Raw genomic sequence first — 56,670 nt, 5'->3', positions numbered from 1 at the left:
CGAGACCGCGCGGCGCGAGTTTCAGCATTGCGGAGGCGACCTGTTCCGCCGGCTCGTGGGTATGGCCGGCGAAGATGATCTGGTTGAGTTGTTCGGCTTGCTTCTGAATCGCGCGCACGATGGGCGGATGGCAATGGCCGTGCGTGACCACCCACCACGAAGAAATCGCATCGATGATGCGGCGGCCGTCGGCGGCAAACAGATAAGCGCCCTCGCCGCGCGCGATCTTGACCATGTCGGGCTGAAGCGCGTGCTGCGTGAACGGATGCCAGATCGGCGACGTTTTCCTGGGCATCACGGACCGAAATCGCCAGGCTTGAACGCGGCGGCGAACGCCTCGCGCAACGTACTTTGATTCAACAGCGAAAGCCGGGGCAGCCGTCCGAGCCGCTTGACGCGACCAAGCTCGCAAATGGCGCGTTCGCTTTCCGGATGGCTGTCGCCGATGAAAGCGATGCCCAGCACATCAATATCGCGGCGGCGCAAGGCTTCGACCGAGAGCAGCGAGTGGTTGATGGTGCCAAGCGACGTCCGGGCGCACAGCACGACCGGAATACGCCAGCGCGCGAACACGTCGATAAAAAGCGTGGTTTGGTCGAGCGGCACCATCAACCCGCCGGCGCCCTCGATCACCAGTGGGCGTCCATTGGAATCGGGCACCACAAACTCCTTTGCGTCAATGCTGACACCGTCGATCGCGGCCGACTGGTGCGGCGAGACTGGCGTCTTCAGGCGATAGCGCTCGGGCAAAATCCGATCGGAGGACAAGCCCCCCAATCGCGCAACAACTTCGGAATCGGTCTCGCCGTCAAGGCCGGACTGGATCGGCTTCCAGTAGCAGGCACCCAGCAGATCGGCGAGAGCAGCGGCAAACACGGTCTTGCCGATCTCGGTGTCGGTACCGGTCACCACGATCCGCCGGCTCATCGCCCCTCACCCGCCGTTTCTTCCAGCGCATCGAGCATGGCACGCACGTCGCGCCGGTCCACATTATTCGTCAGGGAAATGCGCAAGCGCGCGGTGCCTGCCGGCACCGTCGGCGGCCGTATTCCCCTGATGTCGAAACCGCTCGCCTGTAGCGCCGCCGCCAACGCCATTGCGCGCGCATTGTCGCCGACCATGAACGGCATGATTTGCGAGCCCGAAAGCCGCCAGCCATCTCTTGCACCGATTTCGCGGTGCGCGAAGTCGATCAAACTCGCCAGTCGTTGCTGGCGCTCCGGCTCATCGCGCAGGATCGACAGTGCCTCTTGCACAGCGACGGCCATTAGCGGAGACGGCGCGGTGGAGAAAATGAACGGACGGCAGCGATTGACGATGAAATCGCGTAATAGTCTTGTCGTCGTGACCAGCGCGCCGGCCGCGCCCAGCGCCTTGCCGCAGGTGTGGATCGCGATGAGATTCTCACGCCCCTCGTAGGCTGCGGTTAGTCCGCGTCCGCCTGGACCGAAGACGCCGGTGGCATGGGCCTCGTCCACCATCAGGAACGCATCATGCCGGTCGGCGATCGCGACAAGCGATTCAAGCGGCGCAAAATCGCCGTCCATGCTGTAGAGGCTTTCGGCGACAATCCAGATCCGCCCCGTGCCGCCTTCTGACCGCCAGGTGCGGATCACGTCTTCGATCGAGCCGGCATCGTTGTGCGCGCTGAGCCGAAACTCCGCGCGGCCGGCACGCGCGCCCTCATGAATGCTGGCATGGACGAGCGCATCGAGCACCAGCAGATCGCCCCGCTGGGGCAACGTCGTCAAGACGGCGAAGTTGGCAATGTAGCCGCTGGCGAAAAAGACCGCGGCTTCCGCGCCGAAAAATCGCGCAGCCTCGGCCTCAAGGCTTTCGTGCTCGGCGCAATTGCCGCGCAGCAGTCGCGAACCGCCGGCGCCGATCGGAGTTCCCGCTTCCACCGCGGCGGCGATCGCCTTGCGCATCCGCTGGCAGCCGGCCAGCGCCAGATAATCGTTCGAGGAAAAGTCGATGCCGGCGCGCGGTGTGAGGCTCCGCAGCCGGTCGTCATCCCTCAACGCGTTCAAGGCAGTGGCGTAGTGTAACGCCTTGTTCACGCCCGCGCCTGGTTGAGACGGGACGATATGCCGAGTCGGTCGAGCAGGTCGGCATCGCGCGCGGCTTGCGGATTTTTCGTCGTCAGAAGCACATCGCCGATGAAGATCGAATTGGCGCCTGCCAGAAAGCAGAGCGCCTGTAGCTCGTCGGTCATGTATTGCCGTCCCGCCGAGAGACGCACCACGCTCTTCGGCATCATGATGCGGGCGACCGCGACCAGCCGCGCCAGCGCAATGGCGTCCGGCCGCTCGGCGGTGTCGTTGACCGGCACGCCCTTGACTTCATTCCACAGGTTGATCGGAACGCTTTCGGGATGGCTTGGCAAATTAGAAAGCAGCACCAGCATGCCAAGCCGGTCGTCCAATTCCTCGCCCATGCCGATGATGCCGCCGCAGCAGACCTTGATGCCGGCCTCGCGCACGTACGCCAGCGTATCGATGCGGTCCTGCAAGGTGCGGGTGGTGATGATGTTGTCGTAGAATTCGGGCGAGGTATCGACATTGTGGTTGTAGAAGTCGAGCCCGGCATCGCGAAGCCGCGCAGCCTGCGGCGGCGTCAGCATGCCGAGCGTCGCGCAGGTTTCCATGCCGAGTTCCTTGACCGCACTCACCATGCCGCAGACCTGGTCAAGATCGCGGTCCTTCGGATTGCGCCAGGCCGCCGCCATGCAGAAACGGCTTGCGCCCGCGTCGCGTGCACGCCTGGCGGTCGCAACCACATCCGCCTGCGCCATCAGCTTGGTCGCCTTCAGTCCGGTGTCGTAATGCGCACTCTGCGAACAATAACCGCAGTCTTCCGGGCAGCCGCCGGTCTTGATGCTGAGCAGGCTCGCGGTCTCGATCTGGTTGGGATCGAAATGAGTGCGATGGATGCTTTGTGCGCGGAACATCAGGTCCGCGAAGGGAAGATTATAAAGCGCCTCCGCTTCGGGCCGCCGCCAGTCGTGCCGGATGGGCCCGATGCTTTGTTCAGTACCTTGGCCGTCATTCCGCGTTTCAACCAACCCGTCGGCCATGGTTTAAATCCCCATTTTATAGATAAAGTCAATTTTTATCTATGATATTGCTGTTAGACCGAGGTTAGCCTAGGTTCGGGGTTCCTGCATTCGATTTTACGATAGATAATCTATGAGCGAAGCCGACGAGAACTCTACCGTTGCCGCGCGGATCACCGAGGCCATTGCGGAACGGATCATCGCAGGCGCGCTCAAGCCGGACATGCCGCTCCGGCAGGACCACGTCGCGCGCGAATTCAATTCAAGCCATGTCCCGGTTCGAGAAGCTTTTCGTCAACTCGAAGCCCAGCATCTGGTGATCGCCCTTCCCCGGCGCGGCGTACGGGTCGCGCCGCTCGATGCCGGCTCGGTCAGAGAAATCTCGGAAATGCGCGCCGCGCTCGAAGTGGTCGCGCTGCGCCACGCCGCACCTCGGCTGACGCCGGCTCATCTCGCCAGGATCGAACTCGCTTTGATCGAAGGCGACAATGCCGAAACGCTGCAGGAGTTTGAAGCCGCCAACCGTGCATTTCACCAAGCGCTCGTGATGCCGTGCGCAATGCCACGGTTACTCGCGAGCCTTGACGGATTGCAGCGCGCCAATTCACGCTTGGTGTTTGCGATGGGGCACAGTTCAGGCTGGCGGCCGCGGTCCAATCAGGACCATCGCCTCATTCTCGGGGCGTTGCGGGCACGCGACATTGAACAGGCTTGCAGCCTGCTCGCCCGACACATCCAGACCATCGAACGGCTGACCGCCCCGGCCACTTAGACGAGATGATTAATCAGGGGATGCGCCGTCAGGCGCCGACCGCCGGCAGGCTCGCCGCTGCGATCGCAACGATTTCAGCCAAGCGCCGTCCGATCCTCGATTGGGTAGAGCGCAACAGTGAATTCAAGCGGGCCATCACTTCGTTCCTGGCGCCCTGGAAATGAAAGGCGCTTCTCGGAAGGTATGGGTTCCCGCAGCAGGCTAGTCGAGACCGCTGCAAAAATAGCAATGTGGTTGTCGCCCGAACCCCACGACGCAGTAGATTTATTGCCGTTCGGTGATCAAAGAAGAACGAAATCTTCTATGGCCCGTCGGACCCCGATCCGGGCCAGATGCCGCCTACCCCGGCGCAAATCCGAAGGTACGCTCGAAGCGTTTGACGTAAGCCGGCCAGACTTCGGGGTTAATGAGACGCGGCGGCCGCTTGCCGTCCAGCGCGTCGAGCATCTGCTCGGCGGCAATCCGCGCCATATTCTCCCGCGCCTCCTTGGTCACGCCGGCCGTGTGCGGGCTCGCCAGTACATTGTCGAACTGCAACAGCGGATGATCCGGCGGCGGCGGCTCCTTGGCCCAGACGTCGAGCCCTGCACCGGCGATACGCTTGTCGCGCAGCGCCTGCTCCAGCGCCACCTCGTCATGGATGAAGCCGCGCGCGGTGGTGATGAAATACGCATGCGGCTGCATCAGTGCGAATTCGCGCGCGCCGATCATGCCCGTGTTGTCCTTGGTCAGCGGGCACGAGATCGAAACGAAATCCGAGCGGCGCAGCAAATCCTCCAGCGCAACCTTTTCGCCACCGCGCTCGGCCATTTCGGTTGCCGACAGATAAGGATCGTAGGCGAGCACATTCATGTTGAGCAGGCCCTTGCAGAGCGCGGCGATGCGGCGGCCGACATTGCCGAGGCCGACGATGCCGATCGTCTTGCCCTGCACTTCCGCGCCCATCAGCGCGTTGCGGTTGATATTGGCCTCGCGGCGGAGCACGCGATCGGCCTGAATGATGCGCTTCGACAGCGTGATCAGCATGGCGAGCGCATGTTCGGCGACCGATTGCGCATTGCCACCGGACTGATTGACCACAATCACGCCGGCCGCGGTGCAGGCCTCGACGTCGACGGGATCGTAGCCCGCGCCGTTGCTGGAGACGATCAAGAGGTTCGGCGCCCGCTGCAGCAAATCCGCATCGACGTGGAAATGCTTCGCCAGTTCGTCGCGCGCAGCACCGATCTGATAGGCATGCGCGGCGGAGAGAATGGGTGCTGAGACTTCGTCGGGACTTTCATTCTCGAGCCGGTCGAGCCGCACGTCCGGACGCGCCTTGAGGATATCGACGTAGATCTGGTTGGGGAGATATTTGACGTAGAAGACACGCTTGTTGTTGACGGACATCATTTTACTTTCAGTTCGGAGTATTCAACTATTCGGCCGTGATTCCGGCGGATTTGATGATCGTCCCCCACTTCTCGTAGTCGGCGTGAATCTTGGCATCGAGTTCTTTGGAAGAACCGCCGATCGGCGAGGCGCCGAACTTGGCCAGCCGTTCCTTCACCGGCTCGGTGTTTAGCGCAGCGACAAAATCACGCGAGATTTTCGTAACGAGATCGGCCGGCATGCGTGCGGGCCCCAACAGAGCCCACCACACTTCAGTGTCGTAACCGGGCACGGTCTCGGACATCGCGGGCACATCGGGCAGAAACGGCGACCGCTTGGTGGTGGTCACCGCGAGCGCGCGCAGCGTGCGGGCTTCGAGTTGTCCAAGCGCTTCCGGCGCATTGTTGAAGGACATTGGAATCTGCCCGCCCAACAGATCGTTGATCGCCGGCGCGCCGCCTTTGTAGGAAATCGCGCTCATGTCGATGCCGGCAAGTTTCTTGAGCAATTCGCCGGCGAGATGTGTCGAGGTGCCGTTGCCGGATTGGCCGAAGGAAAGGCTTCCCGGCTTTGCCTTGGCCTGGGCAATGACATCGGCGAGCGACTTGAACGGGGAATCGGCGCGCACCAGGAGGATATTGGGTGAAGAAGCCAATATCGAAATCGGGGTGAAATCCTTGAACGTGTCGTAGGGAAGCTTCGGATAGAGGAATGGATTGGTGGCATGCCCGCTGGCCACGACCATCAATGTGTAACCGTCGGGCGCGGACGTCACGAGGACCTGTGAGGCCACCACGCCACCGGCGCCGGGCCGGTTCTCGACCACGACCGACTGTCCCCATTGGCGGGAGACCGCCTCCCCCAGGGTACGCGCAAGAATGTCCACGCCGCCGCCGGCCGCATAAGGCACGAAAATATGGACAGGTCTGGAAGGAAACGGCGCCTCGGCCCATGCCGCGGCGGATACAAAAATAGCGGCGGCGCAGACAACCCGCCGCGACCACCGGCTCAAGAACAGATTGCTCCAGAACGAGCTGTCCAAGAACCTCACCTCCCGATTTTCTTGTCTTATGGCAAGCCTTTGTATGCCATGCCTTTGTTACGACCGCCTCAGCGCCATGCGCAGGTCACTGCACGGCAGGCACATGTTGACAATCCCGCCGTTCGCGTCAAGTTTCGGCGCCTCAAACAAGGGGACCGCCGCGAGATTGCGGAGACGGAGGAAACTTCAATGGTGGCTGCGGACGGGCAGATGTCTCCGACCGGCCTTGGCGAAAAGGCCTGGTACGAAATCGTCCTGCAAACCCTCAAGCGTAACGACATCCGCCTGGTGCCCTATGTGCCGGACCGCGTGCTGACGCGGCTGATCAAGGAAATTCACGCCGACCCGTTCTTTACGGCGTTCCCGACCGCGCGCGAGGAAGAAGCCGTTGGGATTGTTTCCGGCGCCTGGATGGCCGGCATGCGCGGCGCCGTGCTGATGCAAACCTCCGGCTTTGCGACGCTCGCCAATGTGCTGGCCTCGCTCGCCGTCCCCTACCAGATTCCGCTGATCATGTTCGTGTCCGAGCGCGGAACGCTTGGCGAATTCAACTATGGGCAATCGCTGGTGTGCCGCACCATGCGGCCCATGCTCGATTCGCTCGCCATGGAACATCACACCGCAACGAGGCTCGATGAATTCGAGTTCATCGTCGACCGATCGATCAAGCAGGCGATCACGACGCAAGCGCCGGTGGCGCTGATTTTGTCGCCGTTACTGACCGGCGGCAAAGTATTCGACAAGTGAGCGAATTTATGAGCATTCCCGCACGAAATACGAAGGTGATGAACCGTTTCGATCTCACCTCGCGCCTGGTCGCGAAGCTGAAGAAGGAAGAGGCCGTCATCGGCGGCATCGGCAATACCAATTTCGATCTGTGGGCCGCCGGTCACCGCCCGCAGAACTTTTATATGCTCGGCAGCATGGGGCTGGCGTTTCCGATTGCGCTCGGCGTGGCGCTGGCGCAACCCAAACGCCGCGTGTTTGCGCTGGAAGGCGACGGCTCGCTGTTGATGCAACTGGGGTGTCTATCGACGATCGCAACCTTGAAGCCTAAAAACCTCTGCATGATCGTGATGGACAACGGCATTTATCAAATCACCGGCTCGCAACCGACGCCGGCAGCCGCTTCGACCGACCTGATCGCGGTTGCGATCGGCTGCGGTCTCACCAACAGCACCTGGGCGGCTGACGAAGAGGATTTCGAACGGCTGATCGATCAATCGCTGACGGCTTCCGAGCCGATGCTGATTGGCGTGCGGATCGACGACAAGCCGGGAACCGGTGCCACCCGCCGCGACCCCGTGCAGATCCGGGAACGCTTCATGCTTGGCGTCGGCGTCCGCGAGCCGATGTGACTGCAATGTGAGCGGCCAGACCGCTCACATTGGCAAAATCGACCAATCAAGTCTTAATTGATGACTCTGATCACCCGGCGCGTGTGCGGGTCGACGATCAGTCGCTGGTTGTTCACCACTGCATAGCGATAGTCGGTGTAACCGGGCACCGGCCTTACCTCGACGGATGCCGGCAACGGCTCGCCCACCACGACCGGTTCCTCGATCGTCACATAAGACGGCTCCCGCACGCCCTCCACCGAGGTGATCACCGCATTCGGAATTTCGACGGCGGCGCCAGCTGCGGCCCCGACCGTGCCGCCGACGATCTCGCCGACGGGACCAGCGACCGCGCCGCCGGTTCTGGCGCCATTCACCGCGCCCGTCGCAGTCGTCGATTGCGCGAACGCACTGCCCGACGCCAGCAACGAGACAGCAATCAGCGGAAACATAAGCCTGCTCTTCATCACATCCTCCTTCATGTCCAAGGTTCACATCCAAGGCGCCCAACCATTGGCAGCAGGAGTTGTTCCGCGGGAACACGGGTTCAACCATGGATCGGCGTGATGCAAAGAAATCGGCCGAAAAAATTGTCTACCGTCGCGCATGTTCCGGCGGAACAATGCGCCGTTCGCGCTACTCAAACAGCGGCGCGAGTTCCATCTGCGGGACCAGTACGAGTCCCTTGTCGGTGATGCGGATTTCCGGAATTACCGACAGCGGGATCAGGTTGAATCCCATGTAAGGAATGGTGCAGCCGGCTTCCGCCCATTCGATCTTGAGCTGCCTGACTTCTTCAGCGACTTCCGTGATCCGCTTGTCCGACAGCAGGCCTGCGATCGGCAGCGGCACCAGCGCCCTCACCTTGCCGTCGGCGACGACGCAAACGCCGCCCTGGATGTCCTTGATCGCGGCGAGCGCGACCTGCATGTCGGCTTCGTTGGTTCCAGCGATGATGATGTTGTGGCTGTCGTGTCCGACGCTGGAGGCAACCGCGCCGCGCTTGAGGCCAAAATCCTTTAATAGCCCGTAGGCGACATTGCCATTCGATTTGCCGTGACGCTCGACCACGGTCACGTAACAAAGACCATAGCGTTCGAATAGGCTCGGCCAGTCCCTGGCGGGTTCGATTCTGATCTTTTCGTGAATCAAGGTAATCCCGGGCAGCGCCGTCTTGATCGCGTTGACCGTGCAGGCCTTGGCCGGAAGCTCGGGCGTGAGCTTGACGTGGGCGGGCAGCTTCACCGTAACATAAGCGGCTTTCGGATACTGATAGCGTTGCGACAACGCCTGGTCGAGACGCGGCGTGATCTTGCCGTGCTCGACGACGAGTTCGCCGCCATACCAGGTGCAGTGCGGCTTCAACTTGTCATCCATCAAAACGAGGTCGGCACGTCGGCCGCCGCCGAGCCCGCCAATCTCGCCGTCCATGCCGAAGCGGGTCGCGCCATGCAGCGAACCCATCGACCACGCCTGCTCCGGCGACATCCCTGCCTTCACCGCCTCGCGCACCACCCAGTCCAGGCCGAACAGAAACAGATCGTCGGCGTCGCGGTCGTCGGTGCATACGGCTGTGCGCTTGTGCGAAGCGCCGAGTTCGGTGACGGTGCGGATCGCCTGCGGCAGGCTGTGCCATGGCGTGGTCGGCGGTCCGCCGCGCAGGAACAGCCAGACGCCGGCATCAAGCAGGTCATCGGCGATATCGCGATCGATCGCCTCATGGGTATCGGTGACGCCACTTGCGGCATAGGCCGCGACGAATTCACGACCATAGATATGGCCCGACACCGGTCGGCCGCGCTTCAACGATGCGGCAAGAATGGCGTGGCTGCGCTCATCGCCCATGGTGACGGGCACAAAATCCATCTTCTCGCCGAGCGCAACCGCCTCCGGCCAGCGGTCGAACAGGCCTGCGATCTTGTCCGCCGTCAGGTCGCCGCCCGCGGTTTCCAGCGCCGCTGAGGTGGCCGGCACCGTCGAGGGCACCGTGAGAAAAATCGAGAGCGGCGCCTGCCGCGCGTCCTCCAGCATCGCCTCGACGCCGGCGACATCCATGACGTTGCCGATCTCGTGGCTGTCGCAGAAGATCGTGGTGGTACCGTTGAGCAGCGCCGCTTCCGCATAGGCGCATGCCGTCACCATCGAGGACTCGATGTGGATATGCGGATCGACAAGGCCCGGCGCGATGATGCCGCCGGCCGCGTTATAGACAGCAATGTCGCTTGTGAGCTTCTTGTGGGCCCCCGACGGCTTCACGGCCGCGACGCGGCCACCGGTGAGCCAGACCTCGCGCCCGCCAAGGATGCGCTCGGAATAGGTGGAAAGCACCCGCGCATCCGTGATGACGAGATCGGGCGCCGCGCGGCCCGCGGCAACATCGGCAAGACGACGCGTCATCGTGTGTAACGGCGCAACCGCAAAACGGGTCAATTGGGTCATTGGTTTTCTCGGGCTTTCTCGCAGCTGTGCTGTGGTTTCTGGCAGAGATGGTTGCTCCCTGACGAGGCAGGAGCAAGCTCAAATTAGACGGCAAATCTGCACACCCATTGGGCAGGAATCGGGCCCTGTCCGGGTTTTGCCTGAGGAGAAGCCCTGTTCTCGCTACATCCCCCTTTTCGCCCGGGCTCGGCCTCTTTCGCTACACCGGAAGGAGCAGGTCAGCCTGTTCTGCGATCACGCTCGCAGGCTCGTCGTCCAGCGGCAAGTCGAGAACCTCCTCGAACTCGACGATGTTGTCGATCTCCGTGCCCATGGCGATGTCGGTGACGCGTTCAAGGATGAATTCGACCACGACCGGCACTTGATATTCCTTCATCAACTCGCGCGCGGTCGCAAACGCCTGCTGGGCATCCCTGGGATCGGTGACGCGGATCGCGTTGCAGCCCAGGCCTCGGGCGACCGCAACGTGATCGACACCATAGACGCCGAGTTCCGGCGCGTTGATGTTCTCGAACGACAACTGAACTTGATAGTCCATGTCGAATCCGCGCTGGGCCTGGCGGATCAACCCCAGATACGAGTTGTTCACGACGACATGAATGTAAGGCAATTTGAATTGGGCGCCGACCGCGAGTTCCTCGATCAGGAATTGAAAATCATAGTCGCCCGAGAGCGCAACGATCTCGCGGGTCCGATCGGCAGCACGTACGCCCAGCGCCGCCGGCAGCGTCCAGCCTAGCGGCCCGGCCTGCCCGGCATTGATCCAGTTGCGCGGCCGGTAAACACCGAGGAATTGCGCAGCGGCGATTTGCGAAAGTCCGATGACGCTGACGTAGCAGGTATCGCGGCCGAACGCTTTTGTCATCTCCTCGTAGACGCGCTGCGGCTTGATCGGCACGTTATCGAAGTGGCTCTTCCGCAGCATCGAACGCTTGCGGTCCTGGCAGGCTGCCGGCCACGATTGACGTTCTTTCAATTTTCCGCTGGCACGCCATTCCTTCGCGACCGTCACGAACAGCTCGAGCGCGGCTTTTGCATCGGAGACAATGCCGAGGTCGGGATTGAAGACACGTCCAATTTGCGTGGGCTCGATATCGACATGCACAAAGGTGCGGCCTTTGGTGTAGGTTTCGATCGAGCCGGTGTGCCGGTTGGCCCAGCGGTTGCCGATGCCGAGCACAAAATCGGATTCCAGCATGGTAGCGTTGCCGTAGCGATGGCTGGTTTGCAAGCCGACCTGTCCTGCCATCAGCACGTGATCGTCGGGGATAGCGCCCCAGCCCATCAACGTCGGCACCACCGGCACGTTGACGATCTCGGCGAACTGCACCAGCAGGTCGGACGCATCGGCGTTGATGATACCGCCGCCCGCGACGATCAGCGGCCGATCCGCGGCATTCAGCATCTCGAGCGCCTTCTCGATTTGCTTGCGCGTGGCGGCAGGCTTGTAGACCGGCAGCGGTTCGTAGGTTTCAGCATCGAATTCAATTTCCGCAACCTGTACGTCGAGCGGCAGATCGATCAGCACCGGGCCGGGACGGCCGGATCGCATGATATGGAACGCCTGGCTAAAGACACGCGGAACCAGCGCAGGCTCGCGCACGGTCACGGCCCATTTCGTCACCGGCCGCGCAATCGACTCGATGTCGACCGCCTGAAAATCCTCCTTGTAGAGCCGCGCCCGCGGCGCCTGGCCGGTGATGCACAGAATCGGAATCGAATCGGCGATCGCCGAATAAAGCCCGGTGATCATGTCGGTTCCGGCCGGCCCCGAGGTGCCGATGCAGACGCCGATATTGCCGGCTTTGGCGCGCGTGTAACCCTCGGCCATGTGTGAGGCGCCCTCAACGTGGCGCGCGAGAACGTGGGCGATCGACCCGCGCTTCTTCAGCGCCGAGTACAGCGGATTGATCGCAGCGCCGGGCACCCCGAAGGCACAAACCACGCCTTCCCTTTCCAGAATTTGCACGGCCGCATCGATTGCACGCATCTTTGCCATTTCCCACTCCGGTCCGATGATTTTACTTTGGGGATCATCGGACCGCACGGCGCGCCATCTCAACGGAGACGAATTTATTTCCCGCGACGTGGCACAACGTGGATTTTCCACGTTTGCTCAAGCCATTAGTCGCAAGAAAAAATGGAAACGGCGCTCAGCGAAAGCGCGTCTAACCTACCGCTTCGGCAATCGGCGGCATCACGCCACCGAGCACGAGCGTCAGTTCGGTCGCAACCGCCCGCACGATGCAGCCGAGCACCGGCAATCGCTCATCGGTGATCCGGCTGGTCCTGCCGGAGACGGAAATCGCCGCCAAGGGCTCGCTGCAATCGTTATAAACAACGGCGGCGACACAACGCAGCCCCATGCGCGCTTCCTCGTCGTCGACGGCGTAACCCCGCCGCCGGATCGTCTCAAGTTCCCGGAACAGTTCGCCTGGCCGCACCACCGACTTTTCCGTCAGCCTTGGCATGCCCTGCCGGCAGATGATGGCGTTGACGTCGTCGTCAGGGTAAATGGCCAGCACGGCCTTGCCGACGCCGGACGCCACCATCGCGACGCGGCCGCCGACCTTCGTGAGCGAGCGCATGATCTCACGGCTTTCGATCCGGGCCAGCACAATGATGGATTCATCATCGACCACCGCGAGGTTCGCCGTTTCCCGCGTCTGATCGCGTAATTTGCGTAAATACGGCATCGCTTGTGCCGCAAAATTGCGGCGACGGGCGAATGTCGCGCCGACGGCAAAACTCTGCGCGCCGACATGCCATTTCGATTCGGTACGGTCGAAATGAACGAAGCGGCGCTTTTCCAGCGTCGCCAGCAGGCGATGAACGGTTGAGGTCGACAATCCCGTGCGCACGGCAAGGTCGCTGAGACGATAGCCCTCGTCGTCTTCGGCCAGCGTCTCGATGATCGAGAGCGCGCGATCGACCGATTGAACCCCGCCATCGCGGGCCTCGGGCTCGGCCTGGCCAGCGGATTTGGACTCAAGCGATTTGCGCCGGATCACGTTTGTCTTCACCGCAACCTGCTCCACGGAGAGGAGACCTGCTTGCCGCTCGATAAAACCGCGCAGTCAAAGACGAAAGTGCCGCCCCGGATAACCGAGGCGGCACTCGATATCACTTAAAGAAGGCCGGCGCCGCGCGCCCACTTGTACTTGGCGGCGAGCACCTCGACCGGCAGTTCGGTCGAGTAAGCATAGGCCGGGATGCCGTTCTGGTAGAGATATTCGGCGGCTTCCTCGACCTCGACGTCGCCGGCCAGCGAAACGACGATCGGCTTGACGAAGCCCTTCTCTTCCATTTCCTTCTTCACCTCGACCATGTTGCGCGCAAACACCATCGGCGGCGTCACGATCGTGTGCCAGTAGCCGAGGATCAGCGAATGAATGCGGTCATCCGACAGGCCGAGCTTCACGGTGTTGACATAGGTGATCGGCGGCTCGCCGCCGGTGATGTCGACCGGGTTGCCGGCCGCGCCGAACGGCGGAATGAACTTACGGAACGCCGCGTCGAGATCGGGCGGCATCGCCATCAGCGACAGGCCGTTGTCGACCACGGAGTCCGACAGCAGCACGCCGGAGCCGCCCGCACCCGTGATGATCAGCACGTTCTCGCCCTTCGGCGTCGGCAGCACCGGCACGCCGCGCGCGAATTCGAGCAATTGCCGAAGCGAGCGGGCGCGGATCACGCCGGACTGCTTGAAGACGTCTTCGTAGATCTTGTCGTTACCGGCGAGCGCGCCGGTATGCGAGGATGCAGCCTTCGCACCCGCAGACGTGCGGCCTGCTTTCAGCACCACCACCGGCTTCTTCTTCGAAACCCGCTTGGCGGCTTCGGCGAACGCGCGGCCGTCCTTCAAATCTTCGCAGTGCTGGGCAATCAGATTGGTGTTCGGATCCTGCTCGAAGAAAGCGAGCAGATCGTCTTCGTCGATGTCGGACTTGTTGCCGAGGCCGACGATCGCCGAGACGCCCATCTTGGCGGAACGCGAGAAGCCGATGATCGCCATGCCGATGCCGCCGGACTGCGACGACAGCGCCGCGTGGCCCTTGACGTCGTAAGCCGTACAGAAGGTCGCGCAGAGATTGGCCGGCGTATAATAGAAGCCGTAGATGTTCGGTCCCATCAGGCGGACATTGTATTTCTTGCCGATCTCGACGATCTCGGCCTGCAATTCGGGATGACCCGCTTCCGCAAAGCCCGACGGGATCAGCACGGCGCCCGGGATTTTCTTCTCGCCGCATTCGATCAGCGCACCGGCGACGAATTTGGCCGGGATCGCGAACACCGCGACGTCGATCACGCCGGCCACGTCCTTGACGCTCTTATAGGCCTTGTAGCCGAGGATGTCGGCCGCTTTGGGGTGGATCGGATAGATGTCGCCTTTGTAACCGCCGTTGATGAGGTTCTTCATCACGGAGTTGCCGATCTTGCCGTCTTCGGCCGACGCGCCGATCACGGCAACCGCCTTCGGCTGCATGATGCGGTTCATGGCGGCTACGATTTCCTCGGTCGGACGCGGCTTCTCACGCGGCTTGTAGTCGAAGTCGACGACGATGCGGACGTCGGCGGCGATGGCATCCTTCTTGGTGGCAAATACCGGGTTGAGATCGAGTTCGACGATTTCAGGGAAATCGCTGACGAGTTGCGAGACCTTGACGATGACGTCGGCGAGCGCTTCGCGGTTGACGGGGTCGCCGCCACGTACGCCCTGGAGCATTTCATGGGCCTGGATGCCGTCGAGCATCGAGAGCGCGTCGTCCTTGGTGGCCGGCGCGAGGCGGAAGGTGACGTCCTTGAGAACTTCGACCAGCACGCCGCCGAGGCCGAACGCCACCAGCTTGCCGAACGAGCCGTCGGTGATGGAACCGACAATGACTTCGGTGCCGCCGGCGAGCATCTGCTGGATCTGGATGCCTTCGATCTTGGCGTCAGCCTTGTACTTCTTGGCGTTCGCCAGAATGGTGTCGTAGGTCCTCTCGGCGTCTTCGGCGGACTTGACGCCGACCACCACGCCGCCGGCTTCAGTCTTGTGGAGGATGTCCGGCGAGACGATTTTCATCACCACCGGAAACCCCATGGAGGATGCGATCTTCGCCGCCTCGGCTGCCGACTTGGCGACGCCCTCTTTGGGAACCGGGATCCCGTAAGCATCGCAAACCAGCTTGCCTTCCGGCGCCGTCAGACTCGTGCGCTTATCCGCTTTGACTGCATCCAGGACTTTGCGGACCGCATCTTTGGAATTCGACATTAGCTTCCTCCGTGACTTCTATTCTTTGAGCGCAGGAAGCACATGCTGGCATCAGCATCATGACTTGCCTGGCGTGGACTTCGTTCGGTCTTCGTGTGATGGCGTACGCTGGGGACGTCCGCTGCGGCATGATCGGCCGGGTCGCATGGCATTTGGTATGCCAGAAACGAACTTGTCAAGTCGCGGATTTGCTGAAAACAGGGGCAACTTGACATTCTGGCATTTGGCATGCCAAAAACTGCGTAGTTCTGGTTCTTTATTTATAAGATACGCCAACGCCGAACCCATCAAGGCATGATTGAGCATGGCTGACGCAGATATTGCCGTAGTCCGGATCGTGCCGGAGACGAGCTTCAAGAACAAGGCTTATGAGGCGCTGAAGGAAGCCATCCTGAAGATGGACATCTACGCGACTCCGGAGCCGGTGATGCTCGACGAGCGCGCGCTCTCCGAACGCCTGGGTGTCAGTCGCACGCCCATTCGCGAAGCGATCGCGATGCTGGAGCAGGACGGCTTCGTCAAGACGGTGCCGCGCCGCGGCATCGTCGTCGTGCGCCGGACCAAGAGCGAGATCGTGGATATGATCCGCGCCTGGGCCGCGCTCGAGAGCATGGCGGCGCGCCTGATCACGACAACCGCGCGCAAGAAGGACATTTCGGCGCTGCGCGATTTCTTCAAGGATTTCGGCAAGGACCGGCTGCCCGAGCATCACGTCGAGGAATATTCGAAAGCCAACATCGCGTTCCACCAGGCGCTGATTGCATTGAGCGAGTCGCCGGTGCTCGTCGACATGACCAACGATATCTTGCTGCATGTGCGCGGCTATCGCCAATTGACGATCGGACGCATCGAGCGGATGGCGGCGTCCCTGCCCGAGCACCTGGCCATCATTGAAGCCCTCGAACAGCGCGATACCGAGCTTGCCGAAAGGCTGGCGCGGGATCACACGCTTGGCCTTGCGTCCTTCGTCGAAGCGCACGGCAAGGAACTGTTTTAGGCGATCACTCCTTTCAGAGTTTGCGCGACCACTTCCGGGACCAACGCGTCCCCATCAAAAAACGACCAAGGAGAAGCGGAATGTCCGCAGTAGTACAGAGCATCGATGCCAAGACCGCTGAGACCGAACAGGAACTGACCGACGGTTTTCATCTCGTCATCGACGCGCTCAAGCTCAACGATATCAAGACGATTTACGGCGTGCCGGGCATTCCGATCACCGACTTCGGACGGATGGCGCAGGCCGAAGGCATCCGCGTGCTCTCGTTTCGCCACGAACAGAACGCCGGTTACGCGGCTGCGATCGCCGGTTACCTCACCAAAAAACCCGGCGTCTGCCTGACCGTTTCGGCGCCTGGCTTCCTCAATGGCCTGACCGCGCTGGCGCACGCCACCACCAACTGTTTCCCGATGATCCTGATCTCCGGCTCATCCGAACGCGAGATCGTCGACCTGCAACAGGGCGACTATGAAGAGATGGATCAGCTCGCGATCGCCAAGCCGCTGTGCAAGGCAGCGTTCCGCGTGTTGCACGCCGCCGATATCGGCATCGGGTTGGCGCGCGCGATCCGCGCCGCGGTTTCGGGGCGTCCCGGCGGCGTCTATCTCGATCTGCCGGCCAAACTGTTCGGCCAGGTGATCAGCGCCGAAGCCGGCCGCAAGTCGCTGGTCAAGGTGATCGACGCAGCACCCGCCCAGATCCCGGCACCTTCCGCCGTCAAGCGCGCGCTCGACGTGCTCAAGGGCGCCAAGCGTCCACTCATTATTCTTGGCAAGGGCGCAGCCTACGCCCAGGCCGACGACGATATCCGCGCCTTTGTTGAAAAGAGCGGCGTTCCATTCCTCCCCATGAGCATGGCCAAGGGCTTGCTGCCCGATCTTCATCCGTTGTGTGCGGGGGCTGCACGCTCCACCGTGCTGAAGGACGCCGACGTGGTGATGCTGATCGGCGCCCGCCTCAACTGGCTGTTGTCACACGGCAAGGGCAAGAACTGGGGTGAGCTACCTAAGAAATTCATCCAGATCGACATCGAGCCCAAGGAAATGGACTCCAACGTCGAGATCGTGGCCCCTGTGGTCGGCGATATCGGCTCCTGCGTGTCCGCGCTGCTTGGCGCCATGGGCAACGGCTGGACTGCGGCTCCCGCCGACTGGGTCACGACGATCGCCACCAAGCGCGAAGAGAACGTCGCCAAGATGGCACCGCGCCTGATGAACAACAACTCGCCGATGGACTATCACGGCGCGCTCGGCGTGCTGCGCACCATCATCAAGGAGCGGCCCGACGCCATCCTTGTCAACGAAGGCGCCAACACGCTCGACCTGGCGCGCGGCGTCATCGACATGCACAAGCCGCGCAAGCGGCTCGACGTCGGCACCTGGGGCGTCATGGGCATCGGCATGGGCCAGGCGATTGCGGCTGCGGTCGAAACCGGCCATCCCGTGCTCGCGGTCGAGGGCGACAGCGCCTTCGGTTTCAGCGGCATGGAGGTCGAGACCATCTGCCGCTACAACCTGCCGGTCTGCGTCGTGATCTTCAACAATAACGGCATCTATCGCGGCACCGACGTCAACAAGGGTGGCAATTCTGACCCCGCGACGACGGTCTTCGTTGCAGGCGCGCGCTACGACAAGATGATGGAGGCGTTCGGCGGCGTCGGCGTCAATGCGACGTCACCGGATGAACTCAAGCGCACCGTGAACGAGGCCATGAATTCCGGCAAACCGACGCTGATCAATGCGGTGATTGATCCTGCCGCCGGCTCCGAGAGCGGACGCATCGGCAACCTCAATCCGCAGAGCGCTCTCAAGAAGAAATAACCCGACAGATTAACGCAAAGCTCCCCGTGCATACGGGACCAGATACGAGACGGAGTACGACAATGACAAAGGCGCTCAAGGGCGTTCGAATTCTCGATTTCACCCACGTTCAATCGGGCCCGACCTGCACGCAATTGCTGGCCTGGTTCGGCGCCGACGTGATCAAGGTGGAGCGTCCGGGCGTTGGCGACATCACCCGCGGGCAATTGCAGGACGTCCCGAACGCGGACAGCCTGTATTTCACCATGCTCAACCACAACAAGCGCTCGATCACGCTCGACACCAAGAACCCGAAGGGCAAGGAAGTCCTGACCGCGCTGATCAAGAGCTGCGACGTGCTGGTCGAAAATTTCGGCCCCGGCGTGCTCGATCGCATGGGCTTCCCCTGGGAGAAAATCCACAGCATCAACCCGAAGATGATCGTGGCCTCGATCAAGGGCTTTGGTCCCGGACCCTATGAAGACTGCAAGGTCTACGAAAACGTCGCGCAATGCACCGGCGGGGCCGCCTCCACCACCGGCTTCCGCGACGGCTTGCCGCTCGTCACCGGCGCGCAGATCGGCGACAGCGGCACCGGATTGCACCTGGCGCTCGGCATCGTCACCGCGCTCTATCAGCGCACACATAGCGGCCAAGGCCAAAAGGTCACTGCCGCCATGCAGGACGGCGTGCTGAATCTCGCGCGCGTCAAGCTGCGTGACCAGCAGCGTCTGGCTCACGGCCCACTCAAGGAATACAGCCAGTTCGGCGAAGGCATTCCGTTCGGTGACGCCGTGCCACGCGCGGGCAACGATTCCGGCGGCGGTCAGCCGGGCCGCATTCTCAAGTGCAAGGGCTGGGAGACCGATCCGAACGCTTACATCTATTTCATCACCCAGGCGCCGGTTTGGGAGAAGATCTGCGACGTGATCGGCGAGCCCGGTTGGAAGACCCATCCCGACTACGCCAAGCCCCCCGCCCGGTTGTCGCGCCTCAATGAAATTTTTGCGCGCATCGAGCAATGGACCATGACCAAGACCAAGTTCGAGGCCATGGAGATCCTCAACAAGGACGACATTCCCTGCGGTCCGATCCTGTCGATGAAGGAACTCGCCGAAGATCAGTCGCTGCGCGCGACCGGCACCGTCGTCGAGGTGGATCACCCGACCCGCGGCAAATACCTGTCGGTCGGCAACCCGATCAAGCTCTCGGACTCGCCGAGCGAGGTGAAGCGTTCGCCGCTGCTGGGCGAGCACACCGACGAGATTCTGCGTCAGGTGCTTGGCTTCTCCGACCACCAGGTGAAAGAAATCCATGATTCCGGCGCGCTTGACCCGCCGCGCAAGCAAGCTGCTGAATAGAGCTTGCTTCGGGCAAAGCGATCAGGCCGCCGGGCTCCGGCGGCCTTTTTCGTTTGAAATCAATTGATTATCGGCACAGCCTCATAGCCCTGGGATGAATTTTATGTTGCGTTGCAAGATTTCCTATGCTGCCATGCAAACAAATGAATTGCGGCTGGCATCTGGTATACCTATGTTCGGGACATCAAGATTGCTTCCCGCTGCGAGGAACACGATGTCCAAGACCGCTTCTCTCCGCCTAACCCCCTCCGTCACTTGGTTCAGCCGCCTGCTGTCGGTGATCGACCATATCCTGATGACCAACGCCCGGATCGCGAACCGCAACGGTGATCTGCCTTATTTCGGTCTCTGACGGATCAAACGATTCCGATTTCAGAGCTTTTTTGAAAAAAAGACCCCGGTTTTCCCGGGGTCTTTTTTTGTGCCATGGAGGGCAGCCTGCGACCAAGAGTGGCGAACAACGCCCTTGCGCTCTGGCATATCACATACCAATATGCGCAAACCGGTCACGCCCATTACATAAAACAAAAAGCGTACCAGGGGAGGATCTATGGAGCCCAATTCGGAAACCACCGCCACACCAGAAGGTCGCCATTTCCGCTGGATGCAACTCGCGATGGGCGTGGTTTGCATGGCGATGATCGCCAATCTCCAATATGGCTGGACGCTGTTTGTCGATCCGATCGACCAGAAGTTTCACTGGGGCCGTTCTGCGATCCAGTTGGCTTTCACGCTCTTTGTGGTGACCGAGACCTGGCTCGTGCCGGTCGAAGCGTGGTTCGTCGATAAATATGGCCCGCGTGCCGTCGTCATGTTCGGCGGTGTCACCATCGCTCTCGCCTGGGTCCTGAACTCCTATGCCAACTCGCTCGTGCTGCTTTACGCGGCGGCGATCGTCAGCGGAATCGGCGCCGGTGCCGTTTACGGCACTTGCGTCGGCAACGCGTTGAAATGGTTTCCTGACCGCCGCGGACTGGCTGCGGGCGTGACCGCCGCCGGTTTTGGCGCGGGCGCCGCGATCACCGTGGTACCGATTGCAAAAATGATTGCCGCCACCGGCTACGAGAGCGCGTTCTTCTCGTTCGGCATCGGGCAGGGCTTGATTGTGCTGGTGCTGGCGATCTTCCTGCGCAAGCCATCGCAGGCGATGCCGATGAAGAAGAAACAACTCAACCTGCCGCAGACCAAGATCGACTATACTCCCGCGCAAGTGCTGCGCACGCCGGTGTTCTGGGTCATGTACCTGGTTTTCGTGATGGTCGCGGCCGGCGGCCTTATGGCAGCCGCGCAAATTGCGCCGATTGCCCATGACTACAAGATCGCCGACGTGCCGATGAGCATTTTCGGCTTCCAAACGGTGGCGCTGACGCTCGCGATTTCGCTCGATCGTATCTTTGACGGCTTTGGGCGGCCGTTCTTCGGATGGGTCTCCGACACGATCGGGCGCGAGCGCACGATGTTCATCGCCTTTGGCACGGCCGCGCTCATGTTGTTGACGTTGTCGGTCTACGGGCACTATCCGGTCGTCTTCGTGCTGGCGACGGCGGTCTATTTTGGCGTGTTCGGCGAGATCTACAGTCTGTTCCCCGCCACCAGTGGCGACACGTTCGGTGTCAAATTCGCCACCACCAACAATGGTATGTTGTACACGGCGAAGGGAACGGCTTCGCTGTTCGTGCCGCTGGCCAGTCTGGTCGCCGCCAGTTGGGGATGGCATGCGGTGTTCGTCATTGCGGTCGCCCTCAACGCTACCGCCGCGCTGATGGCCATATTCGTCGTCAAGCCAATGCGCCGCACGTTCATCCTCGGCAGCGAAGCACCCGCCGATGCCACGACACACAATGCGCGTGTAGCCTGAGGCATTCCGCTTCGTCCGATCGATCAAGAGGCGCGTGATCCGCGCCTCTTTTTTGCGTCCGCAGAATGGAATACAAAATACAAGAAAACGTCGAGCCTGACTTCGGGCTCGTGCCTGTCAGCGCGAAACGTCAGCATTATTGCCGTTTTTCTTAAGGGATTCACATCCAAAACCTGATTGACAATTGGTATAACGTATACCAAGGTCGCACCGCTGATCCTGCGGCTGACCTGAAGGAGCTTGCGATGAAAGTCGGAGACATCCTGCGCAAAAAGACCGCGCGCATTTCCACCATTCGAATGAACGAGACCGTGGCCATCGCGGCTCAACTGATGCGCGCGGGCAATGTCAGTGCCCTCGTCGTCAAGGACGTAGTGCGCACCGAGGGTAACACCGCTGTCGGCATGTTCACCGAGCGCGACGTCGTGCGTGCCATTGCCGAACACGGCGCGGCCGGCGTCAACATGAAGGTGTCGCAGCTGATCTCGGTTCAGCAACTGGTGTCGTGCAGTTCCAACGACACGCTGGAAGAGGTTCGGCACCTGATGAACCAGCATCACATTCGCCACTTGCCCGTGATCGACGATCACAGCCTGTGCGGCGTGATCAGCATCCGCGATATTTCAACGGCTTTTGACGAAGAGGCTACTGCAGCACTCGCCGTTATGGCCTGACCCCCTTCCCCGTCTCGTCAAGAAGCGCTGCGGCTTTCGAATTCATTCGGAGCCGCCGGCTGGCTTGCGCCCTTATTTTTCAGCACCGACATTTTCGAGGACCACTTGATGAAAATCTGTATTTACGGCGCCGGCGCTATCGGCGGCTATCTCGGAGTCCAGTTCGCGCGCGCTGGCGCCGATGTGAGCCTGGTCGCCCGCGGCGCCCACCTCGCCGCGATGCGGGCAAATGGGCTGAAACTTTTGATCGGCGACGAAGAACGCCTGGCCAATCCGCGCTGCACCGATAATCCCGCCGAACTCGGTCCTCAGGATTTCGTCATCATCTGTCTGAAGGCGCACTCGATCACCGGCGTTATCGATGCGATGCAGCCTCTGCTTTCAGAGCAAACCCGTATCGTGACCGCGGTCAACGGCATCCCCTATTGGTACTTCTACAAGCATGGCGGTGCTTACCAAGGTTCGACGCTGGAAAGCATCGATCCGGGCGGCCGGCAATGGCGCGAGTTGCGCCCCGAACGCGCGATCGGATGCATTGTTTACCCCGCGACCGAGATCGTCGCTCCCGGCGTCATCCAGCACGTCTATGGCGACCGTTTTCCGATCGGCGAGCCCTCCGGCGAAGTTAGCGCAGATGTAACACGGCTTTCGGCCCTGTTCAGCGAAGCCGGCATGCAGGCGCCCGTGCTCGATCGCATCCGTGACGAGATCTGGTTAAAGCTCTGGGGTAATGTCTGCCTTAACCCCATCAGTGCGCTCACGCATGCGACCCTCGACGTGATCTGTTCCGATCCCGCGACGCGCGCACTGTCGAAGGCGATCATGCTGGAGACCCAGACGATCGCAGAAAATTTCGGCGTCAAGTTCCGCGTCGACGTCGAACGGCGGATCGAAGGCGCCCGCAAGGTCGGCGCCCACAAGACCTCGATGTTGCAGGATCTGGAGCGCGGCCGGCCGATGGAGATTCAGCCGATGGTCTCAGTCGTTCAGGAAATGGGCCGGCTGACGCAAACGCCGACACCGGCGCTCGATGCCGTGCTGGCACTTGTCGTCCAGCGGGCGAAGGTAGCGGGGTTGGGCTGCGCCCCAGCCCCGGTCGAGGCTAAAATACCGGCCTTTGCCTGATCGTGGGTCGGTATGCAGCGTTGAGCAGCCGCGGTTATGGACATTTGCCAGCCGTGGCGGGATAAGGCCGGAATAACCGACCGCAATACGCTCAACCGGGAAATGATCCGCATGAAGGCCTATGTTTACGGCGCCAATGGCGCTGAAATCACCGACGTCGCCAAGCCCTCCCCCAAGGCTGCCCAAGTGCTGGTCCGCGTTCACGCCTGCGGCCTCAACCGCGCCGACCTCGGCATGACCAAGGGACACGTGCACGGCAGCGCCGGCGGCGCCGGCACCGTGCTCGGCATGGAATGGGCCGGCGAGATCGCCGAACTCGGTCCCGACGTCAAAGGCGTCAAGGTCGGCGACAAGGTGATGGGCTCGGGCACGGCCGCCTTCGCCGAATATACGCTGGCCGATCACGGCCGGCTGTTCCGCGCGCCTTCGAACATGAATTTCGACGAAGCCTGCACGTTACCGATCGCGATCACAACCATGCATAACGCGGTGGTGACGGTCGGCGGCTTGCAGCCGGGACAAAGCGTCATGATTCAGGGCGCGAGCTCCGGCGTCGGGCTGATGGCGATGCAAATCGCGAAATTCAAGGGTGCAAAGCTCGTGGTCGGATCTTCCACCGACGCGAGCCGCCGCGCACGCTTGAAGGAATTCGGCGCCGACCTCGCGGTTGATTCCAGCGATCCTGGTTGGGTCGACCAGGTGTTGCAGGCAACGTCAGGCGAAGGCGTCGACCTGATCGTCGATCAGGTCTCGGGCAAGGTCGCAAGCCAGAACCTGAAAGCGACCAAAATCAAGGGCCGCATCGTCAACGTCGGCCGACTCGGCGGCACCCACGCCGACTTCAATTTCGATCTGCATGCGGCGCGCCGCATCAGCTACATCGGCGTCACATTCCGAACCCGCTCGATCGAGGAAATCCGGGAAATATTCAAGGAAGCGACCCGGGACCTGTGGCCGGCGGTGGAGCAGCGGAAGTTGCAGCTGCCGATCGACAAGGTGTTTGCCTTCGACGATATCGGCAAAGCGTTCGCGCATATGGAAGCCAACCAACACCTCGGAAAGATCGTCGTGACGTTTTAACATCGTATCCGGGGAGTATCCGATGAATCGTTTTGTCATTGTAATGGCGGCGGCTTCACTCGTGGCTTTGACACTCAGTGCCGCAGCGCAGGATGCACGCCAGATCCTGGCGCCCACAGGAAAGCTGCGGGTCGGAGTTTATTATGGCAGTCCGACCTCGATGGTTCGCGACAGCAAGACCAACGAGGTCCATGGCCTGAGCTACGATCTGGGCCACGAGCTGGCGAAACGGCTCAACGTTCCCTTCGAGCAGGTCAGCTATCAGCGCATTTCCGATGTGCTCGAAGGCATGAAAGCCGGCGACGTCGACTTCACGGTCAGCAATTCCACGCCGGCGCGCGCCGCCACGGTGACCTTCAGCCAGACACTGCTCACGATCGAACTTGGATACCTCGTCGCGGCCAATTCGCCGATCACGACTATTGCCGACATCCAGAAACCCGGCCTGCGGATCGGCGTTACAAAAGCAAGCACGTCGCAAGGCACGATTCCGAAACTGCTGCCGAATGCAACGGTCGTGCCCGCAGAGAATTACAAACGCGGCATCGAAATGCTCGAACACGGCGAGATCGACACCTACGCCACCAACAAGCCGACCTTGTTCGAGATGTCCGACCAGATGCCGGGATCGCGGATCCTGGATGGCCGATGGGGCGAAGAACACCTTGCGGTCGCGATCCCCAAAGACCACGAGGCCGCGCTGGAATATATCCAACGCTTCGTTCAGGAGGTGCAGAGCAGCGGTCTGGTTGCTCAATCCACTGAGCGCGCCGGATTGCGGGGGGCGGTGAAAGCCCAATAAGACGACCCGACGATCTACCGATCGGCGGCCATCACGCAGACGTTGCGCGGTCTGCCCGAGCCGCCCTTCCGCGCCTAGCTCAACAAAGCGCGCCTAGCTCAATAAAGTACGTGTCTTTGTACCGGCATCGTATATTTCGATCTGAAGCATCGGATAAGTCGACTTCAGTTTTCGACCCGCTGCTTCTGCTGCGTCGACCGTGTCAAACTCCGACTTGAAGTGACCATCGACAACGGTGACGAACCCATCGACAGGGGGCCGGTCAGCTCGAAGCGCTTTCCTCGGCTCCGGCTCTTCGATCGAGAGAACGGGTTTTTTCATCTTTTGAATCCTTTCACAGTCATCGCAACAGCTTCCTGCACGACGATCATCTATCTGCCATTTCTAAAATCAAGACTGCGCAAGATGATGCCGGGCGGCGTGCCCTCGAATTCCCTTGCGGTGAATTTTTCGGCGGCACGTTTTTCAATCTGATCGCGCAACCGCATGAACTGCACCTCACGCTGATCAGGTTTGGTCCGTTCCGTCTTTTCCATGTCGTCCATGGCGGATGTGCTGACGGCGCAAGATATTTCCTTTTCGCCGTCGATCATCGAGAACAGGACTACCATCCGGTCAAATTCGTAACCGCCGAAGCTGCCGCGAGTCAGTGCCATGTGACGTGCCCTCCTCCTGGACGGTTACGGGTGCAGGTTTAGCGCCTTTTTTTCGGCTGCGGATCGATCTCTTCGATCTTGAGAAGACAATCAGCTTCGGAATCGTGCGGCCCGGAGACGAACGTTCCGCTTACTTTCGTAGAGTACCAGCCGGACACGACGCCAAGCCGAAGCGACTCTTCCATTTTGACGTGACGCGGCGAGAGATTTTGCATGGACTATGTAACTTTCGGGTTGACGTTCGATTCTCGATCGAGCGCTTGGAAGTCTTCGACCATTCGAAGACCTGGATTGCTCAGCTCTTGTCGGATAGCCGGTTAAAATCAGCAAAGACGGCCGCGACCAGGTCGCGATGATGGGCATCGCCCGAAGCCAGCCCCGCGAGATATAAATTCAGGACGTAGCGCGCCTTGGCAGCGGCTTCGGGCCAGGACGCAGCCTGAACCGACAGAAGTTGGCTTTCAACTACAGTTTGGCGCTCGCGCAACTGAGTTGCGTTGTTTTCGACCTCCGCCAGAGCACGCCTGATGTCGGTGGCTTTTTGGGCGGCCATGCCCCGGTGCTTGTCGAGATCGAGCGGCTTGTCATTCATGCGGCGCGCTCGCATCGATGCGTTGCGCATTGGACAAGTCGACCGAGCCGATGGAAATCATCTCCATCGCCGAATTCTGCGCGACCGCCGGCACCATGATCATGGTAGCAACCCGGCGAAACACCGGAAACGATAAGCCTTCGATCATCTCCTCATCGGTGATGATCTCATAGGCGCCCGGAGGCAACACGCGGTCGATACCCCTGATCTGGAAGGGATGCTGAAACGTGATGGTTTCACGTCGCGTTCGCGTGGTCATGACGTAACAGGCGCCGTCGACCGACCTCGCCCGATTCTGTTGGGGTGCATCGATTTACCGTGCGCCCTTTTGAGTCGATTAGCCATCGCTTTCTCGCGAGATTGCGCCCTAGGCCGAATAGCCGCGCTTACCTTGTATTCCGCCGCGTTCGTAACCATTTGGTTGAAACCCGCGGACATTTACCGGCAATCGGCAGGCAAAGCGCTCAAGACGACCCAGTTGGCGCCTGCATCTACGCATTCAGACGCTTTTAAATCTACGCATTCAGACGCTTTTAACGGCTGCTTCGAAGTTGCACGGCTTCGAAATGAGGGCGGCGTGCAATTTTTTTGACGATGCAGGCGATCAGGTCAGGTGTTTCGGATGAAGATTCGTGTCGGCTTCGAAATGATTTACGACTTTCCGCAGCCGACGCCTCTGATCGCGGTGGTGGGCACGCATTTTTCAAGGGCCTCCGACGTCCTTGAACCCGACTACCTGACGATCAGCCCTTCGGTGCCGATCACGCCCTACCGCGACGGCTTCGGCAATTGGTGCAGCCGGATCGTCGCCCCTGCCGGCCGGGTGCGCCTCGCGGCCAACGGTCTCGTTCGAGATAGCGGCCTGCCTGATGTGATCGTTCCCGGTGCCGCGCAGCACGCCGTGGAAGATCTTCCGGCAGATGCCATCGTCTATCTCTTGGGCAGCCGCTACTGCGAAACCGATCGGCTTTCCGACACGGCCTGGAAACTGTTTGAGAAAACCACGCCGGGCTGGGCGCGGGTCCAGGCGATCTGCGACTTCGTCCACAATCACATCGTATTCGGATATGAACATGCGCGCTCGACCAAGACGGCATGGGAAGCGTTCGACGACGGTAAAGGCGTCTGCCGCGATTACGCGCACCTGGCCATCACCTTCTGCCGCTGCATGAACATCCCGGCGCGATATTGCACCGGCTATCTCGGCGATATCGGTATGCCCCCTCCCTATGCCGCAGGAGATTTTGCCGGCTGGTTCGAGGCCTATATCGGCGGTCACTGGTACACGTTCGATGCGCGCAACAACATTCCGCGAATCGGTCGTGTCCTGATTGCGCAAGGCCGGGACGCCGCCGATGTTCCAATCACCCAGACGTTCGGACCAAATACCCTGGTCAACTTCACGGTCTGGACCGATGAAGTGGTCTAGACGATCTTGTTAACGTTCTGACTTTGGAATTGCCCGCCCCCGCGCGGCAAAAACGCGAATAGCCTCGCTATTGGGCAAACGAACTGTTACAGCTTCCGACATCATCGCGCGCCCCGGGCTGTTATCGGTGACTGAGAGCGTTTGCGCTCCCGCCTCAACCAGAGAAGGCGGTCTTATGCTCGACACCCAAAAATTCGATTTTCGAGAGTGGCTTGTTCCTCCCTTGCTGGTGCCGTTGTTTTTCGGGCTGTTGATCGCGGCCTTGGTCGTTTTTCGCTGGTAGGTTCCCGCACTCGGCAAGCTCGCAATGACAGGCGGAGCGGGTAACGGAAGACTGGGTTTCAGAAATGGCAAACGCCGCAATCATCAGGGATGCCTATGGCGTTCCGGCCATGTTCGTTGGTTCAAAGACAGGCCGGGACGATGCCCCCTTTGTTTTCATCAGGGTCGGCGAGGAAGAGCGTCGGATGCGATGGGCCGAATGGGATGCACTTCCTGCGTGGTCAGGTGCTCGGCCATCTTGGGCAGCCAAACAGTGACGTCTGGGAGACCTGACACCGGCTCAACGAACGCTGTCGGCCTCCGTGCCACGGTCACGCCGAAGGATGGACTTTCGTGAAAGACGCCGCTTCGTGGATCGCGATTGGCGCTGCGCTGATCTCGGCCTGTGTCGGGCTATATGCGACCGCAGGAAGCGACCTTCGCGATCAGATCGAGAGGCTATTTCCATTTATACGTCAACAGGCGCCTTGGGCGGCATGGGCGGCGATTGCAGCCGCAGTGTCAGTCGTCGCACAGGCGATGGAAAAGCTCCCGGTCTGAACAACAGGACCATCGAGACCGAATGGGGTGTCCATGAATGAACGGCTGGAAGCACTGAAGAAAGCCCGCGAACGTATGATCGAGGAAAGGGATGCACATGTGAAGGTGCTCGCTGCTCCTTTTGACCGGGACAAAGCCGAGCGAGCGCGCAATAAATTCATCGAGACTCAGTTGGTCATCGATGCGCTGGAGCGGGCCATGAGCGCAGAGGAGCGCACCCCACCAACGCCATGAGCCCGCACGCCAGATACAACCGCCAATGTCCGGGATGGGCGGCAGCGACAACTAAGACATCGCTATTCCAAGCCAAAGAGCGCACAGTTGCACCTGGCTGAACGAGCCGCACTGTCAACACGACATTGGCATCCAGTCAGTGTCGCACAACGCGAGGAGAGCGACATGGCCAAAGGCGAGCAAAAAGGCAATCGGGAATCCAAGAAACCCAAGAAAGAAAAGATCAAGACAATCGCTGCGGCGCCAAGCCAGAAGACCGCAGGATGGCAGCCGAGTTTCGGGAAGAAAAAATAGCGACGCCGACTAACGTCAGCATCTGACCTGCTGTTGGTCTAAACGCATTTTGAACGCGCCTTATTTGGCGAAGCCGCCGCGTGAGTTGGGATACCCCCTCGCGCGAGCGCGCTGGGCTGGGCAGCCCGCAAAGGAAATCGAAATGAAAAAGATTGTTGCCGCCCTGATGCTGTGCGCATCCGCGCAAGGTGCTCTCGCCGCCGGGCCTGACTGTCGCGCGATCCAAAGTGCGGGCGAACGATTGGCTTGTTACGATGCGGCGTCGGTTCCGAAAAAGGACAAACCGGCGCTGCTTGAAACCGACGCCTCGCGCGCTGCCTACCAGGACCCGCTCGTCGCGGAAGACGCGCGAACCGCCGCCAAGCTAAAAAATATTTGTCGCGGCTGCTAATACGCTCGATCAGCAGGGGTAAATCCAAATGTCCTCTGCCCATCTGCTCAAATGACTGAGCACGCCTGACCGATTTTGGGAACCACGCACTCCTCTTCGCGTTCTCACCGGATGCCCGAGAGGTTCCGTGATGAAACAGGTTTTCGATCAGCTTTTGAGATTTCTACATGAAGGAATTTCAGAGATCTTCCGCTTCGTCGAACTCATCTGGACCTGGTCGGTCGATCAGATCGGCAAACTGGCGGCCGTGCCTTGGCAGCAATGGCCAGTGTGGAAAGAATTCCTTCTGTTGCTGATCCTGTTGGGCGTGGTCTGGGCGCTTTACCGGGTGGGCCGCGAGCTGTTGTTTGCGGGCGCGGCGATCCTGGCCGCCTTCGCCGATCTGCTTGGTGTGCTGGTGCGAACGCTGCCGCACGTCATGCTGGCCGGTGTCATCGCGCTTGGAGGCGTGTGGCTGATCAATCACCTCGACAATTCGCTGGTGCGAATGCCGACCTGGCTCCAGGCCAGCGAACAAACGAACTCACCTGAGAAAACCAGCCCCCCTGAAAATCGCCAGAGCAGCCCGTCGTCCGTCCAGCCAAGTACCCAGTCAAGTAACCCGCCTCAAGATCCGAAGTGAGACGGCCTCTGCTCGTTACTTTCGGTTCTGAAGTCTTCGATCGTGCGGGTCTCTTGATGGCCGCAACGAAGATATCGGTATTTGCCCAGCAAATTGACTGCCCTGCAAATATGGCAGCTACGCTGACCTAATTATCGTCCGTTAGACTTCGGCTCTACATAAGAATCCCGCGAGCACTCGAAGCAGAAGGTAACACGGCGTCGGCACCACATCATCCGCATCTGACGCCTGGGTCTATGTGGTCGTGAGAGCCGCCCAGGCTTGTGATCGTAATCAGGGTGCGTGGCCATGCTGCACACCGGATGAGTTTAGGGTAGCAAACGCCCCGGCCGGCGGTCACCGATGCAATCATAGCCACGATGATCGGGTTACCGACATGGCAAACACCGTCGGTCTCCGTGACGCACCACAAGCTCTGGACAAGCCGTACCCATCCGGTTCAAATTCGGCCAAGCAGTTTCAATTCTGGCGATAGACCTGAAATGACTGCGCCGGCTCGCGGCAACGACCGGAGCCGGAAAAATATTTGGGGAGGAGCAAATGGCCGTTTCACGTCGCCAGCTATTGCTGGGAAGCGCGGGTGCGCTCGGCGCCACCACATTTTCGCTTTGGTCTGCAACCGCGGCGTCAGAGCCGATCAAGATCGGTTTCCTTGCAGCGATGACCGGGCCGAGTTCGGCGCCGACGATAGGCTTCAACCGCGGCGTGATTTTCGCCGTCGACGCCATCAATGCGGCTGGCGGCGTCAAGGGTCGCATGCTCGAGGTCGTCACCCGCGACACCCAGGGCGATCCGACCAAGGCCGTCAATGCGACCCAGGAATTGATCAGCCAGGCCAAGGTGCACGCGATCTGGGGACCGTTCAATTCCGGCGAAGCGCTCGCGACCACACCGATCATGGCGCGCGCCAAAATGCCGAACATCCATCCTTGCGTGGTGGAAACGCTGATCGACCCGACCAAATTCCCGAACGCGTTCCGGCTGGCGCCCTCGAACAGCCAATGGGACGACGCGGTCCGCAACTACTGCCTCAATATCCTGAAAGTCAAAAAAGTCGCGGTGATCGGCGACACGACTGGTTATGGCGTCACCGCGGTTGGCGCGTCGGTCGCGGCATTCAAGAAGGACGGCGCCGAGGTGGTCTATCAGGCCAATATCGATGCAACCCAGCCCGACATGACGCCGGACATGCTGCGCGCCCGAAATGCCGGCGCCGAAGTCTTCGTGATCTGGAGCGTCTCGACCGGCATGGAGGCACGGATGTTTAACACGCGTGCCGCGATGAACTGGGATATCGCCTTTGTCGGCCACCCCTCGATGGCGTCTGGCGAACTCGCGGGTCTCGTCGAGAAGCCCGAAAACTGGAAGAAGGTCTACGCGATCGGCTACAAGAGCTGCAGCTACGACGCCTCGGGCAAACTGCCCGCCAAGAGCCAGGATCTGGTCGATCGCCTGCTCAAGGCCAATGTTTCAATCAAGGACACGCTGTTGTGGTGGATTGCCGACGGCGTCGATGCGATCGATTTGATCGCTAAGGGCGTCGAGCAAAGCGGATCGACCGATGGCGAAGGCATTATCAAATACTGGAATTCGCTGTCGAAATATCCCGGCTATTTCGGCAACTTCGTATTCTCGCCGACCCAGCACAACGGATACCTCACCGAAGAGATCGTGATGTCGGAGGCCTCCACCGCCAGGAACGGCACCTTTGCGCTCGCGCCCGGATACACGTAGCGACGACGGATAGCGCGGATCCATGTTCGCCTCCATCCTCGCATCCGGTCTTGCGGCAGGCGCGATCTACGCGCTCGTCGGCGTCACCTACAACACCATGTTTTCAACCTCACGGGTGATGAGCTTCACCGCCGGACAACTCGCGATGCTCGGCGGGGTGTTCGGTTCGATGTTCACGCTGAAAATCGGAATGCCGCTGCTCGCGGGTTTTGTGCTGACGCTGATCGCGTGTGCGATCATCGGGATCGTCACCGAATTCGTCGCCGTGCGGCCGGTCCTGAAGAATCTCGATCAACACCTCTATGTCCTCTCGACGCTGGCGCTCGCCTTGATGATCCAGCAAGTCACGGCGATCAAATGGGGCACCGAGCCGCAACCGTTTCCGCGTTTGATCGGCTGGGGCAGCGGAGTTTGGGACGAGAAATTCTGGCTGCCTGTCGCGGCCTGCACGATCACGATTGCGGGCCTCGAATATCTCTATCGCCGCACGCTGGTCGGCGCGGCATTTCTGGCGATCGCGGAGGATAATTTCGCCGCACGGGCGCTTGGCCTGCCCGAGCGCAATCTGCGCGTCGCAAGCTATGCGCTGGCCGGCGTCATCGGCGGCGTCGCCGGCTTTTCCGGCGGCGAATTGCTGCTGGCGTTCTTTGCCAACGGCGCTCTTTTGAATTTCTACGGCTTCGTTCCGGTGGCGCTCGGCGGCCTCGGCAACAACCGTGGCGCGGTCATCGGCGGGCTCGCGCTCGGTCTGTTCCAGCAGGCGGCGAATTTCCTGGTCGGCGGCATCTTCTCATCCGTCGCGGTGTTCGCCTTGTTCATCGTGGTTCTGCTGGCAAGGCCGCAGGGGCTGTTTGGCTTCTCGACGGCACGGAGGGTGTGATGAGCGCGGTCACGGCGGCGGCCTCCCGTAGCGAGAGCCGTGCCTGGCGTGGGATCGGGCTTCAGCTCGCCCCGTTCCTGGCGATTTTTGCCGCGGCAATGATCCTGCCCTTCGTCAGCAACGACTACTGGGCGCTGATCGGCACGCGCGCGGCGATCTACTGGGTGCTGGTCTCCGGCCTCAATCTGATCGTCGGCTTCGCCGGCCACCTCGCGATCGGCTATGTCGCTCTGCTGACGCTCGGTGCCTACACCACGAGCGTGCTGGTGGCCGGCAATGTGATGCCGTCACTCGACGTGTTCGTGGCTCTGGCGATCGCGGGCGCTGTCGGTGCCGTGTTCGGTGTCGTTGTCGGGCTTCCTGCGTTGAGGCTGCGCACCTTCTATTTCGCGATGTCGACGCTCGGTTTCGCCACCATCGTCGCCCAGATCGCCCTCGCCTGGCAGAGCGTCACCGGCGGCGGCATCGGTATCGCGGGACCCGAATTTCCCGCGCCGTTCAACACCGCCTGGGGCTATTACTATCTCTGCATCGCGTTTGCGGCTGTGTGCACCTGGCTCTCCGCGAACATCGCCCACAGCCGGTTCGGCCGTGCGTTGATCGCCATTCGTGACGCCGAGGTGGCCGCCGAATCCACCGGCATTTCCAAGCCGCGCATGTTGATCGCGATCTTCCTGTTTGCCGGCGCACTCGCCGCCATCGCCGGTGGCCTGTTTGCGAGCCTGCAGACCTACATCACACCGGACGCGTTCACCTTCGACCTCTCGGTGCTGTTCTTTATCGCGATCCTGATCGGCGGGCGCGGTTCGATCCTGGGGCCGATGCTCGGGACTATCATTCTGACCATCCTGCCCGAGGTCGCAGCGCCTTTGGCAGCGTGGTCGGCCTTCCTCTACGCGGTATTGTTGCTGCTGATCGTGCTGGTGATGCCCGGCGGGATCGCCGCACTTCTGGACTTGCGCAACCGGCGTCCGCTCGCCTCCAACCGCGCCATCGTGCCACGTCCCGCCGCACTCGCGGAATGCTTCCGCAAGAGTGCCGGCAACGAGACCTTGAAACTGCGCGGCATCACCTTGAGTTTTGGAAACGTGCGCGCGATCGACAACCTCGATCTCGATGTAAGGCCCGGCGAGATCCACGGCCTGATCGGCCCCAATGGCAGCGGCAAGACCACGACGTTGAACGTCATCTCCGGCTATTACGTCGCCAAAGGTGGGACGATTGGCCTTGGGGATCGCACGCTCGAGGCTGGCATGCCGACGCTGCGCGCCCGTCATGGTATCGCCCGCACGTTCCAGACGCCGCGGGTCATCGGGGAAGCCTCGGTGCTGCAGAATGTCATGATCGGTGGCAACATCGACGGACGGGCCTCTTTTGTCGAGGCGCTGCTCGCGCTTCCGCGCAACCGGCGCGACGAGCACGTGCTGACCGAACGGGCGCGCGCCCTGCTCGGCGTCGTGGGCCTCGAAGCGCTTGCCGATGTCCGGGCCGACCGCCTGCAGCACAGCGAATTGCGCTTCATCGAGATCGCCCGCGCGCTGATGCTGGAGCCGGATTTCCTGCTGCTCGATGAGCCGGCCGCCGGCCTCTCCGGCGATGAGATCGAGCGCCTCGCCGCGCTGATCAGGGCGATCAGCCGCCGTGGCACGGGTCTGCTGCTGGTCGAGCATCATGCCGACCTCATCTTCGATATCTGCGATCAGGTCACGGTGCTCAATCTCGGCCGAATTCTGGCCGCCGGGACGCCCGCGGAGATCCGCGTGCATAAGGAGGTGGTCAGTGCCTACCTCGGTGGCTGAACCGCTGCTGGCGGTCGCCCGACTTGAATCCGGCCACGGCAAGATCCGAGTGCTGCACGGCATCGACCTTCACGTGTCGGCCGGTGAAGTCGTGGCGCTGCTCGGTCCCAATGGCGCTGGCAAAACGACGCTGCTGCGCGCGCTGTCAGGATTGCTGCCGGTCAATTCCGGCTACGTGCTCTTTGGCGGCCGCGACATCGCCAACGCCACACCACGCCAAACGGCGCGCGAAGGCCTCGTGCACGTGATCGAAGGGCATCGGGTGTTCACGCAGCTCTCCGTCACCGACAATTTGCTGCTCGCGGCCTACGACCTGCCGCGCGGCGAACGCGCGGCACGGCTTGAGCAGGCCCTTTCGTTCTTTCCGGAGATCGCCGAGAAGCGGCACGAGCGCGGCGGTGCGCTCTCGGGCGGGCAACAGCAAATGTTGACGGTAGCCCAGGGCCTGATCCGCCGCCCTCGCCTGTTGATGCTGGACGAACCGTCGGCCGGACTTTCGCCGGTGCTGGTCGACCGCGTGCTCGACGTTATCGCCCGCCTGCGCCGCAACGGAACCGCCGTGCTGCTGGTCGAGCAACTGCTCGAAAAGGCGTTAGCCGCCGCCGACCGCGTCTATGCGCTCGCGCAGGGCCACATCGTGCTGGAAGCCGCGACCAGCGAAGCGGATCTGCCGCAGCGTCTGGAACGTGCCTACCTTGGCCGGGAGCGATCCAGATAGCCGTTCATACTGTTCTTGAAATTAGCGACCACCAGCTACGTTTCCTCCAAAATCCAGCGCAGTCTAGATCGCCTTCGCTTTCATCTGATCGGCGATGTACTCTGCCTGCCGGATTGCCAGGGTGACGATTGTGAGCGTTGGGTTCTCGGCTCCGCCCGTCGTGAACTGGCTTCCATCGGACACAAACAAGTTCTTGACGTCGTGCGTCTGTCCCCACTTGTTGACGACACCGTCGCGCGGATTGGCACTCATGCGGTTGGTGCCAAGATTGTGCGTCGACGGATAGGGCGGCGTCGGAAACGACCGCGTCGCGCCGACGGCGTCATAAAGCGCCGCGCCCTGCTTGTAGCCGTGGTCGCGCATCGCGATGTCGTTGGCGTGATCGTCAAAATGCACGTCGGCGACTGGCAACCCATACTGATCCTTGACGCCGCTCAAGGTGATACGGTTGGTTTCCTGCGGCATGTCCTCGCCGACCAGCCACATGCCCGCCATGTTGCTGTAGCCGTCCAACGCGCTGGTGAACTCGCGACCCCAGCCTCCGGGATCAAGAAATGCCGCCATGAAGGGCAGCCCCAGCGACAGCGTCTCCATCTCGTAGCCCCCGACGAAGCCGCGGCTCGGATCGAGCCGCGCTTCGTCGCGGACGATACCGGCCATGGTCGTGCCGCGATACATGTGAACGGGCCTGTCGAAGACGGCGTAGACCGACCCGGTCATGTGACGCATGTAGTTGCGGCCAACCTGGCCGGATGAGTTGGCAAGACCGTCCGGAAATTTCGGGGAAGCGGAATTTAAGAGCAATCGCGGGCTTTCGATCGAATTGCCCGCCACGGCCACGGCACGCGCCTTTTGACGCTGCTCCTTGCCGTCCTTGTCAAAATAGACGACGCCCGTCACCTTGCCGCTGGCGTCATGCTCGATGTGCGCGACGTGCGATTGCGGGCGGACTTCCATCTTCCCGGTGGCCTCGCCTTTCGGGATTTCGGTGTACAGGGTCGACCATTTGGCGCCCCATTTGCAGCCCTGAAAACAGAAGCCGGTCTGCTGGCAGGCGTTTCGTTCGTCCCGCTCGACCGAATTGATCGCCATATTCCCGGTATGGCACTCCTTGTAGCCGAGCTTGTCCGCGCCGGCTTTCAGGATCTTGAAATTGTTGTTGCCCGGGAGGCCCGGCCGGTTGCCCGTCCGCGTCACGCCCATCTTCTCCTCGGCGCGCGTATAAAACGGCTCAAGCTCGGCGAGCGTGATCGGCCAGTCCAGCAGGTTGGCACCCGGAATCCGTCCATAGGTGGTTGCGGTCTTGAACTCGTGTTCCTGAAAGCGGAGCGACGCGCCGGCCCAGTGTGTTGTCGAACCGCCGACCGCCTTGACGATCCACGCCGGCAGCGTCGGAAAATTCTTCGCGACGCGCCAGCTTCCCGAGGTCGTTCGCGCATCTTTCCATGCGAGCTGGGTGAAGCTCGCCCATTCGTCGTTGAGGAAATCCGAGAATTCGTGCCGTTCGCCGGCCTCGAGCACGACGACGTTGATTCCCTTCTGCGCCAATTCGTTGCCCAGCGTTCCACCGCCCGCACCGGAGCCGACGATCACGACGACGCTGTCGTCGTTCTGATTGAATTTTGCTGCCATATCGAATTCCTCCCGTTCTCGTCATCAGCGGTCTTGATCTAGATCCAGTCGATGTCGTCAAAGCCGCGCTTGATGTAGCCGCCCTTCGAGTAGGATTCGCCCTCGTAGCCGAAAATCGGCCACACCTCCGGCTGGTTGTAGAGGGAGACGACGAGCCCGGAACGGATTGTTTCGAACGTCGGCGAAGTGCTCACGCCGCGCAGCAGCGCGACGCGCTGGGACTCCCAGCCGAGACCGGCGTAACCGCCCTTGCCTGCTGCGCCGTCGATACCGGCAATGAAGGATTCGATCTGCGCTTTGGTCGCGGGATCGGCCGCCGCCTTCTCGTCGTAGGGCTTCATCGCAATCGCATAAAATCGATCGGGAACCTTGTCGTGCGGATAGATGTCTCGCGCGATAAGGATCAGCGTCTTCATCGTCTGCGGCTGCAGACCCTTGACGTCGAGCGCCCAGGCCTCGGAAGCGTTGAGAAGCACACCGCCGGCCGTGACCGTGACGGCTGCCGCGAAGCTGATTTCGGATGACCGGCGCAGGAAGGCGCGACGGCTGACTACTCCATGACGGCGCGCGTGGCGCCCATTATCACCACTCATTGACGTCCCTCCGATTTTTATTCGTCACTCGCGCCGTTTCGCGCGATTTGTTTATTTGAAGCGGCCGCTATTTGAAGCGACCACGCCGCTGCAAAACCTCGATCTTGTATCCATCCGGATCCTCGACGAAGAAAAACCGCGCGAACAGCCCACCCTCGCGATTGAACTCGACGATCTTGCGCGGCGAGAGCCCCGCGGCGGCAAAGCGCGCATGCTCGCGTTCAATGTCATCGACCGAGAAGGCCACATGACCGTAGCCGTCGCCAAGCTGATAAGGCGCGGCGCGGTCCTTGTTGATGGTTAGTTCGACTTCGAACGGCGTCTCTTCGTTCGACAGGTACACGAGCGTGAAATCGGGAAAGTCGAGCCGTTCCGCGACCTTCAGGCCGAACGCCTTGTCATAAAATGAAACCGACCGCGCTTCGTCCAGCACGCGGATCATCGTGTGAATCGCCTTGGCCGTGTTCTTGGCCATGTTTTGGACCAATTCTCTCTCGCGCCGCACTCGAAAAGTCGCGATCGAAGCCTAAGGCCCAGAAATACCGTGTGGTGTTATCCGACTACTACGTGACGCCGGCGTTCGGAGCTTTCACCGCCAAGACTTGCCGCCGGCATTCCGGTTGCCCGCTTCTCCAACGCGACGAGGCAAATACACCGCAAATGCGAAGTGAAATTCGGAACGGGCCCCCACATCAAGAGAACTTCGCGGTGCAGCGTGGAGATGAAGCAAGGAACAGACATGCCTTCCAGCGCGGCGATCTGCTCGAGAATGTTCCAGAACACCTTTTCGAGCCTGATACTCGTGCTCTGCCCATTGAGCCGGATAGAACGAGTCTCATAGACATAGCTGTCTGGATTTTGGCTGGCAAACAAATGGCACATGCCTTCCTCCCGTCCTCGCTAATATTGGTCTTGACAATTTTGGTGACTTTTCTGCGGTAGCGCAAGGAGCATGCGACGCCAGCGATCAGGACCAGGAGACTTTTAGGCGACCGCTTCGTGGATTGCACGACGGCTTATTCCCGTCGCCTTGGGGTCAAAAAACGGAAGTGGCCTAGCCTAAATAGCATGTCCGCTCGATCTGCAAGAGCGGACGTAACACCACGACCGTATTGCTGAGCCGGACGACTGATTTGCCCGACGGGCAATTTGCAAAGTCCCTGTCTAGTACCCGCCCGTAAAATATTTCGTTTCTCGATTTGGTAGAAACAGCTTTAGTGATTCCAGCTGTCCCGCCCTGAAAGAGGGCGTATCGCGATCGTCACGAACGTGGGGCGGAATGCGGTGGACGCTTTTGGCGCAACTGACGAATGCGCCAAACGCGGACGGCGAAGTCGTGTGGTCCTGACGCCTCGACGCTGGCGTCAAGTTAGCGCCGATGCGAACGCATCGCGCTGGCGATGGTGGCAAGAAAGCCCGATCACAAGAGCGCGATATAAGCCGTTAAAACCATTGCGCAGGGAATGCCGGATGTCTCGGCCGACCTGTGGTGACTTGCTCGTGCGCTTTTTTGCTTTGCGCGCGAGGCCATGGGCGCTGGCCAAGCGCCCGGCAATCCCTGCGCCCTCTGCTTTTGCGGGCGTTTGTTTGACACAGCTCGGGCAAAATCATGCTGCGAGAACGCGTAATCGTGCTTTTGAATTCGCGCCGTTGGTATCTAGCCGTTGTTTACCCGGTCGTTCACTTATCGTCCTGCGATTGATTAGCAGTTGCGAAACTGGGCCGCTTTAATGTTAGACCTCGCCCTGATAAACCCGCGCCCATGACCGATCCCGTTCATTCAAGCAAATCGCGAGTCGCGGCGATTTCGATTTTCGCCAGCGCCGGCATGGCCGTGGCCAAATTCGTGGTCGGCGTCGCCATCGGCAGCCTGGCATTGATCTCCGAGGCCCTGCACTCGTCGGTGGACGTGGTCGCAACCGTCGTCACCTGGATGGTGGTGCGATTTTCCGATCTCCCCGCCGACGAAGAACACCATTATGGCCACGGCAAACTCGAGAGCGTGTCCGCGCTCGGCATCATCGCGATGCTTTATGTGCTCGCCGGCGGCATTCTGGTCGAATCCTTCAGCCGCCTGCGTGAAGGGACCCCGCCTCCCGCTTTGTCAGCGATCCCCTTTGTCGTGCTCGTGGTCGATATCGCCGTGAATTTGTGGCGGGCCCGGGCGCTGCACCGCGCCGCGCACGCAACGAAAAGCCAGGCGCTGGCCGCCGACGCCCTGCACTTCGCGTCCGACGTGCTCGGTTCGATCGCGGTTATCGTTGGGCTAACGCTCTCGGGCCTTGGCTATGCATGGGGCGATGCGGTTGCCGCCGCCACAGTCGCCGTTGTCATCGCGATGCTGGGCCTTCGGATGGCTCGCTCCACGGTCGAAACCCTGGTCGACCGCGCGCCCGAAGGCGCCGCGGAGAAAGCCACCGCCGCGATCCGGGCCGTTCCGGGCGTTATCGCCGTCGAACGGCTGCGCGTGCGCATGGTCGGATCGACGCATTTCATCGACGCCATCGTGCAGGTTCCCCGCACCTTCCCGATCGACCGGGTCGACGAGATCAAGCGAAAGGCGCAATCCGCCGTTGTCGTCGCGTTCGAGGACGCCGATCTGACCTTTACCGCGGTTCCGGTCGCACGCGACAACGAGAGCGTCCGCGAACGCATCATGGTCATTGCCCGCAATTCCGGTCTCGCGGTTCACCATGTCACCGTTCACGATCTTGGTGACAAACTCACCGTGAGCATCGATCTCGAGGTCGACGGGGAGATGACGCTGATCGCGGCCCATGACATTGCCCATGAACTGGAACGGAGCATCCGCCACGAATTCGGCGAGGACGTCGAGGTCGATACCCATATCGAACCGCTGGAACCGGAATTGCCGCAAGGCACCGACGCGGCAGCGGATCGGGTAGAAGCGATCCGCGCTGCGCTTTCGCAATTCGCAGCACGTGGTGCGATCCACGACATTCATAATGTGCGGGTGCGCGATACCGATGCCGGCGAAATCGTTAACTTCCACTGCCGCGCGGCGCCCTCGATGAGCGTGATCAAGGTTCACGAGAGCGTCGACGAAATCGAAAGAGCGCTGCGGCGCGCGTTTCCGACCGTGAAACGCGTCATCAGTCATGCCGAGCCGCCGAAGGCCTAAGCGAAGTCCTTGTCGGGCCGTTCCTGTTTCGGACTCAACTTCGCCAGGCTTTTTGCGGGCTTTTCGGTGACCTGATTCTTCGTGGACAAGAATTATTTGCTTTAACGAATCGTTGACTCTCGACAGCCTGGAAAAAGTGGATTCAAATCTATCTGATTCGGGGAGCAGCGATTCTCCTCGAATGGGGTGGATCTGAAGAACTTTCCGAAGGGGCATAAGGTATGGCGCGCGCACACGCGGCGAGCGGGTGTGTCCAATCCGATTCGATCAAGGGATTGGCGCAATCGATCGCGAAGCCAGCCTATCACAGGCTGTTGTTAGCGGAGCCTGCGCTCCGGCGTGCAGTACCTACTTTGATCATCGCGTTCCTGATTACCATTTGCCTCGGTGCCTTCGTACAGGTGATCGATCAGACCCGTCAGAAGCGCGCGGCAACCAAACGCGATCTCGCGGCGGTAGCCGACCTGCTTGCCGAACGTCTCGATCGCATCGCCTCGGCGCGGCAGGATCGCGCTGCATCGTTCGAGCGCCTGCAATTGCTGCTGCCGGGGCTCATTCCGTCCTGGGCCGTCGCCGTCGGGCGGCACGTCATTGTCACCGGCACCGACCAGCGCATTCTGGCCCGCATTCCGATCGAATCCGCGATCGGCGATTCCACCGGCATTCTCGACATCATCAGCGCCGTGGTGCCTCCCACCGCGCCCGGGCAACCGGCCAGCGTCGTCGACATCACGCTGCCGAACGGCGATGGCGCGCTGGTGGTCCGGCACGCCGCCAGATCGTTGCCCGGCCAGGTGATCGTCATCCAGGAAAAAACCGATTCGATCTGGCGCTCCGACGCGGCGCTGTCGGTCACGTTGTCTGCGACCACCGGCTTCGTGGTGCTGATCCTCGGCTTTGCGTTCCATTGGCAGTCGACCCGCGCCCGCGAAGGCGACCTCATCAACGATGCCGTGCGCGGACGGATCGACACCGCGCTCAATCGCGGCCGTTGCGGATTGTGGGACTGGGATCTGTCGCGCGGCCGGATTTTCTGGTCGCAATCAATGTTCACCATGCTGGGGCTGGACAACCGCAGCGACCTCCTGACGTTCGGCGAAGTCAATGCGCTGGTGAATTCGGACGATATCGATCTGTTCGAGATCGCCGATCAGCTGATCTCCGGGAAAATAAACTATATCGATCACACGTTCCGCATGCAGCACACCGACGGCCACTGGATCTGGCTGCGCGTTCGCTGCGAACTCAGCCAGGGCGCAGCTGACGCCGGTCTCCATCTGATCGGTATCGCGGTCGACATTACCGAACAGAAGAGCCTGGCGGAGAAGACCGTCGAGGCTGACTTACGACTGCGCGACGCGATCGAGACCATTCCCGAGGCTTTCGTACTGTGGGACGCCAGCGACCGGCTCGTTCTCTGCAACTCGCATTTTCAGCGGCTGCACAAGCTGCCGGATTCGGCCGTCACTCCGGGCACGTCCTACGAGACCGTCATCGAGGTCGGCAGAATGCCGGAGGTGCGCACGCGCCTGCACGAAGTCGCCAACCAGGCGCCGGGCGCACGGACCTTCGAGGCGCAACTCGACGACGGAAGCTGGCTGCATATCAGCGAGCGGCGAACCAAGGACGGCGGCTACGTTTCGGTCGGAACCGACATCACGCGCATCAAGGAACACGAGCAGAAACTGGTCGACAACGATCTTCGCTTGCGCGCCACGGTGATCGACCTGAAGCGTTCGCAAGGCGAGCTTGAGCGTCAGGCCCTTGAGCTTGCGGATCTGGCTGAGAAGTATTCGAGGGAAAAAACGCGGGCCGAGGAAGCCAACCAGACCAAGTCCAAGTTCCTCGCCAATATGAGCCATGAACTGCGGACGCCGCTCAACGCCATCATCGGTTTCTCCGAAATCATGGAAAGCGGCATGTTCGGCTCGCTCGGCTCGGAAAAATACCAGGAATATTGCCACGACATTCTCACCAGCGGGCATTACCTGCTCGAGGTGATCAACGACATCCTCGATATGTCCAAGATCGAAGCCGGCCGGATGAAGCTCGACAAGGAAGTGCTCGATCTGTCGAAGACGCTGGCCGAGTCCTTGCGCGTCGTGTCGGGCCGCGCCGACGACAAGAACCTCGACCTCGATGCCGAAATCGATGGCCCGATCTCGATCGTGGCGGATCGCCGCGCCACCAAGCAGATCATCGTCAACCTGCTCTCCAACGCCGTCAAATTCACCCCCGACGGCGGCAGGATCATCGTCCGCAGCCGGCAGGTCGAGGATTCCATTGTGCTCCTGATTGCCGATACCGGGATTGGAATCGCTCCCCAATCGCTGCGGCGGCTGGGACGGCCGTTCGAGCAGGTTGAAAGCCAGCTGACCAAGACCTATCACGGCTCGGGGCTGGGCCTCGCCATTGCGCGATCGCTGACCAACCTGCATGGTGGCACGATGCGGCTGCGCTCGAAACTCGGCAGCGGGACCGTGGTGCGGGTGTCCCTGCCCCGCAACGCCGCCGACGATACCAGAGCCGCCGCGGCCTGATTCAGTAGCGTCGACCTGTCACGCCAGCGACGGCGCCACCTCGCGCGCAATCTGAACCAGCGCGGCGATCAACGGCGTCATGGGATCACGCTGCGGGATCACCATCCCGATGCTGTAGTCCACCACCGGATCGGTAATCGGGATACTGCGGACCCTGTCGGCAAGCCCCAGTGTTTCCGCAAGCTTCGCCGGCATCACGCTCGCCCAGCGGCCGGTCTTTACATGGGTGTAGAGAACCAGCAGCGAGTTGGAGGTCAGCGTCGGCGTCGCCTCCGCCCCGACCGATCGGAGCGCACGGTCGATGATGCGCCGGTTCTGCATGTCCGGCGTCAATAGACACAGCGGAACCTGGCCGACCTCCGCCCAGGTCACCTGCTCGCGGTCGCCGAACAGGCCATCGGGCGAGGTCAGCAGGCGATAACTTTCATTGTAGAGCGGAATGGTGCGGACGTGACCGATCGGCTCGTTCTCGATATAGGTCAACCCGGCATCGACTTCGAGGTTTTCCAGCAGGCCCAGCACCTCGGCCGACGTGCAGGATACCACCCGAAAGCGGACGTCCGGGTAGCGGGCGCGAAACGGCGTCGTCAGCGAGGCAACCATGCCGAGCACGGTCGGAATCGCCGCGATCCGGATTTCGCCGGAAAGATTGTCCTTCAGCGAATTGATTTCCTGGCGCATCGCGCGGGCGTCGCCAACGATGCGCCGCGCCCAGTCCAACGTACGCTCGCCTTCCGGCGTAAACCCCTGGAAGCGCGAACCCCGCTGCACCAGCATCACGCCCAGAATTTCCTCGAGCTGCTTGAGGCTGGTCGACATCGTCGGCTGCGTGACGCCGCAGGCCTCCGCCGCGCGTCCGAAATGACGTTCCTTGGCCAGCGCCAGCAGCAGTTCAAGCTTGTCGATCAAGAGGTCCCCCAACCGTTTCGAGGGTAACGAGTATCACGGCTTGGCCCTCGCCCGGTGGGGCAAAAAGTCCAATACCGAAAACACCCCCAAATCGGCGGTGTTTGGGTCCGAGAACGAGCAACCAAGGCACCGTGTTTTCAGAAGCGAGGCACCATCTATTTATGTTTCAAATCAACCAATACCACCTTCCTATCGATTGTCTTTCGCTATCGCAGCATGAGACGGCTTTATTGATTTTTAGAACGATTCCGCGTCTTTGAATAGTTGGTGATAAGATACTGATAGAGAAAGCAGATAATGTCCGCTTACGAACCGTGGGACGCCGTGCGCGGCGCCGAAATCATCGCGGAGCACAGCCATCTGGAAGGTGCGACGCTGGTGATCCTGCGCGCGCTCCAGGAAGCCTTCGGCTACGTGCCGGAGCCGGCCGTTCCGATGGTGGCGGAAGCGCTCAATCTGTCGCGCGCCGAGGTCCACGGCGTCTTCACCTTCTACCACGATTTTCGTCACAAGCCGGCCGGCAAGCACGTCCTGAAACTCTGCCGCGCCGAAGCCTGCCAGGCGGCGGGCGGCGATGCGCTTGCCGCGCGTGCGGAAGCCAAGCTTGGCGTTGCGATCGGTAACACCACGCCGGACGAGCGCGTGACGTTTGAACCGATTTACTGCCTCGGCCTTTGCGCCACCGCGCCCTCGGCCATGCTCGACGGCCGTCTGGTCGGCAGGCTGGACGAAGCGCGCATCGATGCGCTGATCGCGGAGGCGCAGCGATGAAAATGCGAATTTTCGTTCCCCGCGATGCCGCTGCAATCTCGGTCGGCGCCGACGAAGTCGCGCTGGCCTTGGAGCAAGCGGCCGCAAAGCGCGACCTGCCGGTCACGATCATCCGCAACGGATCCCGCGGGCTGCTGTGGCTGGAGCCGATGGTCGAAGTGGCGACCGTGAAAGGCCGCGTCGCCTACGGCCCGGTGACCCCCGCGGACGTTCCCTCTTTGCTCGACGCGATGGCCTCCAATGGTCCGCACGCACTCCGGCTCGGCCTGACCGAAGAGATTCCGTGGCTGAAGCGCCAGACTCGCCTCACCTTCGTCCGCTGCGGCATCACCGATCCGCGTTCGCTGGAGGATTATCGCACCCATGACGGCTACAAGGGTCTCGAGCGCGCGCTGACGCTGACGTCGGATGCGATCTTGGCCGACGTGACGGCGTCGGGACTGCGCGGCCGTGGCGGCGCGGGCTTTCCGACCGGCATCAAGTGGAAGACGGTGGCGCAGACCAGCGCTGATCGCAAATTCATCGTCTGCAACGCCGACGAAGGCGACAGCGGCACGTTCGCCGACCGCATGATCATGGAAGGCGATCCCTTCGTGGTGATCGAAGGCATGACGATTGCCGGCATCACCGTGGGCGCCACAAAAGGTTACATCTACATCCGCTCGGAATACCCGCACGCGGTCGAAGCGATGAATGCCGCGATTGCAGCCGCCAGGCGCGCCGGTTATCTCGGCCAAAGCATCTGCGGCTCGAAGCACAGCTTCGGTCTCGAGGTGCGGGTCGGCGCCGGCGCTTACGTTTGCGGCGAAGAGACCTCGCTCCTCGAGAGCCTCGAGGGCCGCCGTGGCCTCGTCCGCGCCAAGCCACCTCTGCCCGCGCACAAGGGCCTGTTCGGCAAACCCACCGTGATCAACAATGTGCTGTCGTTCGCGGCGATTCCCTTCATCCTCGCTGGTGGCGCGAAAGCCTATGCCGATTTCGGCATGGGGCGATCGCGCGGCACGATGCCGATCCAGCTCGCCGGCAACGTCAACTATGGCGGCCTGTTCGAGACGGCCTTCGGCATCACGCTTGGTGAACTCGTCGACGAGATCGGCGGGGGCACCTTTACCGGCCGCCCGGTCCGCGCCGTGCAGGTCGGCGGTCCGCTTGGGGCTTACTTCCCGCGCGCGCTGTTCGACACGCCGTTTGACTATGAAGCCTTTGCGGCGCGCGACGGCCTGATCGGTCATGCGGGCATCGTGATATTCGACGATACCGTCGACATGTTGAAGCAGGCGCGCTTTGCGATGGAATTCTGCGCCATCGAATCCTGCGGCAAGTGCACGCCCTGCCGGATCGGCTCGACCCGCGGGAGTGAGACCATCGACAAGATCCGTGCCGGCGAACGCGTTGAGCAAAACCTCGCCGTCATCGAGGACCTCTGCAATACCATGAAATTCGGTTCGCTCTGCGCACTCGGTGGCTTCACGCCCTACCCCGTGTCGAGCGCACTCAAACACTTCAGAGAAGATTTCAGCCCGGTTCCCAAGAGCCTGCAGGCTGCAGAATAAGGAGATCGCCATGTCGCTGATCCAGGAAACCGATTTCGGAACGCCGCACTCAAGGTCTGAAAAGACGGTGACGCTCACCATTGACGGCCAGAGCGTCACAGTGCCGGAGGGCACCTCGATCATACGTGCGGCGATGGAAGCCGGTACGCAAATCCCGAAGCTTTGTGCCACCGACATGGTGGACGCGTTCGGCTCCTGCCGGATGTGCCTGATCGAGATCGAAGGCCGCGCCGGAACGCCGGCTTCCTGCACCACACCGGTCATGCCGGGTCTGGTCGTGCATACCCAGACCGAACGGCTGAAGAAGCTGCGCAAGGGCGTGATGGAGCTCTATATCTCCGACCATCCGCTCGATTGCCTGACCTGCGCCGCCAATGGCGACTGCGAGCTGCAGGACATGGCGGGCGCTGTCGGCCTGCGCGACGTGCGTTACGGCTATGAGGGCGAGAACCATGTTTTCGCCAAGAGCAATGGCGAGGCGAATGCGGCCTGGATGCCGAAGGACGAATCCAATCCCTACTTCACCTACGATCCCTCGAAGTGCATCGTCTGCTCACGTTGCGTGCGCGCCTGTGAGGAGGTCCAGGGGACCTTCGCGCTGACGATCTCCGGCCGCGGCTTCGACAGTCGGGTTTCGCCTGGCATGAGCGAAAGCTTCCTCGGCTCCGAATGCGTCTCGTGCGGCGCCTGCGTCCAGGCCTGCCCGACCGCGACGCTGACCGAAAAATCCGTGATCGAAATCGGCCAGCCCGAGCATTCGGCTGTCACCACCTGCGCCTATTGCGGCGTCGGCTGCACCTTCAAGGCGGAAATGCGCGGCGAGGAAGTCGTCCGCATGGTGCCGTACAAGGACGGTAAGGCCAACCGCGGCCATTCCTGCGTCAAGGGCCGTTTCGCGTGGGGTTATACCAACCACAAGGAACGCATCCTCAAGCCGATGATCCGCGAAAGCATCGACGATCCCTGGCAGGAAGTCTCCTGGGACGAAGCCTTCAACTTTGCGGCTACCAAGCTCAAGGGAATCCAGGCAAAGTACGGCCGCGACGCGATCGGCGGTATCACCTCTTCCCGCTGCACCAATGAAGAAACCTATCTGGTGCAAAAGCTGATCCGTGCGGGCTTTGGCAATAACAACGTCGACACTTGCGCTCGCGTCTGCCACTCGCCGACCGGTTACGGCCTTGCCACCACCTTCGGCACCTCGGCCGGAACGCAGGACTTCGACTCGGTTGAGCACTCCGATGTCCTCATGGTGATCGGCGCCAATCCGGCAGCCGCTCATCCGGTTTTCGCCTCACGAATGAAGAAGCGGTTGCGCCAGGGCGCCAAGCTGATCGTGATCGATCCGCGCCGCACCGAGATGGTGGAATCACCGCATATGAAGGCGCTGCATCTGCCGCTCCTGCCCGGCACCAATGTCGCCGTGTTGACTGCGCTGGCCCACGTGATCGTCACGGAGGGACTGGTTGACGAGGCCTTCGTGCGCGAACGTTGCGAATGGAGCGAGTTCCAGGATTGGGCGGCGTTCGTGTCACTGCCGAACAACAGTCCCGAAGCGACTGCGATCATGACCGGCGTCGATCCGAAGGATTTGCGTGAAGCCGCACGGCAATTCGCGACCGGCGGCAACGGCGCGATCTATTACGGGCTCGGCGTCACCGAGCACAGCCAGGGTTCGACCACGGTGATCGCGATCGCCAACCTTGCGATGGCGACCGGCAATATCGGCCGTCCTGGCGTCGGCGTGAACCCGCTGCGCGGCCAGAACAACGTGCAGGGCTCCTGCGACATGGGTTCGTTCCCGCATGAACTGCCCGGCTATCGCCACATCTCAGGCGATGCGGTGCGCGAGCAGTTCGAAGCGATGTGGAACGTCAAGCTCAACCCGGAGCCGGGCCTGCGCATCCCCAACATGTTCGATGCCGCGATCGAAGGCACCTTCATGGGGATGTATGTGCAGGGCGAAGATATCCTGCAGTCCGATCCCAACACCAAGCACGTGGTGGCGGCACTGTCGTCGATGGAATGCGTCGTCGTTCACGACCTCTTTTTGAACGAGACCGCGAACTACGCCCACGTCTTTCTGCCGGGCTCGACCTTCTTGGAAAAGGACGGCACTTTCACCAATGCCGAACGCCGTATCCAGCGCGTTCGCAAGGTCGTGTCGCCCCGCAACGGCATGGCCGACTGGGAAGTGACTATCGGCCTTGCGAAAGCGATGGGCTTCGAGATGAAATACAGCCATCCGTCCGAGATCATGGATGAGATCGCAGCCCTCACCCCGACCTTCGCCGGCGTCTCCTTCGCCAAGCTCGACGAACTCGGCTCGGTGCAGTGGCCTTGCAACGAGAAGGCCCCCGAAGGCACGCCGGTGATGCATATCGACGGCTTCGTCCGCGGCAAGGGCAAGTTCGTCATCACCGAATATGTTCCGACCGACGAGCGGACCGGGCCGCGCTTCCCGCTCCTGCTCACTACGGGCCGCATTCTCAGCCAGTACAATGTCGGCGCGCAGACCCGCCGCACCGAGAACGTGGTGTGGCACGAGGAAGACCGGCTGGAGATCCATCCGCACGACGCCGAGCAGCGTGGCGTGCGCGACGGCGATTGGGTGCGTCTCACCAGCCGCGCCGGCGAAACGACGCTGCGCGCCCTGATCACCGATCGTGTCGCGCCGGGCGTTGTCTACACGACGTTCCACCATCCAGATACGCAGGCTAACGTCATCACCACAGAATATTCCGACTGGGCGACCAACTGTCCGGAGTACAAGGTCACGGCCGTGCAGATCTCGCCCTCCAACGGACCGTCGGAATGGCAGAAGGCCTATGACGAGCAGGCCCGTCATTCGCGACGTATCGCGCCGCTGGAAGCTGCGGAGTAACTGTGCGCGATCCGGTTCGCACCGTCGACCGACTGGTATGGCGGGATAACCGCCTCAGCGGAGGCACGCGCGCGATTCCGGAAGAGACCGCGCTGGCGCTGACCTTCAACGGCGGCACTTACGCGGTCATGATGGGCACGCCGCAAAATCTCGAGGATTTTGCGGTCGGCTTCAGCCTCAGCGAAGGCATCGTAAAGTCGCCAGAAGAAATCGCCTCCCTCGAGATCGTCGATCTCGACGACGGCATCGAGCTGCGGATGTGGCTGGCGGACGAGAAAGCCGCCAGGCTGAGTGAGCGCCGGCGGCATATCGCAGGCCCTACCGGCTGCGGGCTGTGCGGAATCGATTCGATCGCTGAAGCCGTGCGTCCGGCCGCTGTCGTCACCAAAGGACGCTCGTTCACGCCGCGCGAAATTATGACGGCGACGGCCAGCCTTTCGCCGTTGCAACCGATCAACATCGAGACCCGGGCCGTTCACGCCGCGGCGTTCTGGACGCCTGCAGCCGGCATCGTTGCCCTGCGCGAGGACGTCGGCCGCCACAACGCACTCGACAAGCTGGCCGGCGCACTCGCTCAAACCAAAACTGTTGCAAGCGAGGGAATGGTCTTGTTGACCAGCCGCGTCTCGGTCGAAATGGTGCAGAAGACCGCGGCGATCGGCGCCCCAGTCATGGTTGCCGTTTCGGCGCCGACGGCGCTTGCCGTCGGAATTGCGGAAGCCGCCGGCATTACGCTGGTCGCCGTAGCACGCTCCGACGGTTTCGAAATATTCACCCATCCGGATCGCATAAATACTGCAGCGATCGCGCAAGGAACTGCTCATGTCGCATAACACCGAGGATCGGCTGGTCTATATGGCTAATCAAATCGGAAAGTTCTTCCAAAGTCAGGGACATGACAAGGAAGTCGCCGGCGTTGCCGACCACATCCACAAGTTCTGGGATCCGCGGATGCGCAAGGCGATCTTCGCTCACCTCGATGCCGGTGGCGCGGGCCTTGATCCGAATGTTCGTGACGCTATCGCCTCACTGAGAGCCAAAGTCAGCGCTCAGACGGCCAGCGCTCAGGCGCAAAGCTGATCGCTCATCGCAGGCTCGAAGAGCTTCATGCCTCACTTCATATGCATCGAATTGTGCGATGAATGATCCGGCGTGGTCGCGGGGTCTGAACTTGGCGCGGCCGGCAATGGTTGGCCGATCGCGAGCCGCATGATCGCGATTTCCTGCTGCTGGGTGACGATGATTTCCTGAGCCAGTCGACGCAGTTGCTCGTTATGGCCGTAGCGCAGCAGCGACCGCGCCATATCGATGGCTCCCTGATGATGCGGTATCATCATCGCCACGAAGTCACGGTCGGCATCGCCCGTCGGCTTCACATTCATATCCGCCATCATCTTGTCCATGGCGGCGGCATTTTCGGCGATGAATGGCGCTTCGGCCACAGGCGATGGCGTTTGCGCCACTGCGGCCGGACCGATGCCAGCCACGAGAGCCAGCCCTATCGCAATTCGTATGAGCGTGACGAAGTTCTTGACCATGGAATTTCCTCAACTTCCCGATATGCAACGCCGATCCGCCGATCAAACTCAGCTTTCAGCTCATTCTAGGTGTCCACAATGACGATCGATAAAGACCGTGCGGTGGCTTCGATGATCAACCGTTCGTGGACAGCAATGCCTGAAATACCCGGCGCACTTCAATCTGGGTCTCCCTGACCCGCGCCTGAAGTGAGGAAAAGTCCGGCGCATCGCCGGCCCGGGCCATGGTCTGCAAAAGGTCTTCGCCGGCGGTTTCCGGATCGAACCTGTCGCTGACGCAAAGCCGCAGGATTTGCGTCAGATCGTGATAGAGCAACGCCGCCGATCGCAATATTTCCGCTGACGCTGCCGGCAGCACGCCGAGCCGGGCGGCGTTGTCGAGCACGTGCAGCGTGTTGACGTCGATAATATCGGGCATGTCGGCCGCGTGAGCGAGTTGCAGATACTGCGCGATGAAGTCGATATCGACCAGGCCTCCCGCAACATGCTTCAAGTCCCAGAGGTCGTCCTCGCCTTTTTCCAGGGCGATGGCGCGCCGCATATCAGCGACATCGATGGCAACGCCCGCGGGTTCGCGCGGCCGCGTCAAAACCCGGCGAATGACGGTCTCGATCTTGTCGCGAAATTTGGGCGAAGCGGAAATCACCCGGGCCCGGGTCAGCGCCATGTGCTCCCAGGTCCAGGCTTCCTTGTCCTGGTACTCGGCGAAGGCGTCGACATGCGACGCTACGGGGCCGGCCCGGCCCGACGGCCGCAGCCGCATGTCGATGTCGTAGAGCACGCCATAATTGGTTCGCGTCGTGAAAGCGCTGATCAGCCGCTGGGTAAAGCGCGCAAAATATTGCCCGCCATGCAGCGATTTGGCGCCGTCGGAATCCGGGTGCTCGGAGTCAAAATCGTAGAGCAGGATCAGATCGAGATCGGATGCGGCCGTCATCTCGCGGCTGCCTAGCCTGCCCATCGCCAGGATTGCAGTCTCCTGCCCGTTGATCCTGCCATATTGGGCCGTGAATTGCTCGCTCACCAGCTCATGTACGGTGTGAACAATGCCTTCGGCGACATCGGCAAATGCCGTACTGGCCTGCTGGGCTGAAACAGTGCCGGAAAGAATCCGTGCACCGATCAGGAACAGGCTCTCCTGACCAAACAGCCGGAGCCGGTCGAGAAATTCCTCGTAAGAACCGGCATCCCCCAGAGTTGCGGCCAAACGCACCGAGAGCTCATGCCGGTCCGGCATGGCGCCAAAGAAGCGCGGGTCGATCAGACCGTCCATGATCTGCGGCTGCCGCGCCAGCATGTCGCCGAGCCGCGGGGCCGCGCCCAGGATCAAGGCCACCAGCGCAACGAGATCCCGGTTCTGGCTGAGCAGGACGAACAGCCGGCCGCCGCGTTGGAGGGCCTGGAGGAAGCGGTCGAAGACGACGATCGCGTTGTCGGGATCCTCCGCATTGGCTAGGCCGTTAATCAGCGAGGGAAGAAACTCGGCAAAGGAATTACGCGTCGTCTCCACCTTGAACACGCGATAGTCGCCATCCAGCCATTGCCGTATCGTCGCTGCCACCGCGATCGGTTTCTCGAATCCGAGCGAAGCGAGATGTTCGGTCAGACGAGGATCGTCCGGCCCTCCCGAATAATCCACCTCCGGCAATTTTACGCTGCCAACCGGATCGCCTTCGAAGAGCTTGGCGTAATGCCTCTGCACGATGGTGAGATGCCTGAGCAGGTCGTTTGCAAACGCGGCACGGTTCTCATAGCCGAAAAACCTCGCAAATCGCCCGACCGCCTGTGGGTCGTCGGGCAATGCGTGGGTTTGCTCGTCCGCCACCATTTGCAGGCGGTGTTCGACCCGTCGCAGGAATTCGTAGGCCGCGATGAGTTCGTCGCGTGCTTCAAACGTGATCCAGTTGCTTTGCGCCAGCCGATCGAGCGCCTCGAGCGTCGGCCGCACCCGCAATTCGGGATGCCGGCCGCCGGTAATCAACTGCTGGGTTTGCGCAAAGAATTCGATTTCGCGGATGCCACCGCGCCCGATCTTGACATTGTGGCCCTCGACCGCGATTTCGCTCTGGCCCCGATAGGTCTGCATCTGCCGCTTCATATCGTGCACGTCGGACAGGGCCGCAAAATCCAGGTGCTTGCGCCAGACGAAAGGCGAGAGTTCCGCCACCAACGCCTCGCCTGCCCGCAAGTCGCCCGCACAGGCCTTCGCCTTGATCATGGCGGCGCGTTCCCAAGTACGGCCTTCCCGCTCGTAATAATGCAATGCCGACGCGGTTGAGATCGCAAGCGGCGTCGAGGCCGGATCGGGACGCAGCCGCAGATCGACGCGGAACACGTAGCCTTCGCCGCTGCGCTGCTGCAATAACCTCGACAACCCCTGCGCCATACGGACAAAGAACGGCTGCGGCTCAATATCGGGCGCAAGCGAGGACGCCTCGGCGTCATAAAAAACAATCAGGTCGATATCGCTGGAAAAATTCAATTCTCCCGCGCCCATCTTGCCCATCGCCAGCACGATCAGCCCACTGCCCTCCTCCGGAAGATCCGGACTCAGCGGCACGATCCGTCCGCGCGTAGCTTCCTGCTGTAACAAGAAGTGCAATGCCGATTGGACCGAGGTAACGGCAAAATCAGTCAACGCTCGCGTTACCTGCATGACCGGCCATACGCCGCCGATGTCGCATAGCGCGATCAGCAACGCGGCTTCGGCTTTCGCGCGACGCAGCACATGCATGGCCTGCGCTTCGTTCGAGGCTGTCCGAACGCTCTGGCGGGTTTCCGCGATCAGCCGCGCCAGATCCCGATCGGGTTCGCCTTGCAAAATCCGGAGTGCGCGCGCCGCATCGAATCGAACCAGATCGAATAGAAAAGGCGACGCTTCCGCGATACCTGTAAAAATACGTTCCGTGTGGGGAAATCGCGCGAACAGGCTCGCAAACTCGGCAGCCTCGCCCGGCGCAAGATCCGCCAGCCAGTCCGAAAGCCGCTGCTGGGCTTTTTCGGGCGCCGAAAGATTCGGTCCGCTGACAAAGCGAGCGGCCAGCGACGTGGATCCGACATCCGCATCGCGGATTCTGCGAAGAGTCATGACAAATGTCGATCCAGAAGAAGTACAAACCCGGCATCAGATCGGCGCCGGCAGGCGACCGATTCAGGCGGCTTTCTGTGACACATCCTGCGTTTGAGCCGCAAGCCTGTCGCTCGCGCCTGACAATGCCGGAATCGCAAGCGTTGCAATCAGGCCCGGATGAGCGTCGTCGAGCCGGAGATCGCCACCATGCAGCGTCGCGACCGCCGATGCCAGGCTTAATCCGAGCCCGGAGCCCGGCAGGGTTCGGCTCGCTTCCAGCCGGACGAATCGTTCCACCGCATGCTTGCGGTCGGCCACCGGAATCCCCGGCCCGTGATCGGTGACGCTGAGCAGCACCCGTTCGCCGACGCGTTTGGCCTCAATGAGGATCTCCTTGCGGTCCGCCTCCGCGGTGGGAGCCAGCGGCTGCACGGTGCCATCAGGCTTGCCGTATTTGATTGCGTTCTCGACAAGGTTAGCCAGGGCTTGGCTGATCAACTCGCGATTGCCGTGAAGCGGCGCCGCCTCGACCTTCACACGCAGCGTCATGCCGTCGTCTTCGGCGAGCGGCTCATAGAGCTCGTGAATACCCCGAGCCACGTCGGCAGCGTCGAAGTCGTCCATGTTGCCGCGGGCTTGTCCGGACTCGGCGCGCGCGATCATCAGAAGCGCGTTGAAGGTGCGGATCAGCCCGTCGGATTCCTCGATCGTCCGCTCCAGCGCCGAACGGTACTCGGCCTCGGTCCTGGATTTCGCAAGCGCCTCCTCAGCGCGGTTGCGCAGTCGCGTCAGCGGCGTTTTCAGGTCGTGTGCGATGTTGTCGGAGACTTCCTTCAGCCCCATCATCAACGCCTCGATGCGTTCCAGCATCGCGTTGAGATTTCGAGCAAGACGATCCAATTCATCCCCGCTGCGCCCGACCGGAAGACGCCCGCTGAGGTCGCCCGCCATAATACGCTGGGTCGTGCCGGTCATGGCGTCGATCCGCCGCAACACTCGCCGCGCGACAAAAATGCCGCCGCCAAGACCCAGCACCACCACGATCAAGACCGACCACTGCGCGGCGTGAGCAACGATCCCAAACAACCGCCGCCGCTCCTCAAGATCATGTCCGATCAGCAGCCGAAAGCCGCTGGAGAGTTCGGTGACTTTCACCAGCGCGAAATGATTGGTGGAATCCTGATCGTCGAGCCGGCGATAGGCGGTTTCCGACCATCCGGTCGTGGCCATGACGCCTGGCGAGAGCGAGCCGACATTGCCGGCGACCGCCTGCCCCGCCGGCGTGGTGACAAGATAGAGATTGGCTCCGGGACGCAGTGCGCGATTTTCGATGGTGAGAACCAGACCGCGCAGACCGCGCCGGGCGAAAATATCGCTGACCTCGCCGGTTTCCGCGTTCACTGTGGCGGTGATCTGTTCGGTGATCAAGTGCCGCGTGTTCCAGGCAAAAAAGCCAAGCAGGGACGCGGCGAACAACGCGAACAGAAACAGATAAACCAGCGTCAACCGGAACGCTGTGGTTCGGATCAGCTTACCGAATGCCGTCACGGATCATCTACCGAATTTTGAGGGTTTCGTCAGTTCTCGTCACCTGTCGTCACTTGCCGTTCCTTGGTATCTTTTCATTTAGATATCAATATCTTATCTCGCATCTGCCGCCGTCATCCATCGCCTGCTATCACCCGACGCTTCCGCGAAGCGGTAAAAAAGTGGTAAGCTGACGACATCCCCACTTCCGAAGTGTCCGTGACGGCATTACCTCCGTGACGGCTTGGACCACCTTACCGATTTTTTACCAAAGAGATGCTAAATGCCTCTGAACTCAAATCAAATTAAATCCCAGCAACCTGGGACGCATGCCGACGGCGGCGGCCTCTAACGGGTGTGGGCATTTCGCTTCACTGATCTCGACGGCAAGCGGGCGCAGGTGGAGTTTGCCAAGGCGGTCGAGCGAGCCACCGGCAAGCCCGGCGAAAAGTCGCTGGCCGAGGCCCACGATGAAGCCAGCCACTATCGTGTCGAGTTGAGACGCAACGGCGTCGATCCGCGCATCAGGAAGCGCGCCGCGCAGAGCGGCGGCAGGATGTTTAAGGAATTTGCGGAAGAGCATTATCCAGGCTGGTGCAAAGGCCTGCACAAGGACGAACCGAAGAATTGGGAACGCTCGATCAGGGACGTCCGAGCCTGCACAATCTCAGGCTCGACGCAATCACGACCGACGACGTGTTTAAAGCCTTAAAACCTCTGTGGGACGAAAAGCCGGTCGCGGCCTCACGCATCCGTCAGCGCAACGAGCGCGTGCTCGACGCCGCCAAGGCGTTGAAACTTCGCTCGGGCGAGAACGCTGCGGCATGGCGAGGAAATCTGAAGGCGCTGTTGCCTTCGGTGAGAAAAGTCCGCAAAAAGAAGCCGCACGCGTCGATATCCTATGGCAAGGCCCCTGCCCTTATGACGGCACTAAGTTACGATGCAGGCAACTCCGCGCGCTGCGTCGAAGTCGGCGTCCTCACGGTCACACGCAGCCAAGAAATCCGCCTCATGGAATGGACTGAAATCGACTTCGACAGGAAGAAATGGCTGATCCCTGCGGAAAAAATGAAGAGCAAAGGCGAGGAAGGGCCGAAGCCGCATTTGGTGCCGCTGTCCGATCAGGCCATCGAGATCATCCAATCGATGCCCCGCGTCGGCTGTTACGTATTTCCCTCAGACGCCAAACAGACGGCGGACCATGCAGCGTTCCTTGCGAACGCACTGGTTGGCACGATCAAGCGCGCTGGCTTCGAGGCGACAATGCATGGCATGCGCACCACATTCCGCAACTGGGGCGGTGAGAGCGTCGAGCACAATTTCCGCCGTGAAGTGCTTGAGCATTGTCTGTCGCATCGGGTTGGCGACGAG

General features: G+C 61.3%; 56 protein-coding genes (1 of these 56 only partly in view). 31 read left to right on the top strand and 25 right to left on the bottom strand.

The window, feature by feature from the left end; genetic code table 11:
* The 4 genes in view from ABSE61_RS22095 to bioB are tightly spaced (each overlapping or abutting the next) and all read right to left on the bottom strand, a layout consistent with a single transcriptional unit that may run on beyond the window.
* Positions 1-295, bottom strand: the start of a protein-coding gene (locus ABSE61_RS22095) for an adenosylmethionine--8-amino-7-oxononanoate transaminase (protein ID WP_423873282.1). 953 nt of this gene lie to the left of the window's left edge; the window shows 295 of its 1,248 coding nt (coding positions 1-295); it begins with the start codon at positions 293-295; its stop codon lies beyond the left edge, outside the window.
* Positions 295-927, bottom strand: coding sequence for a dethiobiotin synthase (gene bioD, locus ABSE61_RS22090; RefSeq protein ID WP_423873266.1), 633 nt, complete (start codon positions 925-927; stop codon positions 295-297). Before bioD ends, ABSE61_RS22095 begins: the two co-directional genes overlap by 1 nt.
* Positions 924-2,060 carry an 8-amino-7-oxononanoate synthase gene (locus ABSE61_RS22085; RefSeq protein ID WP_423873265.1) on the bottom strand — a complete coding sequence of 379 codons (1,137 nt, stop codon included), beginning with the start codon at positions 2,058-2,060 and terminating at the stop codon, positions 924-926. Before ABSE61_RS22085 ends, bioD begins: the two co-directional genes overlap by 4 nt.
* Complete coding sequence (gene bioB, locus ABSE61_RS22080) at positions 2,057-3,076, bottom strand: biotin synthase BioB (protein ID WP_423873264.1); 1,020 nt, start codon at positions 3,074-3,076, stop codon at positions 2,057-2,059. The genes ABSE61_RS22085 and bioB overlap by 4 nt, the downstream gene beginning before the upstream one ends.
* Positions 3,077-3,188: 112 nt before the next feature.
* Here bioB and ABSE61_RS22075 point away from each other — a divergent pair, with 112 nt between their 5' ends.
* Both ABSE61_RS22075 and ABSE61_RS22070 read left to right on the top strand, forming a co-directional pair.
* Positions 3,189-3,827, top strand: coding sequence for a GntR family transcriptional regulator (locus ABSE61_RS22075; protein ID WP_423873263.1), 639 nt, complete (start codon positions 3,189-3,191; stop codon positions 3,825-3,827).
* A 20-nt stretch (positions 3,828-3,847) separates the two neighbouring features.
* On the top strand, positions 3,848-3,991 hold the full coding sequence (locus tag ABSE61_RS22070; protein ID WP_423873262.1) for a hypothetical protein: 144 nt from the start codon (positions 3,848-3,850) through the stop codon (positions 3,989-3,991).
* A 175-nt stretch (positions 3,992-4,166) separates the two neighbouring features.
* On the opposite strand, the gene ABSE61_RS22065 is transcribed toward ABSE61_RS22070, so the two are convergent.
* Together ABSE61_RS22065 and ABSE61_RS22060 are read right to left on the bottom strand one after the other, a co-directional pair.
* Positions 4,167-5,216: a hydroxyacid dehydrogenase gene (locus ABSE61_RS22065; protein ID WP_423873281.1), complete on the bottom strand. Its 1,050-nt coding sequence runs from the start codon at positions 5,214-5,216 to the stop codon at positions 4,167-4,169.
* Between the two features lie 28 nt (positions 5,217-5,244).
* Complete coding sequence (locus tag ABSE61_RS22060; protein WP_423873261.1) at positions 5,245-6,240, bottom strand: Bug family tripartite tricarboxylate transporter substrate binding protein; 996 nt, start codon at positions 6,238-6,240, stop codon at positions 5,245-5,247.
* Between the two features lie 189 nt (positions 6,241-6,429).
* Here ABSE61_RS22060 and ABSE61_RS22055 point away from each other — a divergent pair, with 189 nt between their 5' ends.
* Together ABSE61_RS22055 and ABSE61_RS22050 are read left to right on the top strand one after the other, a co-directional pair.
* Positions 6,430-6,987, top strand: coding sequence for a thiamine pyrophosphate-binding protein (locus ABSE61_RS22055; RefSeq protein WP_423873260.1), 558 nt, complete (start codon positions 6,430-6,432; stop codon positions 6,985-6,987).
* A gap of 8 nt (positions 6,988-6,995) precedes the next feature.
* Positions 6,996-7,598, top strand: coding sequence for a thiamine pyrophosphate-dependent enzyme (locus ABSE61_RS22050; RefSeq protein ID WP_423873259.1), 603 nt, complete (start codon positions 6,996-6,998; stop codon positions 7,596-7,598).
* A gap of 53 nt (positions 7,599-7,651) precedes the next feature.
* Here ABSE61_RS22050 and ABSE61_RS22045 read toward each other — a convergent pair whose 3' ends face one another.
* The 5 genes from ABSE61_RS22045 to ABSE61_RS22025 form a co-directional block, all read right to left on the bottom strand.
* Complete coding sequence (locus tag ABSE61_RS22045; RefSeq protein ID WP_423873258.1) at positions 7,652-8,044, bottom strand: DUF1236 domain-containing protein; 393 nt, start codon at positions 8,042-8,044, stop codon at positions 7,652-7,654.
* A gap of 169 nt (positions 8,045-8,213) precedes the next feature.
* On the bottom strand, positions 8,214-10,016 hold the full coding sequence (locus ABSE61_RS22040; protein WP_423873257.1) for an adenine deaminase: 1,803 nt from the start codon (positions 10,014-10,016) through the stop codon (positions 8,214-8,216).
* Between the two features lie 199 nt (positions 10,017-10,215).
* Positions 10,216-12,015: a glyoxylate carboligase gene (gcl, locus tag ABSE61_RS22035; protein WP_423873256.1), complete on the bottom strand. Its 1,800-nt coding sequence runs from the start codon at positions 12,013-12,015 to the stop codon at positions 10,216-10,218.
* A gap of 169 nt (positions 12,016-12,184) precedes the next feature.
* Complete coding sequence (locus ABSE61_RS22030; RefSeq protein ID WP_423873255.1) at positions 12,185-13,039, bottom strand: IclR family transcriptional regulator; 855 nt, start codon at positions 13,037-13,039, stop codon at positions 12,185-12,187.
* Between the two features lie 104 nt (positions 13,040-13,143).
* Entirely contained in the window at positions 13,144-15,273 is a 2,130-nt protein-coding gene (locus tag ABSE61_RS22025; protein ID WP_423873254.1) for an acetate--CoA ligase family protein, read from the bottom strand.
* Positions 15,274-15,577: 304 nt separating this feature from the next.
* Between ABSE61_RS22025 and ABSE61_RS22020 the strand changes: the two genes are divergently transcribed.
* From ABSE61_RS22020 to ABSE61_RS21980, 9 genes are all read left to right on the top strand, one after another.
* Complete coding sequence (locus tag ABSE61_RS22020) at positions 15,578-16,270, top strand: GntR family transcriptional regulator (RefSeq protein ID WP_423873253.1); 693 nt, start codon at positions 15,578-15,580, stop codon at positions 16,268-16,270.
* 80 nt (positions 16,271-16,350) lie between these two features.
* Entirely contained in the window at positions 16,351-18,090 is a 1,740-nt protein-coding gene (gene oxc / locus ABSE61_RS22015) for an oxalyl-CoA decarboxylase (protein ID WP_423873252.1), read from the top strand.
* A gap of 62 nt (positions 18,091-18,152) precedes the next feature.
* Positions 18,153-19,430, top strand: a complete 1,278-nt coding sequence (frc, locus tag ABSE61_RS22010; protein WP_423873251.1) for a formyl-CoA transferase — start codon at positions 18,153-18,155, stop codon at positions 19,428-19,430.
* 214 nt (positions 19,431-19,644) lie between these two features.
* Positions 19,645-19,782: a hypothetical protein gene (locus tag ABSE61_RS22005; RefSeq protein WP_423873250.1), complete on the top strand. Its 138-nt coding sequence runs from the start codon at positions 19,645-19,647 to the stop codon at positions 19,780-19,782.
* 198 nt (positions 19,783-19,980) lie between these two features.
* Entirely contained in the window at positions 19,981-21,288 is a 1,308-nt protein-coding gene (oxlT, locus tag ABSE61_RS22000; RefSeq protein ID WP_423873249.1) for an oxalate/formate MFS antiporter, read from the top strand.
* 245 nt (positions 21,289-21,533) lie between these two features.
* The gene (locus tag ABSE61_RS21995; protein ID WP_423873248.1) at positions 21,534-21,962 is read left to right on the top strand and encodes a CBS domain-containing protein; all 429 of its coding nucleotides are present in this window, start codon (positions 21,534-21,536) and stop codon (positions 21,960-21,962) included.
* Positions 21,963-22,070: 108 nt separating this feature from the next.
* Positions 22,071-23,087, top strand: a complete 1,017-nt coding sequence (locus tag ABSE61_RS21990; RefSeq protein WP_423873247.1) for a 2-dehydropantoate 2-reductase — start codon at positions 22,071-22,073, stop codon at positions 23,085-23,087.
* A gap of 111 nt (positions 23,088-23,198) precedes the next feature.
* Positions 23,199-24,167: a quinone oxidoreductase family protein gene (locus ABSE61_RS21985; protein WP_423873246.1), complete on the top strand. Its 969-nt coding sequence runs from the start codon at positions 23,199-23,201 to the stop codon at positions 24,165-24,167.
* A 22-nt stretch (positions 24,168-24,189) separates the two neighbouring features.
* Complete coding sequence (locus ABSE61_RS21980; protein ID WP_423873245.1) at positions 24,190-24,969, top strand: transporter substrate-binding domain-containing protein; 780 nt, start codon at positions 24,190-24,192, stop codon at positions 24,967-24,969.
* Between the two features lie 93 nt (positions 24,970-25,062).
* On the opposite strand, the gene ABSE61_RS21975 is transcribed toward ABSE61_RS21980, so the two are convergent.
* The 4 genes from ABSE61_RS21975 to ABSE61_RS21960 form a co-directional block, all read right to left on the bottom strand.
* Positions 25,063-25,290, bottom strand: coding sequence for a hypothetical protein (locus ABSE61_RS21975; RefSeq protein WP_423873244.1), 228 nt, complete (start codon positions 25,288-25,290; stop codon positions 25,063-25,065).
* 50 nt (positions 25,291-25,340) lie between these two features.
* Entirely contained in the window at positions 25,341-25,625 is a 285-nt protein-coding gene (locus ABSE61_RS21970; protein ID WP_423873243.1) for a DUF1488 family protein, read from the bottom strand.
* 295 nt (positions 25,626-25,920) lie between these two features.
* Entirely contained in the window at positions 25,921-26,217 is a 297-nt protein-coding gene (locus ABSE61_RS21965) for a hypothetical protein (protein ID WP_423873242.1), read from the bottom strand.
* Positions 26,210-26,476, bottom strand: a complete 267-nt coding sequence (locus ABSE61_RS21960; RefSeq protein WP_423873241.1) for a hypothetical protein — start codon at positions 26,474-26,476, stop codon at positions 26,210-26,212. Before ABSE61_RS21960 ends, ABSE61_RS21965 begins: the two co-directional genes overlap by 8 nt.
* A gap of 363 nt (positions 26,477-26,839) precedes the next feature.
* Between ABSE61_RS21960 and ABSE61_RS21955 the strand changes: the two genes are divergently transcribed.
* Positions 26,840-27,646 (top strand): transglutaminase-like domain-containing protein, encoded by an 807-nt coding sequence (locus ABSE61_RS21955; protein ID WP_423873240.1) that lies wholly within the window; start codon positions 26,840-26,842, stop codon positions 27,644-27,646.
* Between the two features lie 154 nt (positions 27,647-27,800).
* On the opposite strand, the gene ABSE61_RS21950 is transcribed toward ABSE61_RS21955, so the two are convergent.
* Positions 27,801-28,013: a hypothetical protein gene (locus ABSE61_RS21950; RefSeq protein ID WP_423873239.1), complete on the bottom strand. Its 213-nt coding sequence runs from the start codon at positions 28,011-28,013 to the stop codon at positions 27,801-27,803.
* Between the two features lie 248 nt (positions 28,014-28,261).
* Between ABSE61_RS21950 and ABSE61_RS21945 the strand changes: the two genes are divergently transcribed.
* The 9 genes from ABSE61_RS21945 (at position 28,262) to ABSE61_RS21905 (ending at position 35,140) form a co-directional block, all read left to right on the top strand.
* Complete coding sequence (locus ABSE61_RS21945) at positions 28,262-28,468, top strand: hypothetical protein (RefSeq protein ID WP_423873238.1); 207 nt, start codon at positions 28,262-28,264, stop codon at positions 28,466-28,468.
* Between the two features lie 33 nt (positions 28,469-28,501).
* Positions 28,502-28,702 carry a hypothetical protein gene (locus ABSE61_RS21940; protein WP_423873237.1) on the top strand — a complete coding sequence of 67 codons (201 nt, stop codon included), beginning with the start codon at positions 28,502-28,504 and terminating at the stop codon, positions 28,700-28,702.
* A 165-nt stretch (positions 28,703-28,867) separates the two neighbouring features.
* Positions 28,868-28,996 (top strand): hypothetical protein, encoded by a 129-nt coding sequence (locus ABSE61_RS21935; protein WP_423873236.1) that lies wholly within the window; start codon positions 28,868-28,870, stop codon positions 28,994-28,996.
* 64 nt (positions 28,997-29,060) lie between these two features.
* Positions 29,061-29,387 (top strand): hypothetical protein, encoded by a 327-nt coding sequence (locus tag ABSE61_RS21930; RefSeq protein WP_423873235.1) that lies wholly within the window; start codon positions 29,061-29,063, stop codon positions 29,385-29,387.
* Positions 29,388-29,517: 130 nt separating this feature from the next.
* Positions 29,518-30,009 (top strand): hypothetical protein, encoded by a 492-nt coding sequence (locus ABSE61_RS21925; protein ID WP_423873234.1) that lies wholly within the window; start codon positions 29,518-29,520, stop codon positions 30,007-30,009.
* Positions 30,010-30,549: 540 nt separating this feature from the next.
* Positions 30,550-31,743: an ABC transporter substrate-binding protein gene (locus ABSE61_RS21920; RefSeq protein WP_423873233.1), complete on the top strand. Its 1,194-nt coding sequence runs from the start codon at positions 30,550-30,552 to the stop codon at positions 31,741-31,743.
* A gap of 22 nt (positions 31,744-31,765) precedes the next feature.
* The gene (locus tag ABSE61_RS21915) at positions 31,766-32,623 is read left to right on the top strand and encodes a branched-chain amino acid ABC transporter permease (protein WP_423873232.1); all 858 of its coding nucleotides are present in this window, start codon (positions 31,766-31,768) and stop codon (positions 32,621-32,623) included.
* Positions 32,623-34,422 (top strand): branched-chain amino acid ABC transporter ATP-binding protein/permease, encoded by a 1,800-nt coding sequence (locus ABSE61_RS21910; RefSeq protein ID WP_423873231.1) that lies wholly within the window; start codon positions 32,623-32,625, stop codon positions 34,420-34,422. The genes ABSE61_RS21915 and ABSE61_RS21910 overlap by 1 nt, the downstream gene beginning before the upstream one ends.
* Positions 34,403-35,140: an ABC transporter ATP-binding protein gene (locus ABSE61_RS21905; RefSeq protein ID WP_423873230.1), complete on the top strand. Its 738-nt coding sequence runs from the start codon at positions 34,403-34,405 to the stop codon at positions 35,138-35,140. The genes ABSE61_RS21910 and ABSE61_RS21905 overlap by 20 nt, the downstream gene beginning before the upstream one ends.
* Positions 35,141-35,203: 63 nt before the next feature.
* On the opposite strand, the gene ABSE61_RS21900 is transcribed toward ABSE61_RS21905, so the two are convergent.
* The 4 genes from ABSE61_RS21900 to ABSE61_RS21885 form a co-directional block, all read right to left on the bottom strand.
* Positions 35,204-36,772: a GMC family oxidoreductase gene (locus ABSE61_RS21900; protein WP_423873229.1), complete on the bottom strand. Its 1,569-nt coding sequence runs from the start codon at positions 36,770-36,772 to the stop codon at positions 35,204-35,206.
* A gap of 38 nt (positions 36,773-36,810) precedes the next feature.
* Positions 36,811-37,365, bottom strand: coding sequence for a gluconate 2-dehydrogenase subunit 3 family protein (locus tag ABSE61_RS21895; RefSeq protein WP_423873228.1), 555 nt, complete (start codon positions 37,363-37,365; stop codon positions 36,811-36,813).
* 67 nt (positions 37,366-37,432) lie between these two features.
* On the bottom strand, positions 37,433-37,840 hold the full coding sequence (locus ABSE61_RS21890; protein WP_423873227.1) for a VOC family protein: 408 nt from the start codon (positions 37,838-37,840) through the stop codon (positions 37,433-37,435).
* A 77-nt stretch (positions 37,841-37,917) separates the two neighbouring features.
* Positions 37,918-38,247 (bottom strand): ribbon-helix-helix domain-containing protein, encoded by a 330-nt coding sequence (locus tag ABSE61_RS21885; protein ID WP_423873226.1) that lies wholly within the window; start codon positions 38,245-38,247, stop codon positions 37,918-37,920.
* 880 nt (positions 38,248-39,127) lie between these two features.
* Here ABSE61_RS21885 and ABSE61_RS21880 point away from each other — a divergent pair.
* Together ABSE61_RS21880 and ABSE61_RS21875 are read left to right on the top strand one after the other, a co-directional pair.
* Positions 39,128-40,507, top strand: a complete 1,380-nt coding sequence (locus tag ABSE61_RS21880) for a cation-efflux pump (protein ID WP_423873225.1) — start codon at positions 39,128-39,130, stop codon at positions 40,505-40,507.
* Between the two features lie 221 nt (positions 40,508-40,728).
* Entirely contained in the window at positions 40,729-43,047 is a 2,319-nt protein-coding gene (locus ABSE61_RS21875; protein WP_423873224.1) for a PAS domain-containing sensor histidine kinase, read from the top strand.
* 18 nt (positions 43,048-43,065) lie between these two features.
* On the opposite strand, the gene ABSE61_RS21870 is transcribed toward ABSE61_RS21875, so the two are convergent.
* A complete protein-coding gene (locus ABSE61_RS21870; RefSeq protein ID WP_423873223.1) occupies positions 43,066-43,956 on the bottom strand; it encodes a LysR family transcriptional regulator in 891 nt (296 codons plus the stop codon).
* Positions 43,957-44,253: 297 nt separating this feature from the next.
* On the opposite strand from ABSE61_RS21870, the gene ABSE61_RS21865 reads away from it, so the two are divergent.
* Genes ABSE61_RS21865 through ABSE61_RS21845 form a run of 5 tightly spaced genes read left to right on the top strand, consistent with a single transcriptional unit; the run spans position 44,254 to position 50,244 of the window.
* The gene (locus ABSE61_RS21865) at positions 44,254-44,727 is read left to right on the top strand and encodes a formate dehydrogenase subunit gamma (RefSeq protein WP_423873222.1); all 474 of its coding nucleotides are present in this window, start codon (positions 44,254-44,256) and stop codon (positions 44,725-44,727) included.
* A complete protein-coding gene (locus tag ABSE61_RS21860; protein ID WP_423873221.1) occupies positions 44,724-46,280 on the top strand; it encodes a formate dehydrogenase beta subunit in 1,557 nt (518 codons plus the stop codon). Before ABSE61_RS21865 ends, ABSE61_RS21860 begins: the two co-directional genes overlap by 4 nt.
* A gap of 10 nt (positions 46,281-46,290) precedes the next feature.
* On the top strand, positions 46,291-49,164 hold the full coding sequence (fdhF, locus tag ABSE61_RS21855) for a formate dehydrogenase subunit alpha (protein ID WP_423873220.1): 2,874 nt from the start codon (positions 46,291-46,293) through the stop codon (positions 49,162-49,164).
* A 2-nt stretch (positions 49,165-49,166) separates the two neighbouring features.
* Positions 49,167-49,997: a formate dehydrogenase accessory sulfurtransferase FdhD gene (gene fdhD, locus ABSE61_RS21850; RefSeq protein WP_423873219.1), complete on the top strand. Its 831-nt coding sequence runs from the start codon at positions 49,167-49,169 to the stop codon at positions 49,995-49,997.
* Positions 49,987-50,244, top strand: a complete 258-nt coding sequence (locus ABSE61_RS21845; RefSeq protein WP_423873218.1) for a formate dehydrogenase subunit delta — start codon at positions 49,987-49,989, stop codon at positions 50,242-50,244. The genes fdhD and ABSE61_RS21845 overlap by 11 nt, the downstream gene beginning before the upstream one ends.
* Positions 50,245-50,276: 32 nt before the next feature.
* Here ABSE61_RS21845 and copM read toward each other — a convergent pair whose 3' ends face one another.
* The 4 genes from copM to ABSE61_RS21825 form a co-directional block, all read right to left on the bottom strand.
* Positions 50,277-50,702 (bottom strand): CopM family metallochaperone, encoded by a 426-nt coding sequence (gene copM / locus ABSE61_RS21840; protein ID WP_423873217.1) that lies wholly within the window; start codon positions 50,700-50,702, stop codon positions 50,277-50,279.
* 115 nt (positions 50,703-50,817) lie between these two features.
* Entirely contained in the window at positions 50,818-53,790 is a 2,973-nt protein-coding gene (locus ABSE61_RS21835; RefSeq protein WP_423873216.1) for a bifunctional [glutamine synthetase] adenylyltransferase/[glutamine synthetase]-adenylyl-L-tyrosine phosphorylase, read from the bottom strand.
* A gap of 63 nt (positions 53,791-53,853) precedes the next feature.
* Complete coding sequence (locus tag ABSE61_RS21830) at positions 53,854-55,320, bottom strand: ATP-binding protein (protein ID WP_423873215.1); 1,467 nt, start codon at positions 55,318-55,320, stop codon at positions 53,854-53,856.
* A gap of 274 nt (positions 55,321-55,594) precedes the next feature.
* Positions 55,595-55,882 (bottom strand): hypothetical protein, encoded by a 288-nt coding sequence (locus tag ABSE61_RS21825; protein WP_423873214.1) that lies wholly within the window; start codon positions 55,880-55,882, stop codon positions 55,595-55,597.
* Positions 55,883-55,926: 44 nt separating this feature from the next.
* Here ABSE61_RS21825 and ABSE61_RS21820 point away from each other — a divergent pair.
* A partial coding sequence (locus tag ABSE61_RS21820) for a tyrosine-type recombinase/integrase (protein WP_423873213.1) occupies positions 55,927-56,670 on the top strand: 744 nt, incomplete at its 3' end.

This window comes from Bradyrhizobium sp., assembly GCF_049519115.1.
Taxonomy (GTDB): domain Bacteria; phylum Pseudomonadota; class Alphaproteobacteria; order Rhizobiales; family Xanthobacteraceae; genus Bradyrhizobium.
Note: the sequence above shows the minus strand (reverse complement) of the source record. Positions and strands in the feature narration are given on the sequence as shown.

Excerpts from the sequence above, each read along its gene's own strand:
- bioD (WP_423873266.1), bottom strand. The coding sequence starts at position 927 with ATGAGCCGGCGGATCGTGGTGACCGGTACCGACACCGAGATCGGCAAG.
- bioB (WP_423873264.1), bottom strand. The coding sequence starts at position 3,076 with ATGGCCGACGGGTTGGTTGAAACGCGGAATGACGGCCAAGGTACTGAA.
- ABSE61_RS22075 (WP_423873263.1), top strand. The coding sequence starts at position 3,189 with ATGAGCGAAGCCGACGAGAACTCTACCGTTGCCGCGCGGATCACCGAG.
- ABSE61_RS22070 (WP_423873262.1), top strand. The coding sequence starts at position 3,848 with ATGCGCCGTCAGGCGCCGACCGCCGGCAGGCTCGCCGCTGCGATCGCA.
- ABSE61_RS22065 (WP_423873281.1), bottom strand. The coding sequence starts at position 5,216 with ATGTCCGTCAACAACAAGCGTGTCTTCTACGTCAAATATCTCCCCAAC.
- ABSE61_RS22055 (WP_423873260.1), top strand. The coding sequence starts at position 6,430 with ATGGTGGCTGCGGACGGGCAGATGTCTCCGACCGGCCTTGGCGAAAAG.
- ABSE61_RS22050 (WP_423873259.1), top strand. The coding sequence starts at position 6,996 with ATGAGCATTCCCGCACGAAATACGAAGGTGATGAACCGTTTCGATCTC.
- ABSE61_RS22045 (WP_423873258.1), bottom strand. The coding sequence starts at position 8,044 with ATGAAGAGCAGGCTTATGTTTCCGCTGATTGCTGTCTCGTTGCTGGCG.
- ABSE61_RS22040 (WP_423873257.1), bottom strand. The coding sequence starts at position 10,016 with ATGACCCAATTGACCCGTTTTGCGGTTGCGCCGTTACACACGATGACG.
- gcl (WP_423873256.1), bottom strand. The coding sequence starts at position 12,015 with ATGGCAAAGATGCGTGCAATCGATGCGGCCGTGCAAATTCTGGAAAGG.
- ABSE61_RS22025 (WP_423873254.1), bottom strand. The coding sequence starts at position 15,273 with ATGTCGAATTCCAAAGATGCGGTCCGCAAAGTCCTGGATGCAGTCAAA.
- ABSE61_RS22020 (WP_423873253.1), top strand. The coding sequence starts at position 15,578 with ATGGCTGACGCAGATATTGCCGTAGTCCGGATCGTGCCGGAGACGAGC.
- oxc (WP_423873252.1), top strand. The coding sequence starts at position 16,351 with ATGTCCGCAGTAGTACAGAGCATCGATGCCAAGACCGCTGAGACCGAA.
- frc (WP_423873251.1), top strand. The coding sequence starts at position 18,153 with ATGACAAAGGCGCTCAAGGGCGTTCGAATTCTCGATTTCACCCACGTT.
- ABSE61_RS22005 (WP_423873250.1), top strand. The coding sequence starts at position 19,645 with ATGTCCAAGACCGCTTCTCTCCGCCTAACCCCCTCCGTCACTTGGTTC.
- oxlT (WP_423873249.1), top strand. The coding sequence starts at position 19,981 with ATGGAGCCCAATTCGGAAACCACCGCCACACCAGAAGGTCGCCATTTC.
- ABSE61_RS21995 (WP_423873248.1), top strand. The coding sequence starts at position 21,534 with ATGAAAGTCGGAGACATCCTGCGCAAAAAGACCGCGCGCATTTCCACC.
- ABSE61_RS21990 (WP_423873247.1), top strand. The coding sequence starts at position 22,071 with ATGAAAATCTGTATTTACGGCGCCGGCGCTATCGGCGGCTATCTCGGA.
- ABSE61_RS21985 (WP_423873246.1), top strand. The coding sequence starts at position 23,199 with ATGAAGGCCTATGTTTACGGCGCCAATGGCGCTGAAATCACCGACGTC.
- ABSE61_RS21980 (WP_423873245.1), top strand. The coding sequence starts at position 24,190 with ATGAATCGTTTTGTCATTGTAATGGCGGCGGCTTCACTCGTGGCTTTG.
- ABSE61_RS21975 (WP_423873244.1), bottom strand. The coding sequence starts at position 25,290 with ATGAAAAAACCCGTTCTCTCGATCGAAGAGCCGGAGCCGAGGAAAGCG.
- ABSE61_RS21970 (WP_423873243.1), bottom strand. The coding sequence starts at position 25,625 with ATGGCACTGACTCGCGGCAGCTTCGGCGGTTACGAATTTGACCGGATG.
- ABSE61_RS21965 (WP_423873242.1), bottom strand. The coding sequence starts at position 26,217 with ATGAATGACAAGCCGCTCGATCTCGACAAGCACCGGGGCATGGCCGCC.
- ABSE61_RS21960 (WP_423873241.1), bottom strand. The coding sequence starts at position 26,476 with ATGACCACGCGAACGCGACGTGAAACCATCACGTTTCAGCATCCCTTC.
- ABSE61_RS21955 (WP_423873240.1), top strand. The coding sequence starts at position 26,840 with ATGAAGATTCGTGTCGGCTTCGAAATGATTTACGACTTTCCGCAGCCG.
- ABSE61_RS21950 (WP_423873239.1), bottom strand. The coding sequence starts at position 28,013 with ATGATTGCGGCGTTTGCCATTTCTGAAACCCAGTCTTCCGTTACCCGC.
- ABSE61_RS21940 (WP_423873237.1), top strand. The coding sequence starts at position 28,502 with ATGAATGAACGGCTGGAAGCACTGAAGAAAGCCCGCGAACGTATGATC.
- ABSE61_RS21935 (WP_423873236.1), top strand. The coding sequence starts at position 28,868 with ATGGCCAAAGGCGAGCAAAAAGGCAATCGGGAATCCAAGAAACCCAAG.
- ABSE61_RS21925 (WP_423873234.1), top strand. The coding sequence starts at position 29,518 with ATGAAACAGGTTTTCGATCAGCTTTTGAGATTTCTACATGAAGGAATT.
- ABSE61_RS21920 (WP_423873233.1), top strand. The coding sequence starts at position 30,550 with ATGGCCGTTTCACGTCGCCAGCTATTGCTGGGAAGCGCGGGTGCGCTC.
- ABSE61_RS21915 (WP_423873232.1), top strand. The coding sequence starts at position 31,766 with ATGTTCGCCTCCATCCTCGCATCCGGTCTTGCGGCAGGCGCGATCTAC.
- ABSE61_RS21910 (WP_423873231.1), top strand. The coding sequence starts at position 32,623 with ATGAGCGCGGTCACGGCGGCGGCCTCCCGTAGCGAGAGCCGTGCCTGG.
- ABSE61_RS21900 (WP_423873229.1), bottom strand. The coding sequence starts at position 36,772 with ATGGCAGCAAAATTCAATCAGAACGACGACAGCGTCGTCGTGATCGTC.
- ABSE61_RS21895 (WP_423873228.1), bottom strand. The coding sequence starts at position 37,365 with ATGAGTGGTGATAATGGGCGCCACGCGCGCCGTCATGGAGTAGTCAGC.
- ABSE61_RS21890 (WP_423873227.1), bottom strand. The coding sequence starts at position 37,840 with ATGGCCAAGAACACGGCCAAGGCGATTCACACGATGATCCGCGTGCTG.
- ABSE61_RS21885 (WP_423873226.1), bottom strand. The coding sequence starts at position 38,247 with ATGTGCCATTTGTTTGCCAGCCAAAATCCAGACAGCTATGTCTATGAG.
- ABSE61_RS21880 (WP_423873225.1), top strand. The coding sequence starts at position 39,128 with ATGACCGATCCCGTTCATTCAAGCAAATCGCGAGTCGCGGCGATTTCG.
- ABSE61_RS21875 (WP_423873224.1), top strand. The coding sequence starts at position 40,729 with ATGGCGCGCGCACACGCGGCGAGCGGGTGTGTCCAATCCGATTCGATC.
- ABSE61_RS21865 (WP_423873222.1), top strand. The coding sequence starts at position 44,254 with ATGTCCGCTTACGAACCGTGGGACGCCGTGCGCGGCGCCGAAATCATC.
- ABSE61_RS21860 (WP_423873221.1), top strand. The coding sequence starts at position 44,724 with ATGAAAATGCGAATTTTCGTTCCCCGCGATGCCGCTGCAATCTCGGTC.
- fdhF (WP_423873220.1), top strand. The coding sequence starts at position 46,291 with ATGTCGCTGATCCAGGAAACCGATTTCGGAACGCCGCACTCAAGGTCT.
- ABSE61_RS21845 (WP_423873218.1), top strand. The coding sequence starts at position 49,987 with ATGTCGCATAACACCGAGGATCGGCTGGTCTATATGGCTAATCAAATC.
- copM (WP_423873217.1), bottom strand. The coding sequence starts at position 50,702 with ATGGTCAAGAACTTCGTCACGCTCATACGAATTGCGATAGGGCTGGCT.
- ABSE61_RS21835 (WP_423873216.1), bottom strand. The coding sequence starts at position 53,790 with ATGACTCTTCGCAGAATCCGCGATGCGGATGTCGGATCCACGTCGCTG.
- ABSE61_RS21825 (WP_423873214.1), bottom strand. The coding sequence starts at position 55,882 with ATGCTCTTCCGCAAATTCCTTAAACATCCTGCCGCCGCTCTGCGCGGC.